This is a genomic window from Streptomyces sp. NPDC033178, from assembly GCF_055577685.1.
The window spans coordinates 285247-342557 of sequence record NZ_JBVIPT010000002.1 but is presented as its reverse complement, the minus strand read 5'-3'; the positions used below and the strand labels follow the sequence as shown (position 1 = coordinate 342557).

The 57311-nt window shown below is 70.2% G+C and carries 49 protein-coding genes and 1 pseudogene (2 of these 50 only partly in view); 19 read left to right on the top strand and 31 right to left on the bottom strand.

The annotated features are described in order from the left end of the window. Together ppgK and ACZ5VQ_RS05455 are read right to left on the bottom strand one after the other, a co-directional pair. Nucleotides 1–412, bottom strand: partial view of a polyphosphate--glucose phosphotransferase gene (gene ppgK, locus ACZ5VQ_RS05460; RefSeq protein WP_469103790.1) — the 5' portion only. Its footprint begins 335 nt before the window's first position; only the first 412 of its 747 coding nucleotides appear in the window; it begins with the start codon at nt 410–412; the stop codon falls past the left edge of the window. 29 nt (nt 413–441) lie between these two features. Beyond that, nucleotides 442–1458 carry a 4-hydroxy-3-methylbut-2-enyl diphosphate reductase gene (locus tag ACZ5VQ_RS05455; RefSeq protein ID WP_359937658.1) on the bottom strand — a complete coding sequence of 339 codons (1017 nt, stop codon included), beginning with the start codon at nt 1456–1458 and terminating at the stop codon, nt 442–444. Nucleotides 1459–1564: 106 nt separating this feature from the next. Here ACZ5VQ_RS05455 and ACZ5VQ_RS05450 point away from each other — a divergent pair, with 106 nt between their 5' ends. The 4 genes from ACZ5VQ_RS05450 to ACZ5VQ_RS05435 all read left to right on the top strand — a co-directional run bounded on the left by ACZ5VQ_RS05450 (nt 1565) and on the right by ACZ5VQ_RS05435 (nt 5448). Then, a complete protein-coding gene (locus tag ACZ5VQ_RS05450) occupies nt 1565–2944 on the top strand; it encodes an APC family permease (protein WP_469103789.1) in 1380 nt (459 codons plus the stop codon). 169 nt (nt 2945–3113) lie between these two features. Beyond that, nucleotides 3114–4334: an exodeoxyribonuclease VII large subunit gene (gene xseA / locus ACZ5VQ_RS05445; protein WP_469103788.1), complete on the top strand. Its 1221-nt coding sequence runs from the start codon at nt 3114–3116 to the stop codon at nt 4332–4334. A 9-nt stretch (nt 4335–4343) separates the two neighbouring features. Next, nucleotides 4344–4640 carry an exodeoxyribonuclease VII small subunit gene (locus tag ACZ5VQ_RS05440; protein WP_469103787.1) on the top strand — a complete coding sequence of 99 codons (297 nt, stop codon included), beginning with the start codon at nt 4344–4346 and terminating at the stop codon, nt 4638–4640. 217 nt (nt 4641–4857) lie between these two features. After that, on the top strand, nt 4858–5448 hold the full coding sequence (locus ACZ5VQ_RS05435) for a malonic semialdehyde reductase (protein ID WP_469103786.1): 591 nt from the start codon (nt 4858–4860) through the stop codon (nt 5446–5448). Nucleotides 5449–5516: 68 nt separating this feature from the next. Here ACZ5VQ_RS05435 and ACZ5VQ_RS05430 read toward each other — a convergent pair whose 3' ends face one another. Next, a complete protein-coding gene (locus tag ACZ5VQ_RS05430) occupies nt 5517–6035 on the bottom strand; it encodes a DUF4245 domain-containing protein (protein ID WP_200396079.1) in 519 nt (172 codons plus the stop codon). A 125-nt stretch (nt 6036–6160) separates the two neighbouring features. Between ACZ5VQ_RS05430 and glpX the strand changes: the two genes are divergently transcribed. Continuing rightward, nucleotides 6161–7192 carry a class II fructose-bisphosphatase gene (glpX, locus tag ACZ5VQ_RS05425; RefSeq protein ID WP_055615017.1) on the top strand — a complete coding sequence of 344 codons (1032 nt, stop codon included), beginning with the start codon at nt 6161–6163 and terminating at the stop codon, nt 7190–7192. Nucleotides 7193–7382: 190 nt separating this feature from the next. Here glpX and ACZ5VQ_RS05420 read toward each other — a convergent pair whose 3' ends face one another. Then, nucleotides 7383–7760: a WhiB family transcriptional regulator gene (locus ACZ5VQ_RS05420; RefSeq protein WP_362088257.1), complete on the bottom strand. Its 378-nt coding sequence runs from the start codon at nt 7758–7760 to the stop codon at nt 7383–7385. Nucleotides 7761–7923: 163 nt separating this feature from the next. Then, the gene (locus tag ACZ5VQ_RS05415) at nt 7924–8619 is read right to left on the bottom strand and encodes a DUF1707 SHOCT-like domain-containing protein (RefSeq protein ID WP_469103785.1); all 696 of its coding nucleotides are present in this window, start codon (nt 8617–8619) and stop codon (nt 7924–7926) included. A 156-nt stretch (nt 8620–8775) separates the two neighbouring features. Between ACZ5VQ_RS05415 and ACZ5VQ_RS05410 the strand changes: the two genes are divergently transcribed. From ACZ5VQ_RS05410 to ACZ5VQ_RS05390, 5 genes are all read left to right on the top strand, one after another. Next, complete coding sequence (locus tag ACZ5VQ_RS05410) at nt 8776–10443, top strand: fumarate hydratase (protein ID WP_469103784.1); 1668 nt, start codon at nt 8776–8778, stop codon at nt 10441–10443. Between the two features lie 224 nt (nt 10444–10667). Then, nucleotides 10668–12053, top strand: coding sequence for a class II fumarate hydratase (locus ACZ5VQ_RS05405; protein WP_469103783.1), 1386 nt, complete (start codon nt 10668–10670; stop codon nt 12051–12053). Nucleotides 12054–12126: 73 nt separating this feature from the next. Further along, on the top strand, nt 12127–12819 hold the full coding sequence (fomD, locus tag ACZ5VQ_RS05400; RefSeq protein WP_398887742.1) for a cytidylyl-2-hydroxypropylphosphonate hydrolase: 693 nt from the start codon (nt 12127–12129) through the stop codon (nt 12817–12819). Between the two features lie 366 nt (nt 12820–13185). Further along, entirely contained in the window at nt 13186–15396 is a 2211-nt protein-coding gene (locus tag ACZ5VQ_RS05395; RefSeq protein WP_469103782.1) for an ATP-binding SpoIIE family protein phosphatase, read from the top strand. Between the two features lie 215 nt (nt 15397–15611). Beyond that, on the top strand, nt 15612–17075 hold the full coding sequence (locus ACZ5VQ_RS05390) for a catalase (RefSeq protein WP_469103781.1): 1464 nt from the start codon (nt 15612–15614) through the stop codon (nt 17073–17075). A gap of 135 nt (nt 17076–17210) precedes the next feature. Here the strand turns inward: ACZ5VQ_RS05390 and ACZ5VQ_RS05385 are convergent, their stop codons facing one another. Further along, on the bottom strand, nt 17211–19571 hold the full coding sequence (locus tag ACZ5VQ_RS05385; protein WP_469103780.1) for a transglycosylase domain-containing protein: 2361 nt from the start codon (nt 19569–19571) through the stop codon (nt 17211–17213). Nucleotides 19572–19855: 284 nt separating this feature from the next. Between ACZ5VQ_RS05385 and ACZ5VQ_RS05380 the strand changes: the two are divergent. From ACZ5VQ_RS05380 to ACZ5VQ_RS05355, 6 genes and pseudogenes are all read left to right on the top strand, one after another. Next, a pseudogene (locus tag ACZ5VQ_RS05380) lies at nt 19856–20110 on the top strand (SPFH domain-containing protein); the annotation flags it as partial. Nucleotides 20111–20235: 125 nt separating this feature from the next. Next, a complete protein-coding gene (locus ACZ5VQ_RS05375) occupies nt 20236–20487 on the top strand; it encodes a type II toxin-antitoxin system antitoxin (RefSeq protein ID WP_055614401.1) in 252 nt (83 codons plus the stop codon). Nucleotides 20488–20801: 314 nt separating this feature from the next. Beyond that, on the top strand, nt 20802–21326 hold the full coding sequence (locus tag ACZ5VQ_RS05370; RefSeq protein WP_143636691.1) for a PadR family transcriptional regulator: 525 nt from the start codon (nt 20802–20804) through the stop codon (nt 21324–21326). Continuing rightward, entirely contained in the window at nt 21323–22009 is a 687-nt protein-coding gene (locus tag ACZ5VQ_RS05365) for an ABC transporter ATP-binding protein (RefSeq protein ID WP_362088310.1), read from the top strand. Before ACZ5VQ_RS05370 ends, ACZ5VQ_RS05365 begins: the two co-directional genes overlap by 4 nt. Continuing rightward, nucleotides 22006–24339 (top strand): ABC transporter permease, encoded by a 2334-nt coding sequence (locus tag ACZ5VQ_RS05360; RefSeq protein ID WP_469103779.1) that lies wholly within the window; start codon nt 22006–22008, stop codon nt 24337–24339. The genes ACZ5VQ_RS05365 and ACZ5VQ_RS05360 overlap by 4 nt, the downstream gene beginning before the upstream one ends. Nucleotides 24340–24582: 243 nt before the next feature. Continuing rightward, nucleotides 24583–25116 (top strand): alkyl hydroperoxide reductase, encoded by a 534-nt coding sequence (locus tag ACZ5VQ_RS05355; protein ID WP_469103778.1) that lies wholly within the window; start codon nt 24583–24585, stop codon nt 25114–25116. 266 nt (nt 25117–25382) lie between these two features. On the opposite strand, the gene ACZ5VQ_RS05350 is transcribed toward ACZ5VQ_RS05355, so the two are convergent. The 5 genes from ACZ5VQ_RS05350 to ACZ5VQ_RS05330 form a co-directional block, all read right to left on the bottom strand. Further along, entirely contained in the window at nt 25383–26786 is a 1404-nt protein-coding gene (locus ACZ5VQ_RS05350) for an AI-2E family transporter (protein WP_469103777.1), read from the bottom strand. 135 nt (nt 26787–26921) lie between these two features. Then, nucleotides 26922–27620 (bottom strand): aggregation-promoting factor C-terminal-like domain-containing protein, encoded by a 699-nt coding sequence (locus ACZ5VQ_RS05345; RefSeq protein WP_469103776.1) that lies wholly within the window; start codon nt 27618–27620, stop codon nt 26922–26924. Nucleotides 27621–28056: 436 nt separating this feature from the next. Beyond that, complete coding sequence (locus ACZ5VQ_RS05340) at nt 28057–29382, bottom strand: PhoH family protein (protein ID WP_200396098.1); 1326 nt, start codon at nt 29380–29382, stop codon at nt 28057–28059. 322 nt (nt 29383–29704) lie between these two features. Further along, the gene (locus ACZ5VQ_RS05335; RefSeq protein ID WP_200396099.1) at nt 29705–30478 is read right to left on the bottom strand and encodes an isoprenyl transferase; all 774 of its coding nucleotides are present in this window, start codon (nt 30476–30478) and stop codon (nt 29705–29707) included. A gap of 743 nt (nt 30479–31221) precedes the next feature. Then, nucleotides 31222–31620: a winged helix-turn-helix transcriptional regulator gene (locus ACZ5VQ_RS05330; RefSeq protein ID WP_469103775.1), complete on the bottom strand. Its 399-nt coding sequence runs from the start codon at nt 31618–31620 to the stop codon at nt 31222–31224. A 67-nt stretch (nt 31621–31687) separates the two neighbouring features. Between ACZ5VQ_RS05330 and ACZ5VQ_RS05325 the strand changes: the two genes are divergently transcribed. Beyond that, on the top strand, nt 31688–32836 hold the full coding sequence (locus ACZ5VQ_RS05325) for a winged helix DNA-binding domain-containing protein (protein ID WP_469103774.1): 1149 nt from the start codon (nt 31688–31690) through the stop codon (nt 32834–32836). 53 nt (nt 32837–32889) lie between these two features. Here the strand turns inward: ACZ5VQ_RS05325 and ACZ5VQ_RS05320 are convergent, their stop codons facing one another. The 15 genes from ACZ5VQ_RS05320 to ACZ5VQ_RS05250 form a co-directional block, all read right to left on the bottom strand. Then, complete coding sequence (locus ACZ5VQ_RS05320) at nt 32890–33705, bottom strand: class I SAM-dependent methyltransferase (RefSeq protein ID WP_469103773.1); 816 nt, start codon at nt 33703–33705, stop codon at nt 32890–32892. 232 nt (nt 33706–33937) lie between these two features. Beyond that, on the bottom strand, nt 33938–34810 hold the full coding sequence (locus ACZ5VQ_RS05315) for an LLM class flavin-dependent oxidoreductase (protein ID WP_469103772.1): 873 nt from the start codon (nt 34808–34810) through the stop codon (nt 33938–33940). Nucleotides 34811–34835: 25 nt separating this feature from the next. Then, on the bottom strand, nt 34836–35462 hold the full coding sequence (locus ACZ5VQ_RS05310; protein WP_469103771.1) for an OmpA family protein: 627 nt from the start codon (nt 35460–35462) through the stop codon (nt 34836–34838). Nucleotides 35463–35464: 2 nt separating this feature from the next. Beyond that, nucleotides 35465–36055 carry a hypothetical protein gene (locus ACZ5VQ_RS05305; protein WP_469103770.1) on the bottom strand — a complete coding sequence of 197 codons (591 nt, stop codon included), beginning with the start codon at nt 36053–36055 and terminating at the stop codon, nt 35465–35467. A gap of 15 nt (nt 36056–36070) precedes the next feature. Next, nucleotides 36071–36619, bottom strand: a complete 549-nt coding sequence (locus ACZ5VQ_RS05300) for a pilus assembly protein TadG-related protein (protein ID WP_469104069.1) — start codon at nt 36617–36619, stop codon at nt 36071–36073. A gap of 53 nt (nt 36620–36672) precedes the next feature. After that, nucleotides 36673–36909 carry a hypothetical protein gene (locus ACZ5VQ_RS05295; RefSeq protein ID WP_469104068.1) on the bottom strand — a complete coding sequence of 79 codons (237 nt, stop codon included), beginning with the start codon at nt 36907–36909 and terminating at the stop codon, nt 36673–36675. 111 nt (nt 36910–37020) lie between these two features. Continuing rightward, entirely contained in the window at nt 37021–37782 is a 762-nt protein-coding gene (locus ACZ5VQ_RS05290; RefSeq protein WP_469103769.1) for a response regulator, read from the bottom strand. Then, nucleotides 37775–39208, bottom strand: a complete 1434-nt coding sequence (locus ACZ5VQ_RS05285; RefSeq protein WP_469103768.1) for a sensor histidine kinase — start codon at nt 39206–39208, stop codon at nt 37775–37777. Before ACZ5VQ_RS05285 ends, ACZ5VQ_RS05290 begins: the two co-directional genes overlap by 8 nt. 3 nt (nt 39209–39211) lie before the next feature. Next, on the bottom strand, nt 39212–40102 hold the full coding sequence (locus ACZ5VQ_RS05280) for a DUF5936 domain-containing protein (protein WP_362086467.1): 891 nt from the start codon (nt 40100–40102) through the stop codon (nt 39212–39214). Nucleotides 40103–40118: 16 nt separating this feature from the next. Continuing rightward, entirely contained in the window at nt 40119–41060 is a 942-nt protein-coding gene (locus ACZ5VQ_RS05275; protein ID WP_307521790.1) for a type II secretion system F family protein, read from the bottom strand. Nucleotides 41061–41127: 67 nt separating this feature from the next. Next, the gene (locus ACZ5VQ_RS05270; protein WP_307521792.1) at nt 41128–42468 is read right to left on the bottom strand and encodes a CpaF family protein; all 1341 of its coding nucleotides are present in this window, start codon (nt 42466–42468) and stop codon (nt 41128–41130) included. Between the two features lie 50 nt (nt 42469–42518). Further along, nucleotides 42519–42830, bottom strand: a complete 312-nt coding sequence (locus tag ACZ5VQ_RS05265) for a TadE/TadG family type IV pilus assembly protein (RefSeq protein WP_469103767.1) — start codon at nt 42828–42830, stop codon at nt 42519–42521. 104 nt (nt 42831–42934) lie between these two features. Next, nucleotides 42935–44551, bottom strand: coding sequence for an AAA family ATPase (locus tag ACZ5VQ_RS05260; RefSeq protein WP_469103766.1), 1617 nt, complete (start codon nt 44549–44551; stop codon nt 42935–42937). A 152-nt stretch (nt 44552–44703) separates the two neighbouring features. Next, nucleotides 44704–45417: a Flp pilus assembly protein CpaB gene (gene cpaB / locus ACZ5VQ_RS05255; RefSeq protein ID WP_469103765.1), complete on the bottom strand. Its 714-nt coding sequence runs from the start codon at nt 45415–45417 to the stop codon at nt 44704–44706. 156 nt (nt 45418–45573) lie between these two features. Next, on the bottom strand, nt 45574–46449 hold the full coding sequence (locus ACZ5VQ_RS05250; RefSeq protein ID WP_469103764.1) for a hypothetical protein: 876 nt from the start codon (nt 46447–46449) through the stop codon (nt 45574–45576). A 377-nt stretch (nt 46450–46826) separates the two neighbouring features. On the opposite strand from ACZ5VQ_RS05250, the gene ACZ5VQ_RS05245 reads away from it, so the two are divergent. Continuing rightward, a complete protein-coding gene (locus ACZ5VQ_RS05245; protein WP_469103763.1) occupies nt 46827–48515 on the top strand; it encodes a chitinase in 1689 nt (562 codons plus the stop codon). Nucleotides 48516–48549: 34 nt separating this feature from the next. Here ACZ5VQ_RS05245 and ACZ5VQ_RS05240 read toward each other — a convergent pair whose 3' ends face one another. From ACZ5VQ_RS05240 to ACZ5VQ_RS05225, 4 genes are all read right to left on the bottom strand, one after another. Beyond that, nucleotides 48550–49980: an Nramp family divalent metal transporter gene (locus ACZ5VQ_RS05240; protein WP_469103762.1), complete on the bottom strand. Its 1431-nt coding sequence runs from the start codon at nt 49978–49980 to the stop codon at nt 48550–48552. A gap of 222 nt (nt 49981–50202) precedes the next feature. Next, nucleotides 50203–50676 carry an ATP-binding protein gene (locus ACZ5VQ_RS05235; protein ID WP_469103761.1) on the bottom strand — a complete coding sequence of 158 codons (474 nt, stop codon included), beginning with the start codon at nt 50674–50676 and terminating at the stop codon, nt 50203–50205. A 163-nt stretch (nt 50677–50839) separates the two neighbouring features. After that, entirely contained in the window at nt 50840–51799 is a 960-nt protein-coding gene (locus ACZ5VQ_RS05230; RefSeq protein WP_469103760.1) for an anti-sigma factor RsbA family regulatory protein, read from the bottom strand. A 142-nt stretch (nt 51800–51941) separates the two neighbouring features. After that, entirely contained in the window at nt 51942–54728 is a 2787-nt protein-coding gene (locus ACZ5VQ_RS05225) for an ATP-binding protein (protein WP_469103759.1), read from the bottom strand. Between the two features lie 629 nt (nt 54729–55357). Here ACZ5VQ_RS05225 and ACZ5VQ_RS05220 point away from each other — a divergent pair. Beyond that, entirely contained in the window at nt 55358–56734 is a 1377-nt protein-coding gene (locus ACZ5VQ_RS05220; protein ID WP_469103758.1) for a M14 family metallopeptidase, read from the top strand. Nucleotides 56735–56803: 69 nt separating this feature from the next. On the opposite strand, the gene ACZ5VQ_RS05215 is transcribed toward ACZ5VQ_RS05220, so the two are convergent. Further along, nucleotides 56804–57311, bottom strand: partial view of a hypothetical protein gene (locus tag ACZ5VQ_RS05215; RefSeq protein ID WP_469103757.1) — the 3' portion only. Its footprint extends 164 nt past the window's final position; only the last 508 of its 672 coding nucleotides appear in the window; its start codon lies beyond the right edge, outside the window; the stop codon is at nt 56804–56806.

The window sequence follows — 57311 nt, the reverse complement described above, 5'->3', positions numbered from 1 at the left end:
CGATCCCCGTACCGAACGTGAGCAGGAAGACCGTGCCCTGGCGTTCACGGCCTGCGCCGAACTGCATCTCGGCGACGCCCGCCGCGTCCGCGTCGTTCAGCACGGTCACCGGCAGGCCGTCCAGCCGGTCGCTGAGCAGGGCGCGGGCGTCCGTGTCGATCCAGTCCTTGTCGACGTTGGCGGCCGTGCGGATGGTGGCGCCACCGGTGACGACACCCGGGAAGGTGATCCCGACCGGGCCCGTCCAACCGAAGTGGTCGACGACCTCCTTCACGCCGTCCGCCACCGCGTCGGGGGTCGCGGGGTGCGGCGTGAGCACCTTGTGGCGCTCCGCCGCCAGGTCGCCCACGTCCAGGTCCACGGGAGCGCCCTTGATCCCTGAGCCGCCGATGTCCACACCGAAGATCTGCATGGCTCTACGTTACGTCGTACGACGGACAGTCACTCCGCCGAGGGGGTGCCACCGGTGCGGTCCGCCACCAGGGCGGCCGCCTCCGCGCGCAGGTCACGGCGCAGTTCCTTGGGGAGGGAGAACGTGATGGACTCATCGGCCGTCTTCACCGTCTCCACGTCGCCGTAGCCACGCTCGGCCAGCCACTCCAGCACGCCGTCCACCAGTACGTCCGGGACCGAGGCGCCGGAGGTCAGGCCGACGGTGGTGACGCCCTCCAGCCAGGCCTCGTCGATCTCGGCGGCGAAGTCCACCAGGTGCGCGGCGGAGGCGCCCGCGTCCAGGGCGACCTCGACCATGCGGATCGAGTTCGAGGAGTTCTTCGAGCCCACCACGATCACCAGCTGAGCGTCCTCGGCGAGCTTCTTCACCGCGATCTGGCGGTTCTGCGTGGCGTAGCAGATGTCGTCGCTGGGCGGGGAGATGAGCTGCGGGAACTTGTCCTTGAGCGCGTCGACCGTCTCCATGGTCTCGTCGACCGACAGCGTGGTCTGGGAGAGCCAGACCACCTTGGAGGGGTCGCGGACCTCGACCTTGGCGACGTCCTCGGGGCCGTCGACGAGCGTGATGTGCTCGGGCGCCTCGCCGGACGTGCCGATGACCTCCTCGTGGCCCTCGTGCCCGATCAGGAGGATGTCGTAGTCCTCCTTGGCGAAGCGGACCGCTTCCTTGTGGACCTTGGTGACCAGCGGGCAGGTCGCGTCGATCGTGGCGAGCTTGCCCGCCGCGGCCTCGTCGTGGACGACGGGGGCGACGCCGTGCGCCGAGAACATGACGATGGACCCCTCGGGGACCTCCGCCGTCCGTTCGACGAAGATCGCGCCCTTCTTCTCCAGGGTCTGCACGACGTACTTGTTGTGGACGATTTCGTGGCGGACGTAGATCGGGGCCCCGTACTGCTCAAGGGCCTTCTCGACGGCGATCACGGCACGGTCGACTCCCGCGCAGTAGCCACGGGGGGCGGCGAGGAGGACACGGCGGCCAGTCGAAGCAGTCATGCATCCCATCGTAAGGCCGCGCCCGGCGCGTCAAAGATCGCCGCCTTGGGGAGACTGGTCGGGCAGCTGGGGAGCTGGGAGGGGTGGGGCAAGGCGCGACTCTCGGGAGGTACGGATGTCCGGCACGGGGACCTCGGCCGCGCGGGCCGACGACGAACACGACGGACACGGCCTGCGGCGCAATCTCGGCTTCCGCGATCTGGTCGTCTACGGGCTGCTGTTCATCGCTCCCATGGCGCCGGTCGGCATCTTCGGGACCCTCGACGCCAAGTCGCACGGGGCGGTCGCGCTCGTCTACGTCGTCGCCACGGTCGCGATGGCGTTCACCGCTTTCAGCTACGCCCAGATGGTGCGCGTGGTCCCCCAGGCGGGGTCGGTGTTCGCCTACGCGCGCGCGGCGCTCGGAAAGGAGGCGGGGTTCGTCGCCGGCTGGATGGCGCTGCTGGACTACCTCCTCATCCCGGCTGTGGCGTACCTCTTCTCCGGGATCGCGATGAACTCCCTGGTCCCGGAGGTCTCGCGGTGGGTGTGGACGGCGCTCGCCGTCCTCGTCACGACGCTGCTCAACCTGTGGGGCGTACGGGCCGCCGCGCGCGTCGGTTTCCTGGTGCTCGCGATGGAGATCGTGGTCCTCCTTGTCTTCGTCGTGTCGGCGGTCGTCGTCCTCGCGCGCGACGGGGCCGAGCGGGGGTGGCTGTCCCCGCTGTCGGGGGACGGCTCCCAGGGGGCGTTCGCGCTGTCCGCCGTCGTCGGGGCCGTGTCGATCGCCGTGCTCTCCTATCTCGGCTTCGACGCGATCGCCTCCTTCGCCGAGGAGGTGACCGGGAGTTCGGAGAAGGTGGCCAGGGCGGTGCTGTTCTGCCTCGCCCTCGCCGGTGTGCTGTTCATCGCGCAGACGTATCTCATCGCCCTGCTCGAACCGCTGTCGTCGGCGCAGCTCGCCGCCGATCCGGGCAAGCAGGGGTCTGCGTTCTACGACGCCGTGGACGCCTCCGTCGGGACGTGGCTGCACGATCTGGTGGCGGTGAGCAAGGCGATCGGGGCGGCGTTCGCGGCGCTGGCCGGGCAGGCGGCGGCCGGGCGGCTGCTGTTCGCGATGTCCCGGGACCGGCGGCTGCCGCGGGTGCTGTCCCGGACGGACTCCGGGGTGCCGCGGGTGGCTCTGCTCTGCGCGGCCGTCATCACGATGGTGGCCGCGGTGTGGGCCGCCCGGCGTGATGACGGGATGGACCATCTGGTGTCGGTGGTCGACATCGGTGCGTTGACCGCGTTCACGCTGCTGCACGCGAGTGTCGTGGGGTGGTTCGCCGTGCGGCGGCGGGGTGGGGCGGTGGTGTGGTGGCGGCATGTGCTGATGCCGGTTGTGGGGGCGGCGATCACTGTTGCCGTGATCGTCGAGGCGTCGGGGACTGCGCAGGTGGTGGGGGCGGTGTGGCTGGTTGTCGGGGTGGGGGTGTTGGTGGCACAGCGGGGGCGGGTGCCTTCGGGAGGCTGACCCGAGGATTTCGCCCCCGCCGCCCCTACCCATTCCCGTCCCTTTTCAGAGGCTTCGCCCCCGAACCCCCAAAAGACTGCGCAGTTCCCCGCGCCCCTGATGGGGCGCACCCGCCCAACTCGGCCCTACGCACGACCGCTCTTTCACAGCCTGCGGCTACGCTCGCCGCATGGCTCTCAACACGTCCTCGGACGCACCCATCCCCGTCGGTGAGGTGTCGCGGCTCATCGGGGGATGGATCGACCGGCTCGGGGCGGTGTGGGTGGAGGGGCAGATCACCCAGTTGTCCCGGCGGCCGGGCGCGGGTGTCGTGTTTCTGACGCTGCGCGATCCGTCGTACGACATCTCGGTGAGCGTGACCTGCTACCGCCAGGTGTTCGACTCGGTCGCCGACGTGGTGAGCGAGGGCGCCCGTGTCGTCGTACTCGCGAAGCCCGAGTGGTACGCACCGCGTGGGCAGCTGTCGTTGCGGGCCGCCGAGATAAAGCCCGTGGGCGTGGGTGAACTGCTCGCCCGGCTGGAGCAGTTGAAGAAGTCCCTCGCCGCCGAAGGGCTGTTCGCGACCGAGCGCAAGAAGCCGCTGCCCTTCCTGCCCCAGCTCATCGGGCTCGTCTGCGGCCGTGCCTCCGCCGCCGAGCGGGACGTGCTGGAGAACGCGCGCCACCGCTGGCCCGCCGTCCGCTTCGAGGTGCGCAACGTCGCGGTGCAGGGCGTCCACGCGGTCCCCCAGGTCGTCCAGGCCGTGAAGGAACTGGACGCGCTCGACGACGTGGATGTGATCATCGTGGCGCGCGGCGGCGGCAGCGTGGAGGACCTGCTCCCGTTCTCGGACGAGCAGCTCGTCCGGGCGGTCGCGTCCTGTCGTACACCGGTCGTGTCGGCCATCGGGCACGAACCCGACAACCCGCTGCTCGACCACGTGGCCGACCTGCGGGCCTCCACCCCGACCGACGCGGCGAAGAAGGTCGTCCCGGACGTCGGCGAGGAGTACGAGCGCGTCCAGTTCCTGCGGGACCGCGCCCGCCGCAGCGTCCAGTCCTTCATCGACCGGGAGGAGAGAGGCCTCGCCCACGCGCTGGCCCGCCCCTCGATAGAGGATCCGCACCGGATGGTCGACGAGCGTGCGGACCATGTCGCCTCACTGCTCGACCGCGGCCGCCGCACGCTCGGGCACCTCCTCGACCGTGCCGACTCGGAGCTGACGCACACGCACGCACGCGTGGTGGCCCTCTCCCCCGCAGCGACCCTCAAACGGGGTTACGCGGTGCTGCAGAAGTCCGACGGCCACGCGGTCCGGTCCCCGGACGAGGTGACGGCGGAGGAGTCCCTGCGGGCGCGCGTCACCGAGGGCGAGTTCACGGTACGAGTCGATGTCCGAGACAGACCCTAGGGTGGGCGCATGACCAGCAGTACGGACGAGGCGCTCGGGTACGAGCAGGCACGGGACGAGCTCATCGAGGTCGTACGACGCCTGGAGGCGGGCGGTACGACACTTGAGGAGTCGCTCGCCCTGTGGGAGCGGGGCGAGGAGTTGGCGAAGGTGTGTCGGCGGTGGCTGGACGGCGCCCGCGCCCGCCTCGACGCGGCTCTGGCGGGGGCGGGGGACGAAGCCGAGGAGGAGTCCGGCGACTCCGGCACTGGCTCTGGTTCCGGTTCCGGTTCCGGTTCCGGTTCCGGTTCCGGTTCCAACACCTAGTAACCCTCTGGTAGATCGCCTGTGGATCGCATCCGGCAGGCTTCCCGAACGCACCCCTCGCACTCACGTTCACAACGGCTTCGCCGACCCTCGCGGCCTGTGAACCGGATCACCATGCCCCAGTTTTGGTTGAATCCTAAACTTCATCGACGTACCTTCGGAAGTGCAAGGCGATCCCCCCACGGGGTTCGACGCACTCCCCCGAAAAGGTTGATTCATGTCCCTCGTCCTTGACCCCACCGCTCAGGACCTGCTGTTCCGCGACGCCCGCACCGCGAACGCCTTCACCGACGAGCCGGTCTCCGAGGAGCAGGTGCAGGCGATCTACGACCTGGTCAAGTTCGGCCCGACCGCCTTCAACCAGTCCCCGCTGCGCATCACCCTGGTTCGCTCCGCCGAGGCCCGCGAGCGCCTGGTGCGGCACATGTCCGAGGGCAACCAGCCGAAGACGGCCACCGCACCGCTCGTCGCGATCCTCTCCGCGGACAACGAGTTCCACGAGGAACTCCCGTACCTCCTGCCGCACTTCCCGCAGGCCAAGGACCTCTTCTTCGCCGAGCGTCCGGCCCGTGAGGGTGCCGCCTCCCTCAACGCCGCGCTGCAGGCCGCGTACTTCATCATCGGTGTCCGCGCCGCCGGTCTGGCCGCGGGTCCGATGACGGGCTTCGACTTCGCGGGTGTCCAGAAGGAGTTCCTCGACGACGACCACACCCCGCTGATGGTGGTCAACATCGGCAAGCCGGGCGAGGACGCCTGGTTCCCGCGCTCCCCGCGCCTTGAGGCCGACCAGGTCATCACGACGGTCTGACCCTCCCCGTACGCATGACGACGGCCCCCGGCATTCGCGCCGGGGGCCGTCGTCATGCGTACGGGGCCCTACTCCGTCTTCAGGGCCTGGGCCATCTTCGTCAGCTGCGCGAAGGACGCCGTGCCGGTCACCACCGTCGTGGAGCCCTTCTCCCGGAGGACGAGGGCGTCGTACTTCGCGCCCTCGTACCGCTCCCAGGAGCGCTCGCCGATGCGCTGCGTCGTGTTCGTCTCCTCGGCGCCCTGGCTCGCGTCGTCGATGAACGTGACGGGCTTCTGAGTCGACTGCTCGATCGCCACGTACTCACCGTCGGGGTCGTGGAAGCCGAGGTGCCACGCGTCGAAGTCGGCGCCCTGGAACCGCACCGACGTCGCCTTCCACTCCTTGGACAGGCCCTCGGGCGCCGCCACCGGATAGGCGGCCGCGCGGCGTGCCGTCAGGAGTTCCACGCGGTAGTCGACCCGCTTGAGAGGGGGCTCCGAGTCGTCATTGGGAATGAAGACGTAGATGAAGCCCGCGACTATGCCGATCAGGCCCAGGGACAACACCATGTCCCGGACCGTCTGCTTGCCTTTCATACCTGCCACGCCCCCATCGTCGCAGGTGTACTGGTCTGCTCATCCGTGGGCCCCCCTGCTCATTTTGTCGGACTGAGGATAGAGTCGGCCCGAACCCTCATCCGGCCGTCGTCGTATCAGAAAGGTGCGCTCCGATGACCGAGCATCACTTGCCGTCCGAACTCGAGGTCCCGTCCGAGGCCCCCGACCGAAACCTCGCCCTTGAGCTCGTCCGGGTCACCGAGGCCGCCGCCATGGCCGCGGGCCGCTGGGTCGGCCGCGGCGACAAGAACGGCGCCGACGGCGCGGCCGTACGGGCCATGCGGACCCTCGTCTCCACCGTCTCGATGAACGGCGTGGTCGTCATCGGGGAGGGCGAGAAGGACGAGGCCCCGATGCTCTTCAACGGGGAGCGTGTCGGAGACGGGACGGGCCCCGAGTGCGACATCGCCGTCGATCCGATCGACGGCACCACGCTCACCGCGAAGGGCATGACGAACGCGATCGCGGTGCTGGCCGCCGCCGACCGCGGCACCATGTTCGACCCGTCCGCGGTCTTCTACATGGACAAACTGGTCACCGGCCCGGAGGCCGCCGACTTCGTCGACATCAACGCGCCCGTGTCCGTGAACATCCGCCGGGTCGCCAAGGCCAAGCGCGTCACGCCCGAGGACGTCACGGTCGTCATCCTCGACCGGCCGCGCCACGACGGCATCATCAAGGAGATCCGGGAGACCGGCGCCCGCATCAAGCTCATCTCCGACGGCGATGTCGCGGGCTCGATCCTGGCGCTGCGCGAGGGCACCGGCATCGACCTGCTGCTCGGCATCGGCGGTACGCCCGAGGGCATCATCTCCGCCTGTGCGGTGAAGTGCCTGGGCGGCACGATCCAGGGCAAGTTGTGGCCCAAGGACGACGAGGAGCGCGCCCGGGCCGTCGACGCGGGCCACGACCTCGACCGGGTCCTGTTCACCGACGACCTGGTCTCCGGCGAGAACGTCTTCTTCGTCGCGACCGGGATCACCGACGGCGAACTGCTGCGGGGAGTCCGCTATCGGCCCGAGACCGCCACAACCGACTCGATCGTGATGCGGTCGAAGTCGGGGACGGTCCGGCAGATCAACTCGGAGCACCGGCTGGCGAAGCTGCGGGCGTACAGCGCGATCGACTTCGACCGGGCGAAGTAGCCCCGCTGCTTGTGCCGTTCATGCGGGCCGTGAGTATCTGCAGGCCCGTTCGGGCTGGTCGCGCCCCGCGGCGGAGCCGCAAGGTGTTACAGCCCCGCGCCCCTTGAAGGGGCGCCCTGGCGGAGCAGTTGATTTTTTGTACGGCGATGGGGCGCCCCTTGTGCGGAGGGGCGCCCCATCGGTGTGAGTGTCAGCCGGCTGCGGCTATCGGGCCGGTGGCGCGGGCCGCCTTCTGCAGTTCGAGGTCGCGGCGGCGGCGTCGGGCCAGGACGACGCGGCGCTCGGCGGCGGTGAGGCCGCCCCACACCCCGTACGGCTCGGGTTGCAGCAGTGCGTGCTCGCGGCATTCGACCATCACCGGACAGCGTGCGCAGACCCGCTTGGCCGCCTCCTCCCGGGACAGCCGGGCCGCGGTGGGTTCTTTCGAGGGCGCGAAGAACAGCCCGGCCTCGTCGCGGCGGCACACGGCCTCCGTGTGCCAAGGGGCGTCCTGGTCCCTCTCCCGCACCGGCACCGGCTGGGGCGGAACGGCAGCGACCTGCAGGGACTGATGCGGCGGATGCAGCACGGTCTACTCCTGACGACGGCTTCGCGAGCGAGAGACGATGCAGCAAGGCCTACCCGCTGTACGCGCGCCTATGCACTCAGTTCCGAAGCGCGGGAGATCCCGACCGGCACTGGACCGTCACTACTGGACCAATACCCTCCGCTCGCCGCGAAATTCGCGACCGTCAATGCCCGAGGTGTTTGCGCAACTTGGCGTTCACCCGGTCCCCGACCCGGTCGAGGATGTCCTCGATCAGCTTGCCCCGCTTGGGTTTTGCCTCGATATTTCCCAGTACGGCCAGTCCGTCCACGTACACCACGGGTGCGTCGTGGTCGGCCGAATCGAGCGTGTCCACCTCGTAGTTGCCGAGGACCCCGCCGCCGTTGCCGCGCAACGACACGTTCTCCGGGACGCGGATCTCGACGTTGCCGAAGACCGCTATCGCCTTGATCACGACCTGCTGGTGCTCGAAGACCGCCTCGCTGAGGTCTATCTCGACGCTGCCGAAGATCGCGTACGCGTGCGTGCGGCGGCCGATGCGCCAGCGGCCCTTGCGGACGGCCGCGCTGAACACCGCCACCACGTTCTCCTCGGCGACCGGGGGGACCGTGCCCGGGGTGGGGCGGTTCGGCGCCGGGGCGAACGTCGCCGCCGGGCGGGACCGGTGGGCCACCGGCAGGTCCGCCACGAGGGGCTCCAGCTCGCCGACGGTCTTCGCGCGGAAGACGTCCTCGACCCGCTCGGAGTGCTCCTCCGCGGTGAGGCGGCCCTCGGCGAGGGCCTCGCGCAGGATGTCCGCCGTCCGGTCGCGGTCGGCGTCGGACGCCCGGAGGTCGGTCTGCTTCCGAAGGTCGGGTGCGGTGCGCTTCTCTAGGTCCACGACAGCAGCGTACCCAAACGCGATAGATCGCGACTAGGGGGTGTGGACGGCGAACTGAGCCTTACCTCACAAGCTCGGTGTCGGCAGCAGGTTCTACGCTGGTGGGCGCCCGCCAATGGAGGCCGGCCGCTGTCTGTCGATGAAGGAATGGGCGAGATGCCTGAGTTCGCGTACACCGATCTGCTCCCCCAGGGAGAGGACACCACCCCCTACCGGCTGGTGACCTCCGAGGGTGTCTCCACCTTCGAGGCCGACGGGCGCACGTTCCTCAAGGTGGAGCCGGAGGCTCTGCGCAAGCTCGCCGCCGAGGCCATCCACGACATCCAGCACTATCTGCGGCCGGCGCACCTCGCCCAGCTGCGGCGCATCATCGACGACCCCGAGGCGTCGAGCAACGACAAGTTCGTCGCGCTGGACCTCCTGAAGAACGCGAACATCGCCGCCGCGGGCGTGCTGCCCATGTGCCAGGACACGGGCACGGCGATCGTCATGGGCAAACGCGGGCAGAACGTGCTCACCGAGGGCGGCGACGAGGCCGCGCTGAGCCGCGGCATCTACGACGCCTATCTGAACCTCAACCTGCGGTACTCGCAGATGGCCCCGCTCACCATGTGGGACGAGAAGAACACCGGGTCGAACCTGCCGGCCCAGATCGAGCTGTACGCGACCGACGGCGGCGCCTACAAGTTCCTCTTCATGGCCAAGGGCGGCGGCTCGGCCAACAAGTCGTTCCTGTACCAGGAGACGAAGGCCGTTCTGAACGAGTCCTCCATGATGAAGTTCCTGGAGGAGAAGATCCGCTCCCTGGGGACCGCGGCCTGCCCGCCGTACCACCTGGCGATCGTCGTCGGCGGTACGAGCGCGGAGTACGCCCTGAAGACCGCGAAGTACGCCTCCGCGCACTACCTGGACGAGATCCCGGCCGAGGGCTCCGAGCTCGGGCACGGCTTCCGGGACAAGGAGCTGGAGGAGAAGGTATTCGAGCTGACGCAGCGGATCGGGATCGGCGCGCAGTTCGGCGGCAAGTACTTCTGCCACGACGTGCGTGTGGTGCGGCTGCCGCGGCACGGGGCGTCTTGCCCGGTCGCCATCGCCGTCTCCTGCTCCGCCGACCGGCAGGCCGTCGCGAAGATCACCGCCGAGGGCGTCTTCCTGGAGCAGCTGGAGACGGACCCGGCGCGATTCCTCCCCGAGACGACGGAGGAGCACCTCGACGAGGCGTCGGACGTCGTCGAGATCGACCTGAACCAGCCCATGGACGACATCCTCGCCGAGCTCACCAAGTTCCCGGTGAAGACCCGGCTGTCCCTCTCCGGGCCGCTCGTCGTGGCGCGGGACATCGCGCACGCCAAGATCAAGGAGCGGCTGGACGCGGGCGAGGAGATGCCGCAGTACCTCAAGGACCACCCCGTGTACTACGCGGGGCCCGCCAAGACCCCCGAGGGGTACGCGTCCGGGTCGTTCGGGCCCACCACGGCCGGGCGGATGGACTCGTACGTGGAGCAGTTCCAGGCGGCGGGGGGTTCCAAGGTGATGTTGGCCAAGGGGAATCGGTCTCAGCAGGTCACTGACGCGTGTGGGTCCCACGGGGGCTTTTATCTCGGGTCCATTGGTGGGCCCGCGGCCCGGCTTGCGCAGGACTGCATCAAGAAGGTCGAGGTCGTCGAGTACGAGGAGCTCGGGATGGAGGCCGTGTGGAAGATCGAGGTGGAGGACTTCCCGGCGTTCATCGTCGTCGACGACAAGGGCAACGACTTCTTCAAGGACCCGGCGCCGGCGCCGACGTTCACGTCGATCCCGGTGCGGGGGCCTGGGCTGGGTTAGCCGGTCGGTAGCGACAGGGCCCTTTTCGCCCCCGCCGCCCCTACCCATTCCCGTCCCTTTCCGGGGGCTCCGCCCCCAGACCCCCGTATCGCGCTGAACGCGCTCGTCCTCAAACGCCGGACGGGCTGAAAATCAGCCCCTCCGGCGTTTGAGGAGCGGGGGTTCGGGGGCGGAGCCCCCGAGGGACGGGAATGGGTAGGGGCGGCGGGGGCGATGTACCTGTTATGAGCGACTACCGCATCGAACACGACTCCATGGGCGAGGTCCGCGTCCCCGCGGACGCGAAATGGCGGGCGCAGACCCAGCGTGCCGTCGAGAACTTCCCCATCTCCGGGCAGCGGATCGAGCGCGCGCACATCGAGGCCCTCGCCAGGATCAAGGCGGCCGCGGCCAAGGTGAACGCCGGGCTCGGGGTCCTGGACAAGGACGTCTCGGAGGCCATCCAGGAGGCGGCCGCGGAGGTCGTGGGCGGTAAGTGGGACGACCACTTCCCCGTGGACGTTTTTCAGACAGGCTCGGGGACCTCGTCCAACATGAACACGAACGAGGTCATCGCCACGCTGGCGACGGAACGGCTCGGCAGGGACGTACACCCGAACGACCATGTGAACGCCTCGCAGTCCAGCAACGACGTCTTCCCCTCGTCCATCCACATCGCCGCGACCGCCGCCGTCACCCGCGATCTCGTCCCCGCCCTGGAGCACCTCGCGGACGCGCTCACCCGCAAGTCCGAGGAGTTCGCCGACGTCGTGAAGTCCGGGCGTACGCATCTGATGGACGCGACGCCGGTGACGCTCGGGCAGGAGTTCGGCGGGTACGCCGCCCAGGTGCGGTACGGGGTCGAGCGGCTTCAGGCCTCCCTGCCGCGGCTCGCCGAGCTGCCCCTCGGGGGGACCGCTGTCGGGACCGGGATCAATACCCCGGCAGGGTTCTCCGCCGCCGTGATCGCCGAAGTCGCGCGGAGCACCGGGTTGCCGCTCACCGAGGCGCGCGACCACTTCGAGGCGCAGGGGGCGCGGGACGGGATCGTCGAGACCAGTGGGCAGCTGCGGACCATCGCGGTCGGGCTGACGAAGATCGCGAACGACCTTCGGTGGATGGCCTCCGGGCCCCGCACCGGTCTGGCCGAGATCAGCCTTCCCGACCTCCAGCCCGGTTCGTCGATCATGCCCGGCAAGGTGAATCCGGTCATTCCCGAGGCCGTACTGATGGTCGCCGCGCAGGTGACCGGGAACGACGCGACGATCGCCACCGCCGGAGCCTCCGGGAACTTCGAGCTCAACGTGATGCTGCCGGTCATCGCCAGGAACGTACTGGAGTCGATCCGGCTCCTGGCGAACGTCTCACGGCTGCTCGCCGACCGGACCGTCGACGGGATCACCGCCGACCGCGAGCGGGCCCGCGAGTACGCCGAGTCGTCGCCGTCGGTCGTGACGCCGCTGAACAAGTACATCGGGTACGAGGAGGCCGCGAAGGTCGCCAAGAAGGCGCTCGCCGAGCGGAAGACCATCCGTGAGGTCGTCCTGGAGTCGGGCTACGTCGAGCGTGGCGACCTCACCCGGGAGCAGCTGGACGAGGCCCTGGATGTCCTGCGGATGACGCGCCCGTAACGTCATCCGGCCCGGCGCGCGAACCGTGACGCGCGCCGCAGCGTCGTATGCCATGGGCACCTAATATCTGTTCATGGCAGAGGGTGGAGCGGTGACACACGTGGAAGCGGGCGGGTCGGCGGCGTACTGGAACCCCGGGAGTCGGATCCTGTGGCGTTACCGGGAGAACGCCGGCGAGCGCTTCCACATCGTGCGCCCCGTGACCGTCGTGCGGGACGACGAGGAGCTGCTCGCCGTGTGGCTGGCCCCGGGGACGGAGTGTGTGAAGCCCGTCCTCGCCGACGGCACGCCCGTGCACGTGGAGCCGCTGGAGTCCCGTTACACCAAGCCCAGGACCGTGCAGCGCGGTCACTGGTTCGGCACGGGTGTGCTGAAGCTGGCGCGGCCCGGTGAGCCGTGGTCGGTGTGGCTGTTCTGGGAGCCGGGCTGGCAGTTCAAGAACTGGTACGTCAACTTGGAGGAACCGCTGGCCAGATGGGCCGGCGGGGTGGACTCCGAGGACCACTTCCTCGACATCTCGGTGAACCCGGACCGGACTTGGGACTGGCGCGACGAGGACGAGTTCGCGCAGGCCCAGCGGGACGGCCTGATGGACGCCCGACTGGCCGCGCGGGTGCGGGAGGCCGGCCGGGCCGCGGTGGAGGTGATCCGCGCCTGGGGCCCGCCGTTGTCGGACGGCTGGCAGCACTGGCGCCCGGATCCGTCCTGGTCCGTACCGTCGCTGCCGGACGACTGGGATCGTACGCCCGCGCACGTGTCCACGTGAGACCCTTGATGTGCCCCCGTGGTAGAACCGTAGGATCGTCCTCCGCAACGAACAGTCACGGTCGGTGCGCAGCACCGTCGTTGAGGAGTGGTGGTCGGGTGGCGGGCGGGCGCGAGGCGACAACTCCCGGAGCACACGCTGGGCTTGACCGAACGTCACCGAGGGGCGGCAGGACGTGAGCGAGGGGTACGAGGGCCACAGCGGTACGGTCCGGAGACGGCCGGACGGGCTGTTCCCGCCGGTGCCCGACGGTCCCTCTTCTGAGAGGCTGTCTGACCACGCGGTGATTCCGTTCCTGGGGCACGCATTCCGGGTATCGGGATTTCTGCGGGACGAACTGCACGCACGGCGCGCAGCACCGGACGGATGGATTCGACACGCGTGACGGAGCACCCCACCTCCCACGAGCGCCGCCAGCCAAGCGCTGCCCGGCCCACCGCCCCCGCGGACCCCCGCGGGGCGCTTCTGCGTACCCCGGAGCCGCCGGCGCAGGGTTCCACCGGTTTACCCGCACAGGGACGGCCGGCCGAGGCCCCCGTCCCGCCCGGGACCCCGGGTGCGCCCGCTTCCGACGGCCAGGGCCCGAGCGGCTCCCCCACGCCCTCGGGCGCCCTCGCCGCCGCCACGGGCACGCCCGCCGCGTCCGGGACCCCGGCCGGCAGCCAGGGCCCGCCCGCGCCCTCCGGCGGTCACGGCCCGACCGACGCTCCCACCGGCTCGGGATCCGAGCATTCCCAGCCGTCCGTGACCGAGCCCGACCCGCACCGCCCGCGGCCCGCTCCCGAGGCCATCCCGGCCCAGTCGGGTGCCGAGGCGGCCGCGGTCCAGAGCGGCAAGGAGCGGCGTACGGGACAGGGGCCCGCGCCTGGCACCCCCATGCCCATGCGCCGGGACGGCGACCGGCTGCGCTTCGTGGGGGCCGCCACCCGGCGGATCGCCCGCGGCATCGACCTCGACGAGATCGTGATGGGCCTGTGCCGGGCCACCGTGCCGACCTTCTCGGACGCGATCCTCGTCTATCTGCGCGACCCGCTGCCCGTCGGCGACGAACGGCCCACCGGGCCCGTCGTGCTGCGGCTGCGGCGCACGGACCGGATCCCCGAGGACCGGGACACCGAGGGCTTCCTGCTGCCCGCGCTCCAGCCCGAGCCCGACCTCGGGATCACCGCCGAGCTGTGCACCGTACGACCGGGTGGCGCGCTGAACGAGGTGCTGCGCGGGGTGCGGCCCGTCTTCGCGGACGCGCCCGCCGCTCGGGCCGCGCTGCCCGAGCTGATCGGCGAGGACCTGACCGTGCCCGGCGGCCAGCGGGCGATCCTCGCCCCGCTGCGGGGCCGACGCCGCGTGATCGGCGCCGCGCTGTTCCTGCGCCGCCCGGACCGGCCCGCGTTCGAGACCGACGATCTGCTCGTCGCGGCCCAGCTCGCCACGCACAGCGCGCTGGGCATCGACAAGGCCGTGCTGTACGGACGCGAGGCGTACATCGCGGACGAGCTGCAGCGCACGATGCTGCCCGAGACGCTGCCCCGGCCGACCGGCGTGCGGCTGGCGTCCCGCTATCTGCCTGCCGCCGAGACCGCCCGGGTCGGCGGCGACTGGTACGACGCGATCCCGCTGCCCGGCAGCCGGGTCGCCCTCGTCGTCGGTGACGTCATGGGCCACTCCATGACCTCGGCCGCGATCATGGGCCAGCTGCGGACGACCGCGCAGACGCTCGCCGGGCTCGACCTGCCCCCGCAGGAGGTCCTGCACCACCTGGACGAGCAGGCCCAGCGCCTGGGCACCGACCGCATGGCGACCTGCCTGTACGCGGTGTACGACCCGGTCGCGCACCGGATCACCATCGCCAACGCCGGCCATCCGCCGCCCGTCCTTCTCCACCTGGGCGGCCGGGCCGAGGTCCTGCGCGTACCGCCGGGCGCCCCGATCGGCGTGGGCGGGGTGGACTTCGAGGCGGTCGAGCTGGACGCGCCCGCCGGCGCCACCCTGCTGCTCTACACCGACGGTCTGGTCGAGTCGCGACTGCGTGACGTGTGGACCGGTATAGAACAGTTGCGCGAGAAGCTCGCCGCCACCGCGCAGCTGACCGGCGCCGACCATCCGCCGCCCCTTGAGGCGCTGTGCGACGAGGTGCTCGACATGCTCGGCCCGGGCGACCGGGACGACGACATCGCGCTGCTCGCCGCCCGCTTCGACGGAATCGCGCCGAGCGACGTCGCGTTCTGGCATCTGGACCCCGAGGACGCCGCGCCCGGCCGGGCCCGCCGACTGGCCCGAAAGGCGCTCTCCCGCTGGGGCCTGGAGGAGCTCACGGACTCCCTGGAGCTGCTCGTCAGCGAGGTCGTGACGAACGCCGTGCGCTACACGTCACGGCCGGTCACGCTGCGTCTGCTCCGTACGGACGTGCTGCGCTGCGAGGTCGGCGACGACGTGCCGCAGTTGCCGCGGCTGCGGCAGGCGCGGGCCACGGACGAGGGCGGCCGCGGGCTCTACCTGGTGAACAAGCTGGCCAGGCGGTGGGGCGCGACCCGGCTCAGCACGGGAAAGGTGGTCTGGTTCGAGCTGAACCACGGCTGAGTCGAACCTTGGATGAGTCGGACCATGGATGAGTCCAATCATGGCTGAGTCGATCCCTGATCGAGGGGTACCCACGGGAGACGCCCCCCGGCAGCCAGGTGAGACCCGAACCGGTATTGGACCGCGTCCAAATGTTGCCGACATCCCGTCGGCGGAGTTGACTGCTGGGGTGGCCGAAGCGACCTAACGACTCTCTTCTTGACGGGAGGACGCTCGTGACGCACACACCCCAGAAGGCTCCGTACACCACGAACAACGTCGGGATTCCGGTGGAGAGCGACGAACACTCGCTCACCGTCGGTCCTGACGGCCCGATCCTGCTCCAGGACCACTACCTCATCGAGAAGATGGCCCAGTTCAACCGGGAGCGGGTCCCCGAGCGGGTGGTGCACGCCAAGGGCAGTGGCGCGTACGGATTCTTCGAAGTCACCAATGACGTCAGCCAGTTCACCAAGGCCGATCTGTTCCAGCCCGGGAAGCGCACGGAGATGCTGGCGCGCTTCTCGACCGTCGCCGGCGAGCAGGGCTCGCCCGACACCTGGCGCGACCCCCGCGGTTTCGCGCTCAAGTTCTACACCGAGCATGGCAACTACGACCTGGTGGGCAACAACACCCCGGTCTTCTTCGTCCGTGACACGATCAAGTTCCAGGACTTCATCCGCTCGCAGAAGCGCCACCCGGTGACCGGGCTGCGCAGCAACGACATGCAGTGGGACTTCTGGACGCTCTCGCCCGAGTCGGCACACCAGGTGACCTGGCTGATGGGCGACCGCGGCATCCCGAAGACGTACCGCCACATGAACGGCTACTCGTCCCACACCTACATGTGGATCAACGGCGCCGGTGAGCGGTTCTGGGTGAAGTACCACTTCAAGACCGACCAGGGCATCGACTACCTCACGCAGGACGAGGCCGACGAGCTGGCCGGTTCGGACGCGGACAAGCACCGCCGTGACCTGTACGAGTCGATCGAGTCCGGGAACGCGCCGAGCTGGACGCTCAAGGTCCAGATCATGCCGTTCGAGGACGCGGCGGACTACCGCTTCAACCCGTTCGACCTGACGAAGGTCTGGCCGCACGGCGACTACCCGCTGATCGACGTCGGCCGGATGACCCTCGACAGGAACCCCGAGGACTACTTCGTCCACATCGAGCAGGCCGCCTTCGAGCCGTCCAACCTGGTGCCGGGCATCGGCCCCTCACCGGACAAGATGCTGCTGGGCCGGCTGTTCTCGTACCCGGACACCCACCGGTACCGGATCGGCCCCAACTACGCGCAGCTGCCGCCCAACCGGCCGCACGCTCCGGTCAACTCGTACGCCAAGGACGGCCCGATGCGGTACGTGCCGTCGAACGCGGCCCGTCCGTACGCGCCCAACTCCTACGGCGGTCCCGCGGCCGACTACGGGCAGTTCGGCGACCCGGCGAGCTGGCAGACCGCCGGCGAGCTGGTGCGCGAGGCGACCGTGCGGCACCGTGAGGACGACGACTGGGGGCAGGCGGGGACGATGGTCCGGCAGGTCCTCGACGACGCCGCCCGGGACCGGCTCGTGTCGAACGTCAGCGGGCATCTGCAGGCCGATGTGTCCCGGCCCGTGCTGGAGCGTGCGCTGCAGTACTGGCGGAACATCGACAAGGAGATCGGTGACCGGATCGCCCATTCGGTCAACGGGGACTGAGCGGTTCCGGTCGACAGGGACCGAACGGCGTTCCTGAGCTGTCGGCGGCGAACCGCGGGCCGATCGTGGCTGGTCGCGCGGTTCGCGAGGAAGGCGCGCCCCCTAGTGGGGGCGCGCCTTCCTGGTAGTCGCCGGTTACGGATCCGACTGTGGGTCGTCCGGGTCCGTCGGTAGTTCTATGCCGTCCGGTGGCGACGGTGCGCTGGTGGTCGGCGTCGGAGGATCGTCGCTCTCGGTCGGGGTCTCCTCGGGACTGCTCTCCGCCGGCGGACTGGTCGTCGGCGGCTTCGTCGTCGGGTCCTCGGTGGTCGGCTCGTCCGACGGGGTCGTCGGCGGCTGGGTGGCCGTCGGCGTGATCGTCGGCTGGACGGCCGCACCCTGGTCGGTGTCCAGGTCGAACTTGGAGACGCCGCCCATCGCGCCGAAGGTGTACGTCGCCCATATCTGGGCCGGGAAGCCACCGCCGTTGACCCGGCCGCCGCCGGCCGCGCCCTGCAGCGTGACCTGGCTGAACGCCTTGACCTTCACCGGCTTGTCCTTGCCGCACCGGGTGGTGCCCGCCTTGGCCGCCTCGCCGAAGACGCCCACCGAGGTGACGAGCTTGGGCGTGTAGCCGGTGAACCAGGCCGACTTGTTGCAGTCGGACGTACCGGTCTTGCCCGCGACCTGCTGGCCGTCACGGGCCGGGTTGTCGCGTACGGACGTCTTGGCCGTACCGTCGTCGACCACGCCGGTCAGCACCGAGGTGACCGTGTCGGCGGCCTCGCGGCTGATGACCTGGTCGCCGATCGGGTCCGGGAACTTGACCACGCGGTCCTTGTGCTCGACCGACTTCACGAGGGCCGGGGTGACCTTCCTGCCGTGGTTGTCGAGCGTCGCGTAGACGCCCGCCATCTCCAGCGGGCTCGCGCCCATCGTGCCGAGGGTCTGGGCGGGCACCGACTTGGCGCCCTCGACGTCCATGCCGAGGTCGCCCGCGGTCTTCATGACCTGGTCCATGCCGACGTCCACGCCCAGCTGGGCGAACACGGAGTTGATGGACTTGTTCATGGCGGTCTGGACGGTGACGTCTCCGTAGTCGACGTCGTCCTCGTTCGGCGGGGCGAAGCCGACCTTCTTGCCATCGTCGACGACGGGACGCTTGCTGGTGCCGTCGTAGATCGTCTTCGCCGTGACCGGCGTGCCGTCCTGCGTCTCGGCGTCCTTGTCGACGGCCGCGGCCAGGATCAGCGGCTTGAAGGTGGAGGCGGGCTGGTAGTCGCGGCGCGTCGCGTTGTTCGTGTAGTGCTTCACGTAGTCCACGCCGCCGTACATCGCGACGACCCTGCCGGTCTTCGGGTCGACGGACACGGCACCGGCCTGGACGTCGGCGTCGATGGCCCGCTTCTCGGCGTCCAGCTTGCTGGTCAGCTGGCTCCTGACGGCCTTCTCCAGCTGGTCCTGCTTCTTCTTGTCGACGTTCAGGGTGATGGTCCAGCCGCCGGCCTTGACCATGGTCTCGGCCTCGTCCATGTCGGCCGCCGTGCCCTGTGCGACGAGCTGCTTCTTCAACGAGGTGTCGGCGGCCTCCACCAGGTAGCCGGCCTGGCCCTGCAGACCGGGCGCGCCCTTGGGGTCCTTCGGCACGGGGAACTTCAGGCCGTCGCGCTTGGCGGAGCTGAGCCAGCCCTCCTCGACCATGTTGTCCAGGACGTAGTTCCAGCGGGCGGTGACCAGCTTCTTGCTGGTGGGGCTCGCGACCGCCCAGTCGTACTGGCTCGGCGCCTGGAGCAACGCGGCGAGATACGCGCCCTGCGCGACCGAGAGGTCGTTCGCGTCGACGCGGTAGTAGGCCTGCGCCGCGGCCTGGATGCCCCACGCGTTGCGGCCGTAGTAGCTGGTGTTGATGTAGCCCGCGAGGATGTCGTCCTTGGACTCCTGGCGGTCCACCTTCAGGGAGATGACCAGTTCCTTCAGCTTGCGCGTGACGGTCTGGTCCTGCGTCAGGTAGTAGTTCTTGACGTACTGCTGGGTGATCGTCGAACCACCCTGCTTGCCCTTGCCGGAGAGGGTGTTGAGCAGACCGCGGGCGGTGCCCTTGAAGTCGACGCCGGCGTCCTCGTAGAAGGACTTGTTCTCGGCGGCGACGAAGGTCATCCGGACGCCCTTGGAGACCTGGTCCAGGTCGACGAGCTCGCGGTTGACGTCGCCGTCACGGGCGAGCGTATCGCCGTTGCTGTACTTGTAGATGTTGCTCTGCTGGACCGCGGCGGCGTTGCCCTTGGGAACGTCGATCATCAGGTACAGAGCGACGAAGGCCGCCATCCCGAGCAGACAGAGGCCGAAGAACGTACCGAGGAGCTTCTTCCAGGTGAAGAAGCGACGTATGCCACTTTTCGTACCGGCCTTGGTGCCGGTCCCGGCACCACCCCTGGCGCCGGCTCTGGACGAGCGCTTCGGCGCGGCGCGGTGACCACCGCCGCGCTGCCGCGCTCGTCTCTCTTCCGCTCGTCCCATGGGTCCGATCCGCTCCGCTTCCGTCTCTCGTGTCTCACAGGTTCACCGGTCAGGTCAGCTCAGCAAACTAACACCGCGCGTGGGGACATAGGACGGTCGATCCCGTCTTTTGCGGACGTGACAATCAGCACCTGTCACCACCTGTCCCTATGGAACCGACGATTCGGATGAGTAGAAGGTTGCCGTGGCGGGTAAAGTGTTATCACTTAGCTAGCGTGAAGCTAAGGGCTCCCAAAACGAGCCGTAGTACTACGAAACGCCGCACACGGAACGGGGGATCACCCGTGTCCACGCACGACACTCCACACGCCTCCGACGTACCCGAGATGCCCGCACCGCGCGTCCGGGAGTCCGTCGCGCACAGCATCGGCGGCGGGCTCGCGCTGCTGCTCGGGCTCGTCGGACTGCCGGTGGACGCCGGAACGATCGTCGGCGCCACCGCGGTGGACTCCACCGGCGGCAAGGCCGCGCTGATCGTGTCCGGCATCCTGATCGGCCTCGCGGCCTTCATCGCCATGTGCGGTCTGAACATGCTCGCCGCGGTCGTGGTGTGGAAGGTCGAGGACACCTCCGAGCGGAAGGCGGCGATGGTGTCGAACCTGTTGGTGGTCCTGTGCGGCGACCGCGCCCCGCAGTCCGTCCTCAACACGGGGTCCCTCTACCAGTGACCTCACCTTCCGAGGGGGCTTCCCCCCAGCGGCGGCCGCAGCAGCAGCGCAAGCAGGTGCTGTTGCGGCTGGATCCGCTCGTGTACGAGGCGCTTGCGCGGTGGGCCGGCGACGAACTGCGCTCCGCCAACGCGCAGATCGAGTTCCTGCTCCGGAGGGCCCTGGCGGAGACGGGTCGCCTTCCCGGCGGGGCGGGGCCGATCCCCCGCCGTGGCCGGCCTCCCCTTTCCGGGGAGCCCGAGGACTAGACACCCACACCGGGGGCCGCCGGGGCCGAGATGTGCGTGCGGGTGCGCTGTGGCTGATTGCGGAGTTCCCCGCGCCCCTTTTAGGGGCGCGGGGAACTGCGCAATCTTTTAGCGGGGGTTCGGGGGCGAAGCCCCTGAAAAGGGACGGGATGGGTAGGGGCGGCGGGGGCGAAAAAGGGCCGCCGGCGCCCCACCCGTCACCCCAGTAACAGAACCGTGACAATCGAGCCTGACCTGCGGACCCATACGCCTCGAAGGCGGCTATCCACGGTGCGTATACACGCGGTGTATACGCCCTGTGTACAGTGCTCCGCATGTCCATCGGTCACACGCTCCTAGGACTCCTGGAGTCCGGGCCCCGCCACGGTTACGACCTGAAGCGGGCCTTCGACGAGAAGTTCGGTCACGACCGGCCGCTCCACTACGGCCAGGTCTATTCGACGATGTCCCGGCTGCTGAAGAACGGCCTCGTGGAGGTCGACGGGATAGAGGCGGGCGACGGCCCCGAGCGCAAGCGGTACGCGATCACCGAGGCAGGCGTCACCGACGTCCAGCGGTGGCTCGCCACACCGGAGAAGCCGGAGCCGTACCTCCAGTCGACCCTCTACACGAAGGTCGTCCTCGCGCTCCTGACGCACCGCGACGCGTCCGGCATCCTCGACACGCAGCGCGCGGAGCACCTGCGCATGATGCGGATGCTCACCGACCGCAAGCGCAAGGGCGATCTCGCCGACCAGCTGATCTGTGACCACGCACTTTTCCATCTCGAAGCCGACCTGCGCTGGCTGGAACTCACCGCCGCGCGCCTCGGCAAGCTCGCAGAGGCGGTGACTCGATGACCCCCGCAGGCTCCCTGCTCGTGGCCCACGACCTGCGCAAGGCGTACGGCCCCACCAACGCCCTCGACGGCGCCGGGTTCTCCATCCACCCGGGCGAGGTCGTCGCCGTGATGGGCCCCTCGGGCTCCGGCAAGTCGACCCTCCTGCACTGCCTCGCCGGCATCGTGACGCCCGACTCGGGCTCGATCATGTACGGCGGCCAGGAAATGGCGACGATGAACGACGCCCAGCGCAGCGCGCTGCGCCGCTCCCAGTTCGGCTTCGTCTTCCAGTTCGGCCAGCTCGTACCGGAGCTGACCTGCGTCGAGAACGTGGCGCTGCCGCTGCGGCTGAACGGCTCCTCCCGCAAGGAGGCCGAGCGCGCCGCCCTGGCCCGGATGGAGCAGCTGGAGGTCGACGACCTGAAGGCCAAGCGGCCCGGCGAGGTCTCCGGCGGCCAGGGCCAGCGCGTCGCCGTCGCCCGCGCGCTGGTCACCGACCCGCGGGTGCTCTTCGCCGACGAGCCCACCGGCGCCCTCGACTCCCTCAACGGCGAGCGCGTGATGGAGCTGCTCACCGAGGCCGCCCGTTCCGCCAACGCCGCCGTCGTCCTCGTCACGCACGAGGCCCGCGTGGCCGCCTACTCGGACCGCGAGATCGTCGTACGCGACGGCAAGTCCCGGGACATGGAGCGCGTCGTATGAGTGCACGCCAGTGGTCGAAGGACCTGGCCATGGGCGCCAAGTTCGCGTTCACCGGCGGCCGCGAGGGCTGGGTGCGCGTCCTGCTCACGGGCGTGGGCGTCGGTCTCGGCGTGGCGCTGCTGCTGCTCACCACCGCGATACCGAGCGCGATGCAGGCACGGTCCGACCGCGAGTACGCGCGCATGGACAACATGTTCGGCGAGTCCGAGCCGCCCAAGGCCGACAACACCGTGCTCGTGGCGAACGTCGACACCGAGTTCCACAGCCAGGACGTCCGCGGCCGCCAGCTGGAGCCGGAGGGCTTGCGGGCACCGCTGCCGCCGGGGCTGAAGAAGTTCCCCGCGCCGGGCGAGATGGTCGTGTCCCCCGCGCTCAAGGAGCTGCTGGAGTCCAAGGACGCCAAGCTGCTGCGCGAGCGGCTGCCGGACAAGGTCACCGGCACGATCAGTGAGCCGGGCCTCATCGGTTCGGCCGAACTCGCCTTCTACTCGGGCGGCGAGAGCCTGGCCCGGTACGGCGACAGCGCCGGCGTCACGCGCATCAACACCTTCCAGGGGAAGGAGGCGCCCTCCGAGGAGATGGACCCGGTCCTGCTGCTGCTCGTCCTCACGGTCTTCGTGGTGCTGCTGATGCCGGTCGGCGTCTTCATCGCCGCGGCCGTACGCTTCGGCGGCGAGCGGCGCGACCGCCGGCTCGCGGCGCTGCGGCTGGTCGGCGCCGACAGCCGGATGACCCGCCGGATCGCCGCGGGCGAGGCGCTCTCCGGGGCGGTGCTCGGGCTGCTCTTCGGCACCGGCTTCTTCCTGATCACCCGTCAGATCGCAGGCTCTGTCGAGGTCTTCGGCTTCAGTGTCTTCCCGAGCTACCTCAACCCGACGCCCGTACTCGCCGTCCTGATCGCCGTCGCGGTCCCGGCCGCCGCGGTCGCGGTGACGCTGCTCGCCCTGCGCGGTGTGGTCATCGAGCCGCTCGGCGTGGTGCGCACGGCCAGGCCCGCGCGACGCCGCCTGTGGTGGCGGCTGCTGCTGCCGCTGGGCGGTATCGGACTGCTCGTCCCGATGATCGGGAAGGGCACCGAGAACGGGAACTTCAACGAGTACATGGTGACCGGTGGCGTCATCCTGCTCCTCGTCGGCATCACCGCGCTGCTGCCGTGGATCGTGGAGGCCGTCGTGGCCCGGCTGAACTCGGGCTCGGTCTCCTGGCAACTGGCGGTCCGCAGGCTCCAGTTGAGCAGCGGTACGGCGGCCCGCATGGTGAACGGCATCGCGGTGGCGGTGGCCGGCGCGATCGCCCTGCAGATGCTGTTCTCCGGAGTCCAGAGCGACTACACGGAGTCCACCGGCAACGACCTCTCGCGCGCCCAGATGCAGATGTCCGTACCGAGGACCGCCTCACTCGCCGAGGCCCGGCAGAGCCTCTCCGAGACCCGCGGTGTGCGCGACGCCATGGCGCTCTCGGACGGCTGGCTGGGCGAGGGCAGGAAGGACCCCGAGAAGGCCGCGGGGCTGACCGTCGGCGACTGCGCCTCCCTGCGCGAGGTGGCGAAGCTGCCCTCGTGCCGCGAGGGCGATGTCTTCGCCGTGCACGGCGCCGAGTACGACACGGACACCCCGAAGCTCGCCGCAGCCGGCCAGAAGCTCTACATCGACCCCTCCTACAGCGACTCCGAGAAGGGCAAGGAGGTTGCCTGGACGGTGCCGCGGGACATCAAGAAGGCCGGTACGCGCAACGACCCGAAGGGCTGGGAGCGGGGCGGTTTCCTGTTCACCCCGAGCGCGCTGCCCACCGCGGCGGCCTCGACCCTCGACGGGCAGATCTACCTCCAGCTCGACATGGCGGTCCCGGACGTGCGTGAACTCGTACGCAACGCCGCGACGAAGGTGGACCCGCTCGCGAGCCCCTGGTCGTACTCGGCGAGCGAGCGGGACGACACCTTCGGCTCCATCCGCACCGGGCTGTTCGTCGGCGCGGCCTGTGTTCTCGCGCTGATCGGGGCGAGCCTGCTCGTCTCACAGCTGGAGCAGCTGCGCGAGCGCAAGAAGCTCCTGTCGGTCCTCGTCGCCTTCGGCACACGGCGCCGCACACTGAGCCTCTCGGTGCTGTGGCAGACCGCGATCCCGGTCGCCCTCGGCCTGGTCCTCGCCTCGGTGGTGGGCCTCACCCTGGGCGCGGTCCTGCTGAAGATGACGGCCACCAAGGTGACCGTGGACTGGCTGAGCGTCCTGGCCATGACGGGCATCGGCTCGGCGGTCGTCCTCGTGGTGACGGCCCTCAGCGTGCCGCCACTGCTGCGGCTGATGCGCCCGGACGGGCTGCGCACGGAGTAGCGCGCCTGTCGGCACACCCACGGCTGCGCCCCCGAGAGGGAGGGGCGCAGCCGTTGCCGACGTCATCACCCGGCTTGCCCCGACTTGGCGTATTTCACCGGCCTGTTGCTCCATGGCAGTCTTGGCGGCGTCCAACCCGCACGGAAGGCCGCGAAGCGGTCTTTTCCGTCACCCAAGAGGAGCCCCATGCTCGCCGTAGGTGACCGTCCGTCCGCCTTCGAACCGCCGGCCGGTGAGTGAACCATGTCGCTCGACGCGCTGAAGTCCGCGATCCCGGACTACGCCAAGGACCTCCGGCTGAACCTCGGTTCGGTGCTCGGCAAGTCCGAGCTGACGCAGCAGCAGCTGTGGGGGACGGTACTCGTCTGCGCCATCGCCTCCCGGTCCCCCCGTGTCCTCCGCGAACTGGAGGAGGAGGCCAACGCGAGGCTCTCTCCCGAGGCGTACACGGCGGCCAAGTCCGCCGCGGCCGTCATGGCGATGAGCAACGTCTTCTACCGCACGCGGCATCTGCTCTCCGACCCGGCGTACGGGGCCCTGCGGGCCGGTCTCCGTCTGAACGTGATCGGCGACCGGGGTGTGGAGAAGGTCGACTTCGAGTTGTGGTCGCTGGCCGTGTCCGCGATCAATGGGTGCGGGGAGTGTCTCGACTCCCACGAACAGGTGCTCCGCAAGGCCGGGGTCGACCGGGAGACGATCCAGGAGGCGTTCAAGATCGCGGCGGTCGTCCAGGCGGTGGGAGTCACCCTGGACTCGGAGGCGGTGCTGGCGGAGTAGCTCCGCCGGCTTCCCTCATCCGGCCCCGTTCACCTTCACGGTGGGCGGGGCTTCGGACTTTTTTCGCCCCCGCCGCCCCTACCCATTCCCGTCACTTCCTCAGGGGCTCCGCCCCCGAACCCCCGTATCGCGCTGAACGCGCTCGTCCTCAAACGCCGGACGGGCTGAAATTCAGCCCCTCCGGCGTTTGAGGAGCGGGGGTTCGGGGGCTGGCCCCCGAAAAGGGACGGGAATGGGTAGGGGCGGCGGGGGCGAGAAAAAGCGCCCTACGACGACGCCCCGTCCGGCGGCCGGTGTTCCACCGGGGCCGCCCCCGTCGCCGTCGCCCCCCGCGGCACGGGCGACGTGCGCAACACCGGCTCCTGGGAGTACGAGCGGAGGTAGCCGACCACCGTGTTGGTGACGGCGACGAGCGGGACGGCGACGACCGCGCCGCCGATGCCCGCGACCATCCCACCCGCCGCCACCGAAAGGACGACGGCGAGAGGATGGACCCGAACCGCCCGGCCGAGGATGAACGGCTGGAGGATGTGACCCTCGATCTGCTGGACGGCGAGCACGACGATGAGGGCCATCACCGCGGTGAAGACCCCCTGCGTCACGAGCGCCACCACGACCGCGAGCGCGCCCGAGACGACGGCACCGACCAGCGGGATGAACGCGAACAGGAAGATGAAGACGGCCAGCGGGACAGCCATCGGGACGTCCAGGAAGAAGATGCCCAGGCCGATGAAGATGGCGTCGATCAACGCCACTATCACCGTCCCGCGGACATAGGCCGTGAGCGTGCGCCAGGCGCGCGGCCCCGCCCCGGCCACCCCGGGCCGCGCCGCCGCCGGCACCAGCTTGAGCGTCCACTGCCAGATGCGCTTGCCGTCGTAGAGGAGGAAGAGCGTGGAGAACATCGTGAGGAGGATGCCGGTGAGTGCCTCGACGATGACGGTGACGCCTTCCAGGCCCGCCGACGTGATCTCGTCCGTGTTGGCGCCGACGGCCTCGCGCAGGCTCTTCGCGATGTCCTTGATCTGGTCCTCGGTGACGTGGAACGGGCTGTTGAGCAGCCAGCGCTGCAACTCGTCGATGCCGTCCTGGATCTGGTCGGAGAGGTTGTCGATGTTCTCCATGACCTGCCAGACGACGAACCATCCGACGAGGCCCATGACCACGAAGCCGAGGGTCGCGGTCAGCGCGGTGGCGAGCCCGCGCGGCACCCCGTACCGCCGCAGCCGCGCCACGGTGGGCTGGAGCAGCGCGGTGATGAGCAGCGCGGCGACGAAGGCGAGGACGACGAGCTGCACGGCGCTGATGACGCGCATCAACACCCAGACGGTGCCCGCGAGTACGAGCAGTCGCCACCCGGCCTCGGCGGCGACCCGCATGCCCCAGGGAACGGCCGCGGCGGGATCGGGGCGAGCGGCAGCGGCGGCCACGGGAGCGTACGAGGGAGGGGAGGGAGGCCGGGGCGGTGTGCCGTTCCCGGTGGCGTTGGACGCGGCCGGGGTGTCGGCGCTGCCCTTGCCGCCCCGATCGGTGCCGTTGCTCCGGCCGAAGTCGTCGCCCCCGCCGAAGTCGTCGTCCTTCTCGGCCTGCGCGCGGCGCGCGTTCAACCGGTCTCCCATTGCGGTGAGTCCGGCGCCGAGCCGGCCGAGCCACCCTGGCACTCTCGACATGATCCGTCCCTTTTCCCCGTTGTGCCCCACCACTCCCCCCTGGAGTCGTCGGCATCGACCGTACATGGCAGAAGCCCCCCACCGTAGGACGGTGAGGGGCTCTGGAAAGGTTGAGAGGACCGAGTGGCTGTCGGCCTAGTAGTAGTTGTTGGCCTGCCAGAAGTTCCAGGCTTCGCACGGGCTGCCGTAGCGGTCGTTCATGTAGCCGAGGCCCCACTTGATCTGGGTGGCCGGGTTGGTCGCCCAGTCCGCGCCGGCGGAGGACATCTTCGAGCCGGGCAGCGCCTGCATCAGACCGTAGGCGTCCGAGGTGGGGTTGTCCGCCCGGTAGTTCCAGCTGGACTCGTGGTCCACGATGGTGCTGAAGCACTGGAACTGGTCCGCCGGGACGATCTGGCGCGCCATCGCCTGGATCTCCGCGACGCTGTACGAGGACTGCGTCGGGAAGCTGGAGGCGTCACGCGTGGCGGAACGGCTGGCGACCTTCTCGGCCTCCTTGCGCTCCTTCGCCTCCTGCTCGGCCTTCTCCGCGGCCTTCTGCTTGGCGACGGCGTCCTTGGCGGCCTGCTTGCGCGCGGACTCCTCGGCGTCCTTCTTGGCGGTCGCGTCGGCCGCGATGGCCTGCGAGTCGGCCTGCTGAGTCAGGGATGCGGTCTGCACCTGCGCCTGCGCACCCGCGGGTATGTCCGCGAGAAGCGTCGCGCCTGCTGCCGTTGCCTCCGCGTCGTCGCTCGAGGACGCGGTGTTGCCCGAGGCAACACCGGTGACAGCGCCGACAGCGGTGACCGCGGTGGCCGAGGCCACTGCGAATCCCCGGACCGAAATCCGGCTCACACGGTTTCCTTCCAGCATCGCCCGCTACAGGTGACCCTCGCGGACGCAATCGTGCCCCTGGCGCTGGCCTCCCAACTGCGGGGTCACGGGAGGCACGGGCCCGATGGGCAACTCCCACGAGGGGAGCGCCGCGTGGTGCTCGGGCGGCATACGACGGCTTTATGGAGTTCTGTTACTTCTGTGGTGCCGTACCGCTGGGGGCACAGGTGTGTCGTATGCGGGGCCTGACAGGAGTGAGACTCTGCCGCACCCCGACGCCGGAGGGCAATTCTGTGTCGGGTGTGAAAGCTCACACCTCGTTTGCCCCAGGAGTTTTTCGGAAACGAGCACACGCCAGGACGCCGCCCGGCTAGGCTCTTCAGCCTTTGCCGGACGGCGTCAATTACCGTGTAGCCACCACCCGTTGGACAGATGCCACAAGTGGTGGCAGGTGGAATCAGATGTGCCCGTCCTCCAGCATTTCGGTCACAAGCGCCGCAATCTGGGAGCGCTCGGACCTGGTGAGTGTGACGTGCGCGAAGAGCGGATGGCCCTTCAGCTTCTCCACGACGGCCACGACTCCGTCGTACCGGCCGACCCTGAGATTGTCCCGCTGGGCCACGTCATGAGTCAGGATCACCCGTGAATTCGCGCCGATTCGGGACAGAACGGTCAACAGGACGTTCCGCTCCAGGGATTGGGCCTCGTCCACGATCACGAACGCGTCATGGAGGGAGCGGCCGCGGATGTGCGTGAGCGGCAGGACCTCCAGCATTCCGCGTGCGGTGACCTCTTCGATGACCTCGCGGCTGGTGACCGCGGAGAGCGTGTCGAAGACCGCCTGCGCCCAGGGGCCCATCTTCTCGGACTCGGAGCCGGGCAGATAGCCGAGCTCCTGCCCGCCGACCGCGTACAGCGGACGGAAGACCATCACCTTCTGGTGCTGGCGCCGTTCGAGCACGGCCTCCAGGCCCGCGCACAGGGCGAGCGCCGACTTTCCGGTGCCGGCCCGGCCGCCCATCGAGACGATCCCGACGTCCGGGTCCAGCAGCAGATCCAGCGCGATGCGCTGCTCGGCGCTGCGGCCCTTGATGCCGAAGGCCTCCCGATCACCCCGCACGAGCCGGACGTTGCCCTCGGACGTCACGCGTCCCAGGGCCTTGCCGCGCTCGGACTGGATCATCAGGCCCGTGTGGACCGGATAGTCGGACGCCTCGGGGACGTACAGGGTCTCCTGGTCGAAGAGGAGGTCCACCTGCTCGCCGGAGAGTGTCAGTTCGGACATTCCGGTCCAGCCGGAGGAGCCCGTGATGGCGAGTTCGGCGCGGTACTCCTCGGCGAGGAGCCCGACCGAGGAGGCCTTGATCCTGAGCGGCAGGTCCTTCGACACGACTGTGACGTCGAACCCCTCGGCCTGCAGATTGCGGGCGACCGCGAGGATGCGGGAGTCGTTGTCCCCCAGGCGATAGCCGCTGGGCAGCACGCTGGGGTCCGAGTGATTGAGCTCGACACGTACGGTCCCGCCCAGTTCCCCGGTGGGGATGGGGGCATCGAGACGGCCGTACTTCACCCGGTAGTCGTCCAGCAGACGCAGGGCCTGCCGGGCGAAGTAGCCGAGTTCGGGATGGTGCCGCTTGGCCTCCAATTCCGTGACCACCACGATCGGAAGCACTACTTCGTGCTCGTCGAAGCGGTTCATGGCGTGCGGGTCGGCCAGCAGGACGCTGGTGTCGAGAACATAGGTGCGCCGGTCTGGCATACGGCGCTTTGTGCTGGTCACCACGGAAGGACGTACCCCCTCGGATGAGGTCGGGGAGCGACGGAGGAGAGCTGGACCGGTGTCCGGCCGCGATGCACGGGCCGACTACCGGCCCTCTCCGCTTCGTCCGTACTGACCGCACGGTCGGGCTGGTGCAAAGGGCCTCCCGGGCGGACGGCCCCGTGCCGTCCGCTGAGATACGACACCCGTGGTTCGGGTGTCGACCTGCAAGGCTTATGCCCTCGAACGCGCGATGCCATGCCAAGGGTGATGACGGCGCGTTCGTTAACACCAGATGACGTACGTCCCTGATGGCGCCCCCTGCGAGCGGGGGCCACCCGGAAGCTCAGCCTCCGTAGCGCCTGTGTCGCGCCGCGTAGTCGCGCATGGCGCGCAGGAAGTCGACCTTGCGGAAGGCCGGCCAGAAGACCTCACAGAAGTAGTACTCGGAGTGGGCCGTCTGCCAGAGCATGAACCCGGACAGCCGCTGCTCACCGCTCGTACGGATCACGAGGTCGGGGTCGGGCTGGGCGCTGGTGTAGAGGTGCTTGCCGATCATGTCGGTGTCGACGCTGTCGGCGAGCTCCTCCATCGAGGTGCCCTTCTCGGCGTGGTCGAGGATCATCGAGCGCACGGCGTCGGCGATCTCCTGGCGGCCGCCGTAGCCGATGGCGCAGTTCACGAGTATTCCGTCGACGTGCGCGGTGGACTCCTCGGCCTCCTTCAGGACGGTCTGCATCCGGGAGGGCAGGATGTCGGGCGTACCGACGTGGTGCACACGCCAGCGGCCGTCGGCGGCGAGCGAACTCACGACGTTCTCGATGATGCCGAGCAGCGGTACGAGCTCTTCCTCAGGGCGGTCGAAGTTGTCCGTGGACAACAGCCAGAGGGTGACGACCTCGACGTCGGTCTCGGAGCACCAGCCGAGGAATTCCTCGATCTTGTCGGCGCCGGCCCGGTGTCCCTGGGCGGCGGTGCTGCCCGCCGCCTTCGCCCAGCGCCGGTTGCCGTCCATGATGACCCCGATGTGCTTGGGCACCTGGTCGTGGTCAAGGTGGCCTTCCACCCTGCGTGCATAGAACCTGACCAGCAAGCGGCGCAGGTTGTCGCGCAGGTTCACGTTTTCGTCAGCCCCTCCGTGCAGATAACGGTCCCCCGAGGGCGACACCCTACCGCTGCCGAAGCGCCGCTCCCCCTTGGGGTGCAAGGCCTTCTGCTCTCCGGGCGGCAGTGGTCGGGGGCGGGCCGTACAGGACGACGGCACCTCAGGGGCGTACGCCGGGCGCGTGTGAGCGCACAAAAAACGGGCCGGTCCGTGGGGGGGAGACGGACCGGCCCGAGGGGGGGTTTCCACCATAACCCTTCGTAAGTGATGCTGCGTGCATCGGCGTGCCACAACTACTCTCCGGAGTCGCCCGGCAACGCCTGGGTGGGTGCGGAAGCGTTCATTCAAGGGCAGAACGTGGCCGAATCACAGCGGATTCCAAGGCTGCGGAGGCGAATCCGGAGGGAACCAGGGGGTTTGCGAGCGGTTCTGGGGCACTGGGCCATCCGCCTCGGACGTACGCCCCAAGAGTGACGCCCTCAGGAACGTCCACTTGACGCCAAGGATGGTTTCGCGGCCGCCGGCGCTTCACGGCTCCGATCGGACCGGAGCCCCGGTACGGGCCTCCCGAACGCGCCCCCCGGCGCTGCAGGCAGGGCACCGCGCGGCCCCCTCCTCCGCGCGGTACCGTCCCGCGCAGCTTTGCTCACGCGAATTACCTTGTTTCGAATTTACGTGAGCCGGAGAGGTGCAACGGACCATCCGGGGTAACGATGTGGAAACTCTGTGAGAGTTTCCGGGATTTTCGTGAGGGCCCCTCACCCGGACTGTGCGGCGGCCGAAGGCTCTTTGCTCAAACCTGGGTGTTTACGGGCGACAATTTCCTTCATGTGCAGATCACCCCATTCGCCCAACGGCAGGAGTGCGGTGTTCAGCGCCTTGCCCAGTTCGGTGAGCGAGTACTCCACGCGGGGCGGCACCTCGCCGTACACCTCCCGGTGCACCACGCCGTCGGCCTCCAGCTCGCGCAGCTGCTGGCTCAGCACCTTCTCGCTGATTCCCGGGGAGTGCTCTCCCCCGATATTCCGGCGCAGTTCCCCGAAGCGCAGGGTCCCGCCCACGTGCAGCGCCCAAAGGATCATCGGCTTCCACTTGCCGCCCACGACGTCCACGGCCGCGTCCAGGCCACAGCTGTAGGGCCCCTTGCCCTTCGACATGGTCGACTCCTCCCAAGACCGGGGCAGCGGACAGGATCTGACCTAATTCCGGTCTACCGTCGCCGCCATGACATCGAGGATCACATGGGACGGGGCGAGCGCGCGGCGCTACGAGCGGCAACTGCTGGGTGCGCCCGCCCCGGCCGGCACCCCCGTCGCCGAGGTCGTCTCCACGATGCTCGCCACGCACGCGCAGGTCCTGTCGGCGGCCGAGCTCTCCGTGGGCCTGCGGCTCGACGGCTCGACCCGCCAGGACGTGCGCGCGGCGCTGTGGGACGACCGGAGCCTGGTGAAGACGTACGGGCCGCGCGGCACGATCCATCTCCTGGCCGCCGCCGAGCTCCCCTTCTGGAGCGCCGCGCTGACCGCCGTACCGAGCGGTGCGAGCGCCCCTCCGGGCGTGCGGATGACGCACGGGCAGGAGGAGCGGGTCGTCGCCGCGATCGGTGACGCCCTCGACGGGCGGCAGCTGACCATCGACGAGCTGTCCGAGGAGGTCGTGGCCCGCACCGGTCCCTGGGCAGGGGACCTCGTGATGGAGGCGTTCCAGGGCAAGTGGCCGCGCTGGCGCCAGGTCATGCATCGCGCGGGCCAGTCGGGCGCGCTGTGCTTCGCACCCAACCGCGGCCGCAAGGCCGCCTACACGCGCCCGCCGCACTTCACCCCGCTCCCCGCGGACGAGGCGCTCGCCACACTCGTACGCCATTATTTGCACGCGTACGGTCCCGCGACGCCGCAGCACTTCGCCAAGTGGGCTGCCGCGCCCCGGGGTTGGGCCGCCGACCTCTTCGGCTCGCTGGCTGCCTCGGGCGGAATCGAGGGGGTCGACTTCGAGGGAGCGCCGGCGTGGGTGGTGGCGGGCGACACGGAGTTCCCGACGGAGGCCGTACGCGGGGTGCGGCTGCTCCCCTATTTCGACGCGTACGCCATCGCCGCACAGCCCCGCGAGCGGATGTTCCCCGGCGCGGCGTACAAGCGGGCCCTGGCGGGCGGGCAGGCGGGGAACTTTCCCGTGCTGCTCGTCGACGGCGTGGTGGCGGGGGTCTGGCACCAGCGGCGGCAGGGGAAGCGGACGACGGTGACGGTGGAGCCGCTGGGCCGGCTGAGCCGGGCGCAGGAGCGGGAGCTGGGGAAACAGGTGGAGCGAGTCGGTGAAGTCCTGGAGGCCGAACCGGAGTTGGTGGTGGGGAAGGTGACGGCGGGCCCGCACGCGTAGCCCGCGAACGTCAACTCCGCTCGCTCCTCAGGGACTTGTTCAGGCCACGCGCTCTAGGGCCGTTCTACCGGAGGGCGGGGCTTGCGGGCCTCGATGAGGTGGCGGGAACTGTGGGCCACGAACGGGCCCTCCGTCACGATCCGCTCGTGCAGTTTCAGGAGGCGGGTCCGGTACTGGTCCACGGTGAAGCCGGGCACCATCCACACCACCTTCCGCAGGAAGTGCACGACCGCCCCGATGTCGTGGAACTCCATCCGCAGCCGCTCCGCGCGCAGATCGACGATCTCAAGACCGGCCGCCTCGGCTCCGGCGCGCTCGCGGTCCGGATGGCGGGCACTGCGGTTGGCCTCCGGCTGCGGGCCGAGGAAGTACTCGACGAGTTCGTAGACGCTGCTCGGGCCCACGTGCTGGGCGAAGTAGGTGCCGCCGGGGGCGAGGACGCGGGCGATCTCCGTCCAGTGTGCCGTCACCGGATGCCTGCTCACGACGAGGTCGAACGCCGCGTCGGCGAACGGCAGCGGGGCGTCCTCGGGCGAGGCGACGACCACCGCGCCGCGCGGGTGGAGCAGGGCGGTGGCCTTGGCGACGTTCGGCGGCCAGCCCTCGGTGGCGACGGTCGGACGTGGCAACTGCCTTGCTGACGCGAGGACTTCGCCGCCGCCGGTCTGGATGTCGAGGGCCGCCTCCGCCGCGGCCAGCCGCTCGCCCATGGCCCGCGCGTATCCCCAGGAGGGGCGCTCCTCGGTGGCCCGCCCCTCGAACCACGAGAAGTCCCAGCCCTCGGTGGGGGCGGCCACGGCCTCGGCGACGAGCTCTTCGAAGGCGGGGGTGGAGGGCGTGGAGGGGTTGGAGGGAGTGGTCGGGCTCATCGGGCGATGGTGACAGGCGGGGTTCGTGCGCCGCGACCGAATTCCGGGCTGTACGTGCCGGGGTGCCCGCGGATGTGCATGGGCGGCTGTGCGTGGGCGGATGTGCGTGGGCGGCTGTGCGTGGGCGGATGTGCATGGGCGGCTGTGCGTGGGCGGTTTCGCTCATACCGAGGGAGTCTGGCAGCGGGCACCGACAGTCGGCCCCGGCATGAGCGACGGCGGCTCGGGGCCGTTACGGGACGAGGGGGCGTACGTCCTCGGCGGTGAAGCGCACGAAGCCCTCGGGGTCCGGTTCGTCGGCGGTCGGCTGGAGGATCACGGTGTCGGCGCCGGCGTCCGTGAGACGGCCGACTGCCTCGGCGACCGCTTTCGCGTCCCCGGCGACCCCGAGGTCCGGGACCGACGCCACGCCGTCCGCCTCCAGCTCGGCGCGGAGGCGCGCGGCGGCGTCCGGGCCGGTGGCGGTGAGGAGGTAGACGACGACCTCGTGCGTGCCGTCGCGGGAGCCCGACTTCCGCCCCTCGTCGATGAGTCGGCGCGCCTTGCGTACGCCTTCCGGAGACGTACCGGAGGTGAGGATGGTGCCGTCCGCGAACTCGCCGGAGAGCCGGAGCGTTCGCGGGCCGGTGGCTCCGGCGAGGATCTCCAACGGTGTCTGCGGGGGCCAGTCGAGGGCGACGCCGTCGAGCTTCACGTACCGGCCGTCCGTGGTCACCCGCTCGCCCCGCAGCAGCGCGCGCAACGCCACGAGGTACTCACGCAGCAGCGTCACGGGCGACTCGGCCCGCGCCCCGACCTGCCCCATCCAGTCCTGTACGCCGTGCCCGACGCCCACGATCGCCCGGCCCGGGAAGAGCCGGTGCAGGGTGGCGGTCTCCATCGCCGTCACGGCCACGTTCCGCAACGGCACGGGCAACAGCCCCACTCCCACCCGCAGCCGCTCCGTCCAGGCCAGCGCTGCCGCCGCCGCGGAGATCCCCCCTTCCAGAAAGCAGTCCTCCCACAGCCACAGCTCCTCCAGCCCCGCGTCCTCCGCCGTACGGACCATCGCGCGCAGACGTTCTGGGGGCAGCTGAGGCCGGAACACGGCGCCTAGTGCAGTCATGCGGCCTTCCTACCCGGGCTCGGGGCTAACTCTCCCCCTTCGGGAACGTGACCTCCACGCGGCGGTTCTTGCGGCGGCCCTGTTCCGAGGTGTTGTCGGCGATCGGGTAGTCCTCGCTGTAGCCGCGTACCGCGAAGGTGACGTTCGTGTCGCCGAGGGCCGCGGCGAGTTCCTCGTGGACGACTTCGGCGCGGTTCTTGGAGAGGGTCAGGCCGTGGGCGTACGAGCCGAGGTTGTCGGTGAAGCCGAAGACGCGGACGTTCGTGGCGTTCTGGGCCTTGATCTCGTCCGCGATCGCCTTGATGCGGGAGCGTGCCTCGGGGTTGAGCTTCGAGCTGTCCTTCGGGAAGAGGACCTCCGCCTGGAGCGCGAACGTCACGTCCTCGTTGGTGTCCACGCGGCGTTCCTCGCCGCCGAGGTCCTCGACGACCGACTTGATGTCCAGCGCCCGCGCGGGCGCGAGCGTGGCGCCGTCGGCGAGCTTCAGCCCTGGGCTGTTCGCGTCCACTTCAGGGGGTGGGGAGCTGCTGACACTGCCCGGCGGAGCACTCGGGTCCTCGTCGTCCGCCTGGGCCGGGGTGAGGGGCGTCAGGAAGACGAGGGTGGTGAGGGCGGTGAAGGTGATCGCGGTGGTGCGGAGGGTGAGGGACATGGTCACTCGCCCTCGGAGAGCTCGACGGCGGCGGGGGGCATGGAGCCGACCTGGAAGGAGACCTTGGTGGTGTCCTCGGGTGGGGCGGGGAACTGGGCGAACCACTCCGCCGTTTCTCCCGCCTTCACGCCGCCGACGAATCGCGTGCAGAGGCAGCGGCCCTCGGTGTCACGAAGGATGAGGTACTTCTTCTTGCCGGTCTGATCCACCAAGCTCGCGCCGGCGACGGATGAGGCGTTCTGTCGCAACTCGTTCTCGTCACCGCGCCAGTCCGCCGCGACCCAGAGCCGCGAACCGCCGTTGGTGACCGTGCCGGAGACGGTCACGAAGCCCCCGTCATCCCGCACTGCCGACGTGATGGCGAGTGAGATGTCGCCTTGCTTGGACTCCGCGAGCACCTTGGTCTCGCCCGGTGCCTGCGACTGCTTGTCCTTGCCATCGTCGTCGTTCTTGGTGGAGGAAGACGATGACGCGGTGTTGTCGGGCTTGTCGTCGTCGCCCCCGCCGCAGCCGGCCACCGTGAGGACCAGCCCAGTCGTGATCGCCACCGCGGTCAGTACCGTGCGGCCCTTCATGGTGCGCCGAATGTTCATTGGTACGGCTTCCTTTCACTCGGCCAGTTGCACAGAGAACAGCACGGACGCGTCGGGAAGGTCGTCCAAATCGAAATCTTCGGGGTCGATGTTCACGAGATCGCCGTCGCAGTCGAGCGTGACGAGCTTCGTGGGATCGGCGTCCACGGGGAGATCACACCGCGGTTCGATGACGGCCGTGGCACGCGCGTTGGCGTGCTGGGTCTCCGTGCCCGGGATGATCGAGTCCCCAACCGTGTAGTTCGTCTGGATCTCCACCTCGTAACCGAGGTACCCGGCCACGGTCGCGCCTGCGAATCCCGTGACGGTCGCGTCGTTCTCGGCGGCCAACGCGTCGGCCGCGGCGGCGGCCTCGCCGCCTTCGAGCGCTTCGGGGTCGAGCCAGTCCAACCAGTCGGGGTCGCCGCCGACGGCGTCCCCGAGGCCCTCGATCAGGTCGTCCCGGGCGCTCTGTGCGGCAGCCAACGCAGCGGCGTCCGCCGCGGATTGAGCTCCGTTCCGGGCGGACGCCGCTTGAGCGAATGCGAAGAAGGCGAACGCGGCGAAGAGCAGAATCCCCGTCAGCCAGATGTAGATGGGGAGAGTCGATCCTCGGTCACCGCGAATGCAAGGTGGGGTCAGCCGCCCCCTACGACGTCCGCGACCGCATCGCCGATCGCTCCTGAGATCTGACCGTCCAGCCCCAGCCCGTCGATCAGCGTGAAGATCCCCGCGATGAGAATCATCAAGCCCGCGTACTCGACGAATCCGGCGCCTCGATCGCGATCCCGCCCGCGCATCCGGTCGGAGACGGTCCGCGCCCAGGTCTCCAACGCCCGCTCCACGCCTACCGTTGCCCTCAGCGTCCAGCCCATCGCCATCACGTCCCCTTCCTTCCCACCCAGAACCACTGCCTTCACGCGCACCGTACGTGAGAACACGCCTACTCCGGGTGGGTCCAGGGACCCAACTTCCCGAGTTCGGAGTCACCGGTTCCACCCCCCGTGGGCCGTGCCCAGCCAGTGGGCGATCGCTTCGCTGCGCGTGGAACTGTGCAGCTTTGCGAAGATGCGATTGATGTGGTTCTTGACGGTCTTCTCGCTGATGAAGCACGTGGCGGCGATCTGCCGGTTGTTCATGCCGGCCGCGATGAGATCCATGACCTCCACCTCCCGTGAACTCAGCCCGAATTCCAGTGAGTTGCGGCCGCGACGGTGGAGCGCCGCCGCGGAGGCGGGTCGAGCCTTCGACGACTGTCCCACAACCGATTGCAGATGCGAAGAGATTTCGTTCGGTTCGTACGAAACACCGAGTGAATCCGACACAGCGGCGGCCTCGGCGGCGGAGGCCGTGAAGGTGGCCCTTCCGTCACTCAAGTCGCGTACGGCGGTGATCAGTTCGTCCGCCGTGAACTCGCCGTGCACGAGGTAACCGACGGCTCCCAGGTTCAACGCCTGTGCCACCACCTCGGGTTCACGGCTGTACGTCAGCATCATCACGGGAGCCAGCGCGGCCAGCGAAGGCAGTGCCGTGAGGCCGTCCGTGCCAGGCATGCGGACGTCCAACAGGATCACGTCGGGGCGGTGGCGGGTCGCGGCCGTGAGCGCCTCCGCACCGTTCGACGCCCGGGCCGTGACCCGGATGTCGGGGTGCGCGTCGAGCAGGGCCGCCAGGCCCGCCCGGACGACGGGGTTGTCGTCGGCCACGAGCACTCGTAGGGGCGGGCCGGGAAGTGCCTGGTCAGGCATGTGCGGCCTCCTCTTGAGGAGTGTGTGAGGGGGATACCGGCAGGGCGGTGACCAGCGGAAGGTCGACCTTGACCTCCGTGCCGCCCTGCTCGGCTCGGTGCAGCTGGAGGCCCGCGCCCATCGAGGCCGCGCGCTCCAGCATGCCCAGCAGGCCGAAGTGGCCGGATTTCGCCAGGTGTTGTACGTCGTCGAGGGATACGGCCGTGCCGGTTCCGTCGTCCCGCACGGTCAGGTGGAGGGAGGAGGGCGAGGCGTCGAGGGTCACATCCACCCGGGTCGCCCCCGCCGCGTGGCGGTGCGTGTTCTCCAGTGCCTCCGAGAGGATCGCCAGGAGGTGGCGGGACGCCTCGGGCGGGAGGACGAGCGTGGGGGGCGCCGTGTGGTCGACGCTCGCCGTGATGCCTGTGCGAGAGGTGAAGTCCGCCGCCCTCGACGTCAGTTCCGTCCTGAGGTCCATGGGCGGGGTCGACAGCGCGGTGTGGTGGCGGAGGTCCGTCAGGAGGTCGCGGGACTCCGCCGCCGCGCGACGGGCCGCGCCCGCCACCGCCGTGGCCTGGGACTTGAGGGCGCGGGGGTCCCTGTCGTGGTCGGCGGCGACCGCGAGGGCCTCGGCGGCCAGGGCCAGGCCGTGCAGGGTCTTCGCCACGGAGTCGTGCATCTCGCGGGCGAGGCGGGCCCGTTCGGACTCGACGGCCTCCGCCACGGCCAGCCGGGAGTTGGCCTCGGCGAGGGCCTGGCTGGCCGTGCCGAAGTGGAACATCAGGTTGCGCAGGGTGACCCCGACGATGCCCGCCGCGATGCAGAAGCCGGCGACCAGGAGGGTGCTGGCGCCGGCGCCCGGACGGTGCTCCCAGGCTCTGAACACCGTGAGCAGCACGACGAGTTGGAGCCCCGTGAAGACTCCGGAGCCGCGCCAGCCGTACAGCAGGCCCGCCAGGAGGGGGGTGCAGACGGCCGCGTACGCGAGGGGGGAGGCGGGGGACGCGGTCAGCAGGAGTATCGCGCCGAAGACCAGGTCCACCGCCATGAGGGTGGGGTGGGCGAGGAGGCGGGGGGCGAAGCGGTCCCAGTCCCTGAGCATGGCGTACGAGCCCATGACGCCGAGGACCGCCGCGGCGAGGACGCCGTAGCGGGGCGGGCCGTCCGTCGCGTTGGCCGTCGCGAAGGGGGCGCCGATCGCGATCAGGGTGAGCCGGACCGCGAACGCCTGACGGCACAGGGCCTGGAGGGCGTTGAGCTGGAGACGGACGCTGCCGGGCGCTGCCGCGTCGTCTGCGAAGTAGCCTGTGGCCCACGTCCACTTGGCGGGGGCGCCGCCTGGGGGAAAGGTTGGTCGTTGGCCGCGGGTCCGTCGTGGCTGGGCGCGCAGTTCCCCGCGCCCCTTGACGGGGCGCCTTACCCACCGGTGCTTCCACGTCCCCGTCATCTCTCAGCGCCCCAGGATCGAGCCGAAGTTCGAGCCGGAGCCCAGGAACATGCCTGTGGCGATGAGGATCATCGTGGCCGGGAGCATGAAGACCAGGGTGACCATGGTGGCCTTGGGGATCGTCTTGGCGGCCCGGCGGCGGGAGTTCTGGGCGTCGGTGCGGCGCATGTCCGTGGCGAGCTGGATGAGGGTGTCCGCGATCGGGGAGCCCAGTTCCTCGCCCTGTTGGAGCGCCGAGACGAACTGGGCGACCTGTTCGGAGGAGTTGCGCTTGCGCAGTTCGTCGAAGGCCTGGCGGCGGCTTACGCCCATGTCCATCTGGCGCAGTGTGATGCGCAGTTCGTCGGCCCACGGGCCCTCGTAGTGGTCCGCGACCCGGTCCAGGGCCTGGCGGAAGCCGAGACCCGCGGACACCACGACCGCCAGGACGTCGAGGAAGTCCGGGAGGGTGCGGTCGATGACCTCCTTGCGTTCGCGGATGGCCTGCCAGATGAGGGCGTCGGCGGCGAGCAGCCCGAAGGCCAGGGCCATCAGCGAGAAGAGCGGCTGGCCGTTGGTGAGGAAGATCAGGAAGAGCAGGACACCGAAGACCCCGTACACCGCCCGGCGGGCCGCGTAGCGGTTCAGGGTCAGGCCGCCGGGGTTGCCCGCCATGTCGATGCGGCGGCGTTTGGCGTCGACGCGGCGGGGGCCCATCAGCCGCAGGACGAGCGGGGCGAACCGCATGCCGAGGCGGTCGACGGCCGAGTCGGACTTCGAGACACGGGTGGCGCCGACCTCCAGGGCGAGCGCCATGTCGCCGGGGAGCTTGGCCTCCGCGCGGTACATGCGGATGCCCAGGAGCATGCCCCCGACGGCGAGGCCGGTCAGCGCGGCAAGGAGCAAGGCCAGCAACGTGATCCCCTCCTCCTCATACTTCGATCTTGCCGAGGCGGCGGATGACGAAGAAGCCGATGGTGTAGAGGCCCATGGCGATGAGCACCAGGGTCTGGCCGAGCGGGGAGCCGGTCACCTTGGCCAGGGCACCCTCGTTCGAGGAGTTGATGAGGAGCAGCGAGCCGACGCCGAGGAGGGGGACCGTGAAGGCGGTCGCGTTGACCTCGGAGAGCATGGTGCGGACCTCGCGGCGGGTCTCCTTGCGGTCCTCCAGGGTCTGGGTGAGGTTCCGCAGGGAGTTGACGACCGAGCCGCCCGCCTTGTTGGACAGGACGAGGGTGGTGACGAGGACGACCAGTTCGCGGGACGGGAGGCGTTCGGCCAGTTCGCCGAGGGCGTCGTCGACCGAGCGGCCCAGGGTCAACTGGTCGGCCACCCGCGCCAGTTCCTCGCCCGCCGGGGCCTCCAGCTCCTCCGCCGCCATCGCCAGGGCCGTGCGCAGGGCGAGGCCTGCCGCCGCCGCGTTGGCCAGCAGGCGGGCCACGTCGGGGAGTTGGTTGATGAAGGCCTCGATGCGCTTCTGGCGCTGCCAGTTGAGGAAGATCGCCGCGCTCCAGATACCCGCCAGGCCCGCGATGGGGCCGAAGAACGGGGCCAGGGCGGCGGCCGCGGTCAGCCAGAGGCCGACGACCACGGCGGCGACGTACGTGAAGAACTCGCCCGCGGTCAGGTCGAGTCCCGTCGCCGAGAGACGAAGCTGGATCGTGCGGCCGAGGCGGGTGCGGCGCAGCCGGCGGTCGACGGCGGCGAAGCGGCGGGCGCGGCCGGCCGCGGTGCGCAGGGGGCCGCCGCCGGAGAGGCGGTCGACGAGGGCCTGGCGCTGGGCGCGTCCCGACGCGTACGTGTGCACGCCCGCGACGGCGAGCGTGCCGCACAGGACGGTGCCGCCGAGGGCGAGCAGGGCCTGGTTGTTCACGGCTCGCTCCTCTCATCGGTCTTGTAGGTCTCGGTGGTGGGGGTCCTCCGGCGGAGCGTCCGGGCGGTCATCCGATGGCCTGCCTCGTGTTGAGGACGTCGATGGCCTCCGCGACCCCGAAGGCGGGCGGCAGGGGCTCGTTGGCGACGTACAGCTTCTCGGCGACCGAGCGGGGCAGCGGCAGGTGTTCGAAGTGGCCGTGGACGACGCGGTCGGGGCCCGTCGGGCGGGGCACGAAGCGGGTGACCGGGACGACGCGGAACTGTTCGCGGCCGTGCGAGACCAGCAGGGCGATCTCGGTGACCTTGCGGGAGCCGTCGGCGTGGCGGGTGAGCTGGACGATGACGTCGACCGCGGAGTTGATCTGGTCCTTGAGCGCCTCGAAGGGGATCTGGACCTCGGACATCGAGCCGAGGGTCTGGAGCCTCATCAGGGCGTCCTCGGCGGAGTTCGAGTGGACGGTCGCGAGGGAGCCGTCGTGGCCCGTCGACATGGCCTGGAGCATGTCGAGGGTCTCGCCGCCGCGGACCTCACCGACGATGATGCGGTCGGGGCGCATACGCAGCGAGTTGCGGACCAGGTCGCGGATGGTGATCTGGCCCTTGCCCTCCACGTTCGGGGGGCGGGATTCGAGGCGGATCACATGCTCCTGCTGGAGCTGCAGTTCGGCGGAGTCCTCGATGGTGATGATGCGCTCGTGGGACGGGACGAGGCCGGAGAGAGCGTTGAGGAGCGTGGTCTTGCCGGAGCCCGTACCGCCGCTGACGATGACGTTGAAGCGGGCGCGGACGAACGCCGCCAGCAGCATCAGCATCTGCTCGTCGAGCGAGCCGAGGCCGATGAGTTCGGGGAGCGTGTACGCGCGGGGGAAGCGGCGGATCGTGAGGGTGGGCCCGGTGAGGGCGAGCGGCGGGATGATGACGTTGACGCGCTCGCCGGTGGGGAGGCGGGCGTCGACCATCGGGTTCGACTCGTCCACGCGGCGGTTGACCGTGGAGACTATGCGCTCGATGGTCTGCATCAGCTGCTCGTTCGAGGCGAACCGGAGCGGGAGTTGCTCCACGCGGCCCGCCCGCTCCACGAAGATCGAGTCCGGTCCGTTGACCATGATCTCGGTGATCGACGCGTCGGCGAGGAGCGGTTCGAGGACGCCGAGGCCGAGCGCCTCGTCGACGACCCTTCTGATCAGCTGGGAGCGCTCTGCGGACGACAGGACCGGGCCCTCGCGGCTGATGATGTGCCCGAGCACGCGCTCCAGACGCATCCGCCGCTCGGCCGCCGCGAGGCTCGACATCTCGGCGAGGTCGATCTCTTCGAGCAGCTTGGCACGGTAGACGGCGACGAGGTGGCCGTCCTCGCGGCCTGATCCGCCCTCTTCGGGGGCGGCGATACGGGCTCGCAGGCTCATGCGGGTCGCCTCCTCTCGGTTCTCGGTTTCTCGGTCAGTCAGTCAGTCGGTCAGTCGTCGGTGGGCATGGTGGCGTCGCGTTGCACGGTCACGGCGGGCAGGAGGGGGATGACGGCGGGGACCTGGACGGTGACCGACGCGGTGGTGAGGTCCGGGCCCTCGGCGGGCGACACCGCCGGGTTGAGCCAGCCGCTTACCGCGGCCTGTCCCGCCGCGGCGCCGTCCTCGCCCTGCGAAGCGGCCCGCGCCGCGGCTCGCGCCGCCGTACCGGCCTGGTTGATGCCGTAGCCGATGAGGCCGAGTTGGATGGCCGCCATGCCGACGAGGAGGAGGATGGGGAGGAAACCGGCGAACTCCAGCATGGATACGCCTCGGTCGTCGCCCCGGAGGCGTTTCGCGAACCTCCTCAGGAGGCGGGTCGGAAGGCGGTTCGGGAGGCGGTTCGGGAGGTGGTTCGGAAGGCGCTTCATTCGTCGTTCCCTTCCAGCGCGGCCCCTGCCTCTGCGTTGACCGTCCAGTTCACGTCGAAGCCGGGGAAGAACAGGGGTACTTGGGCGGTGACCGTGGCTTTCATGACCGGTCCGTCGGGGGCGCAGCCGATCGCGGTGCCGTCCCAGGCGCCCGGGAGGTTCTCGCCGCCCGCTGCGGCGCAGGCACCCGCGACATCGCCGTCGACCGCGTACGCCGCCGTCGCGGCCCGCGCCGCCTCGTCCGCCGCGTTCCCCGCGAGGGAGTACGTGTAGCCGTACAGCACGCACTGCCACAGGATGGTCATCACGACCAGCAGGATGGGGAACATCCCGGCGAATTCGAGGGTGACCGCTCCTCGGTCGCCGCCCTTGCGGCGCAGGGACAGCGCGCCCCGGTCCGACGACGTCTTACGGCGCCGGCCGCCGCCCCCGCCCTCCTGCTGGACCACCAGATCCAGCTCGCCCGCCAGGGCCCAGAGCGCCTGCTTGACCGTGGAGCGGGCGTCCAGGTCCTGCATGCGGCCGGCGTCCACCACCGACTGGAGCTCCTTGAAGGCGGCGGGCACCGTGGAACGGGCGACCTTGGTGCCGGTGACGCGTTCGACGAGGGAGGGCTGTATCTCCGTACCGCGGGAGAAGCGGTTGACGACGGTCAGGGTCTCCTCGGCCTTGCGGATCTGGAGGCGGTCCCACATGCGGACCATGCGTTTGGCGGCGCGGACGGCGACCACGTCGGGGGTCACCAACAGCAGTGCCTGGTCGGCCAGTTCGACGGCCGCGGCGTTCGCGGCGTTCAGCTGGGCGCCGCAGTCGACGACCACGACCTCGTAGCGGGAGCGCAGGGCGGCGAGGACCTGGCGGGCGACCCGGTCGGTGATCTCCTCGCCGCGCTCGCCCTCGGCGGGGGCGAGGAGGAGGCCGAGTCCGGTGTCGTGGGTGTAGACGGCGTCCTGGAGCACGCGCGGGTTGATGTCGCTGATCCCGGCGAGGTCGGCGATGGAGCGGCGGAACTGCACGTCCAGGTACGAGGCCACGTCCCCCGACTGGAGGTCGAGGTCGAGCAGGGCCACGGAGCGGCCCGACGCCTGGGCGGCCAGGGCGAGCTGGACCGCGGCGACGGTGGCGCCGACGCCGCCCTTCGCGCCGGTGACGGTGACGACCCGGCCGCCGGGGCCGGTGTACAACTCGGGTGTGCCGCTGCCGAGATGGCGCCGCATGCCCATGGACCAGGCGGCGGCCGCGTGGACGCGTTCGGCGAGGGCGTCGTAGCCGAGGGGCAGGCCGATGATGCCGCGGGCGCCGGAGTCCATGGCGGCGGTGAGCACGTTGGTGCTGGTGTCGGCGGTGATGAGGACGACACCGACGGCCGGGAAGCTCAGCACCAGGTCGCGGATGACGTCGAGCGCCGGTACCGGGCCGATCCGCTCGTGGACCAGGACGACCTCGGGCAGCTCGTCCAGGCAGTCGGCGGCGAGGCGGGCCAGGGTGTCCAGCAGGGCCGTGGTGTCCGCGACGGGCGGCGCGGGTTCGGCGTCGGCGAGCTGGCTCAGCAGGGTGCTGAGCGCGCGGGCCGAGTCGATGTCGCCGACGGCGGGCAGGATGCGGATGGTCATCGGCCGGTCCCTCGCCCCGGCCCGGCGGGCTCTCGGCGCGGCCTGCCGGAGTCCCGGCCCGGAGTGCCCGGACGGCCCGGCCTGCCCGGCTCTCGGTCCGGCCTGTCCGTCCCTCGGCCTGGCCACGTGGGGGCTGAGCGCATCACGGCCTCCTACTTGTCCTCGTCGAGGGTGTACGTGCGGTCGCCGGGGGCGACGGTGGCGTCGGTGCCGCCCGCGACCAGCGCCAGGCGGACGTGTTCGGCGAACGACTCGGCGTACGCCACGCGTTGGGCGTCGGCGGTGTCGAGGGCGAAGGTGATCGGGACCGCCTCATTCGCGGTGCGGCGGCGGTCGTTGCTGGACTGGCCGGGATCGAGGGCGGTCAGCTTGCCGACGTCGATGACGCGGGCGTTCTCGACGATGACCTTCGACTGGTCCTTGCCGTTGTCGGTCTCGTCCTTGAACGTGGCGTAGATGTTGACCCGTGCGCCCGGGTTGATCTTGCCCGCCACACCGGTCGCGGCGTCGATCATGATCGCGATCTCCTGCTGGCCGGCCTCCAGCTCGGGCCGGTCCACGATCATGTCCTTCTGGAGCAGCGAGCCCTTCTCCAGCCGGGTGACCGCGATCTTGCCGCGGATCTCGGAGAGATTGGTGACGGCGGTGGACGAAAGCCACCGCTCGGGCATCGAGACCTTCTCGAACTGGTCGGACGTCAGCTCCCGGTAGGGCGCGACGTCGTCCTTCAGGCGGTACGCCGCGACCTCGGGGCCGACCTTCGAGTTCACGTCGCGGATCACCGAGAGCACTCCGGCGAAGGCGCCCAGGGCGCACAGGGCCGAGAGGACCAGCAGGATGACGCCGCGGCGCTGGCGTGAATTCATGACGCGGACAACCTCGATCGGGGGGGCGGGGACAGCGGGGTCGAGCGGTTGTGCCTGGCTGTTTCGTTCTGCGTGCCTGGTGCTGCGTGCCTCGTATCTCGTTCTACGTGCCTGTTGTGCACCGTTATTCAGGTGTACGTACATGACTTACGTGGTTTACGAAGCCCCTCGGGGCAGGGCACGTACCGGAGAAGCTGCCCGCACCGTGGCCCTCGGAAGCTCCTGGGGCGGTGGCAAAGGTGCCGCACAGAATCCGCAGCGGTCGCCGATGAGTTCAAGACCGCACCAGTGACACTCCTCGCGCCGCACGGACGAGACGAGTTGGTACAGCACGGACACGTCGTAGAGCCCGGCGGCGAACTCGGCGACCTTGCCCGTGCCCCACCAGCGTGCGGACTCGGCGGGCAGGGGCACGGTCGTGACGCCCTGGACGCGCCAGGCGGGCGCGAGCGTCCCGGTGAGCCACTCGGCAGGCAGTTGTCCGGCCGCGACGAGCATCCGCGTCCCGAACTCGGGCCCGGTGAGCTCCTCCTGGCCGACGCGGACCAGCTGGGGCCGCGGATTGGCCAGTACGGCGAACTGGGCGCCCGGCACCCATGACTTGGCGTGCGACTTCAGGGACACGGGGATGCGGTCCAGCTTGGCGACCGAGCCGAGCAGGGCACCCGCGTAGATGTAGTGGGCGAGCAGCCGCGCGGAGGAGGCGAGCACGCCGGGGCTGAAGTCGCAGACGGAGAGCTGGCGCAACTGCTGGGCGAGCAGGGCGAGTCCGAGCGGTGGCAGGTCCAGGCCGAGCAGCGCGATGCGGTCGCTCTCCAGGACGGAGCGCACGGCGTGCAGGCGCCGGGTGACGTCACCCGGTGTGGAGGCCGGGTACAGCGCGATCACATACCCGTGCTGCTCGATGAGGGCATGCATCCCGGTGAGGGAGCTTTCGAGGCTTTCGAGGGGCTGGACGGCGGCGGGCGGGGTCTGCCGGTCGTGCGGTGGGAGCACCAGATCGGAACTGGTGACGGCTATCGCGGTCGGCACGCTGCACACCACCCCGTTCACTGCGGCGGGGTGGTCAACCACCGCCTCAGATCGCCCCTGATTTCGCCATCAAACTTTCACGGAGGAACGCGAATTCGTCACTGTGCGCCCTTCCGCAACTGCACCTTATCCACGGCATGGGCCGCTCAACACCGGATCCGCGAGATCACCTCACACAAGGTGCGTAGATGATCCACACAGAGTGAGGCGCATATGCCTCAACTCGACGGTACGGCAAGGGCGTTGACCTCCGTCAGAGGTCTTGACAACCGGATTGGTCTGGACCACCTTGGACCTCCAGCGGTGGCCACCGTAGTCGTCCCCCACTTTTGACTCCCACTCCCCCACCGGAGGCCCCAGTGGACCGCGTACCAGGCATGCCCAGACGCAGACGGCCCTGGGCGGCAGCCCTCGCCACCGCACTCGCCGCGTCCGTCCTCTCCCTCGCCGGAGCCGGCCAGGCGTCGGCCGCCGACGTCAACAACACCAAGAACGCCGGCTACGAGTCGGGGCTCTCCAGCTGGACCTGCTCGGCGGGCAGCGGCGCCACCGTCTCCTCCCCCGTGCGCGGCGGCGCGTCCGCCCTGAAGGCCACGCCCGCCGGGCAGGACAACGCCCGGTGCAGCCAGACCGTGGCGGTGAAGCCCAACTCGACGTACACGCTGAGCGCGTGGGTGCAGGGCGGGTACGCGTACCTCGGGGCGAGCGGCACTGGTACGACGGACGTGTCGACCTGGACCCCGGACTCCTCCTCCTGGAAGCAGCTGACGACGTCCTTCACGACGGGCTCGTCCACGACCTCCGTGACCGTCTACACGCACGGCTGGTACGGACAGGCGGCCTACTTCGCCGACGACGTGTCCGTGTTCGGTCCCGACGGGGGCGGGGGCGGCGACCCCGATCCGGTCGTCCCCTCGACACCGGCCGGTCTGAACGTGGCGTCCACCAGCTCCTCCTCCGTCTCCCTCGCCTGGAACACGGTCTCGGGCGCGACCGGCTACAACGTCTACCGCGCCGGTACGAAGGTCCTCGCGGTGACCGGCACATCGGCGACGGTCACCGGCCTCGCCGCCTCCACCTCGTACTCCTTCCAGGTCACCGCGACGAACGCGGCCGGTGAGTCGGCGAAGTCGACGGCGGTCACCGGGACGACCAAGGCGAACTCGGGCGGCGGGACCGCGCTACCCAAGCACGCGGTGACGGGTTACTGGCAGAACTTCAACAACGGCGCTGCCGTCCAGAAGATCTCGGACGTCCAGTCCCAGTACGACATCATCGCGGTGTCCTTCGCCGACGCCACGACGACACCGGGCGCCGTGACCTTCAACCTCGACTCGGCGGGCCTCGGCGGCTACACCGTCGACCAGTTCAAGGCGGACGTCCGGGCCAAGCAGGCCGCGGGCAAGAAGGTGATCATCTCGATCGGCGGCGAGCGCGGCACGGTCGCCGTGAACGACTCGGCCTCGGCGACGAACTTCGCCAACTCCGTCTACACCCTGATGCAGACGTACGGCTTCGACGGCGTCGACATCGACCTGGAGAACGGCCTCAACGCCACGTACATGACGCAGGCGCTGCGGTCCCTGTCCTCGAAGGCGGGCTCCTCGCTGATCATCACGATGGCCCCGCAGACGATCGACATGCAGTCGACGTCGAACGCCTACTTCCAGACGGCCCTGAACATCAAGGACATCCTCACGGTCGTCAACATGCAGTACTACAACAGCGGTTCGATGCTCGGCTGCGACGGCAAGGTGTACTCCCAGGGCTCGGTGGACTTCCTCACGGCCCTCGCCTGCATCCAGCTGGAGGGTGGCCTCGCCCCGTCCCAGGTTGGCCTCGGCCTGCCGGCCTCGACGAGGGGCGCTGGCAGCGGCTACGTCTCCCCCAGCATCGTGAACAACGCCCTCGACTGCCTCACCAAGGGCACCAACTGCGGCTCCTTCAAGCCCTCCAGGACCTACCCGGACCTGCGCGGCGCCATGACCTGGTCGACGAACTGGGACGCGACGGCCGGCAACACCTGGTCGAACGCGGTGGGACCGCACGTGCACGGGCTTCCGTAGCCCTGGGCGGGCCGGCCCTGGTCGGATCCTCGGATCAGAAGAACTCCGACCAGGGCTGGTCCCAGACCTGCTTCACGCACAGGACGATGAAGATCAGGCCCGCGATCGTCAGCAGGGAGTTGCTCAGGATTCCGTTGCGCCATTCCGCGGGCGTGCGGGAGGAGTTGAGGAGCCAGACCAGCGTGAGGGCGAGGAAGGGGAGGAAGGCCGCGCCCAGGACTCCGTACAGGATGATCAGGCGGAAGGGCTCGCCCTGGAAGAGCAGGACGATGGGCGGGAAGGTCAGCCACAGGAGGTAGGCACGGAAGGGCCAGGAGCGCTCGCGGGCGCCGGAGGCCACCTCCTCGCCGGACGTCGTCCCCTCACCGGACGTCGCCCCCTGGCCGGACGTCACCTCGCCGGCCGTCGTCTTCCCGGCCGGGGTCTCCCCTTCGCCGGTCGCGCGGTCGGCCCGGTCCTTGCGGTAGCGCTCCACGAAGTCCGCGAACATCAGGCTCACGCCGTGCCAGACGCCGATCAGGGACGTGAAGGACGTGGCGAAGAAGCCGATGAGGAAGAACTTCGCGGTCGCCGTGCCGTACTCGTCCTCCAGGATGTCGCCGAGCTGGATGAGGCCCTTGTCGCCGCTCGCGATGGCCACGTTGGAGGAGTGCAGGAGTTCCGCGCCGACGAAGAGCATCGAGATGACGAAGATGCCGGTGGTGATGTACGCGACGCGGTTGTCCAGGCGCATCACCTTCATCCAGCCGGTGTTCGTCCAGCCCTTCGCGTTGACCCAGTAGCCGTACGCGGCGAGCGTGATCGTGCCGCCCACACCGCCGATCAGGCCGAGCGTGTTGAGGATCGAGTCCTTCTCGTCGGGGAGGACCGGGAGCAGGCCCGCGAAGGCGTCTCCGAGGTTCGGGGTGACGCGGATCGCCAGGTAGACCGTGACGACGAACATCACGCCGACCAGGACGGTCATGACCTTCTCGAAGACCTCGTACTTGTTGAACCAGACGAAGACCAGGCCGACCAGACCGGTCAGGACGGCCCACCATTCGAGGTCCATGACGTCCGGGAAGAGCGCCTGGAGTGGCAGGCCCGACGAGGACATGGCCGCGGCTCCGTAGACGAAGCCCCAGATCACGACGTACACGACGAAGAACCACGACGTCCAGCGGCCCAGGCTCGCCCAGCCGTCGAAGAGCGTGCGGCCGGTGGACAGATGCCAGCGGCCCGCCGCCTCGGCCAGCGAGATCTTGACGAGACAGCCGATGACGGCGGCCCACAGGAGTGTGTAGCCGAAGTTCGAGCCCGCGATGAGAGTGGCGACGAGGTCGCCGGCGCCGACGCCCGTCGCGGCCACCACGATGCCGGGGCCGATGTATTTCCAACTGGACTTGCGGGGACCGGGGAGGGCCTTCCCGGTGTCTCCCGTGGCCGTGCTTCCAGTGGTGTCCGCGTTCCCAGAGGTGTCAGCCATGCGGATCAAGAAAGCGTAAAGAGAACGGGGGCACAAGAGGGCGTGCGGCGATCGCCACCCGATGTGCACAGGTGAGGAGTGTGCGCAGGGAGGAGAAGACGTTCGGGCGGGCGGTCCTCGAGCAGGCAGACGTTCGGGCGGGCCCCGGCGGCTGGGCGCGCCACCGGGGCCCGGGCTGTGGTTCCGGAGGTGGACAACGGTTCGTCCGGAACTCGCGGGGCACTACGGCTGTCGCCGACCACAGTCGTCGGACCCGCACGTGCCGAGCTCGAACCAGAGGGTCCGGCCCGGCCCGTCCTGGTGGCAGCCCCAGCGCCTCGCGAGCGCATCCACCAGGAACATCCCGCAGCCGCCCACCGCGGTGCCCGCCCGGGACACCTCCGGGGGGCGGCGGCCGGCCTCGGAGACCTCGCAACGCAGGACTCCGTGCGCGGCCGAGAGGGTGAGGCGGAGGCGACTCGCCGCGTGTATCAGGGCGTTGGTGACCAGTTCACTGACGAGGAGCTCCGCCGTGTCGCTCTGTTCCGCGAGCCCCCAGCCCTCCAGCTGCCGCCTGACCTCCGCGCGGGCCTCGGCCGCCGCGACGGGACGGGGGTCGTACACAACGCTCGAGTGGCCTGCTCCCAGGGGTGGTTGGGGGTACCAGCCGTACGCGGCGTCGGGATCCGGAAGATGTCCTCCGGAGAGTTCCAGCATGTCCAAAGCTTCGGCTCCCCGCGGCTCGTGGACACGGGGAGGACTACCTGAATACCTACCTGAAAACGTGCGTTCGCACCGGTTACGGGGCACGCGGGTGCCTTCGCCGTACGGGGGGGCGTACGGGACCGTGCCGCGCCGGGTGTCCTGGGCACCCGCGCATTTACGCGTACTGGACACGGATCAGCGAGCCGTCGCCCGACTCCGCGTCCCGGATGTCGACGTACGCGCAGACCTGGCGGGTGAACCACAGTCCCTGGCCGGGGGCCGGGCCCTCGGCGGGTGGCGGGACGAAGCCGGCGAGCGGGTCGGTGATCCGCTCGGGGACGCGCAGCTCGCAGACACAGGCGGACGCCTCGCCCCACAGCAGGACCTCGGGGAGGGAGGGTGCGTGGATCGAGGGGCTGTACGGGGCCGCCGCCTCGGTGACCGCCCTCGCGAACAGGTTCGCGTCCGCGGGGGCGAGTCCGCGCGCCCGGGCCCGCTCGCGGAGGGTGTCGCGGTCCGGTGCGGTGAGGCGCTCGGCGTCCGGCGGCGGCGGGGGCAGGGCGACCGAGTCCAACTCGTGGACGAGGCGGGCCGGTTGCTCGTACACCGGCGTGTCGGGGTGCGCCCGGCGGGCGGCGTCGACGATGGCGGGGCCCGCGGTGCGGGTGTCGTACGCGCACAGGGCGGTCGTCGCGAACGGCGCGAAGAGGAGGTTGGCGAGCGACTCGTAGCGGATCCACTCGGTGGTCTCGCGCGCCGAACGCCCGGCGCGGCCGGCCCAGTGCGGCTCCATGAGGAGGTGGATGCGGCCGCCGGGCCCCGCGTTCGCGGCGAGGTAACCGGCGCTCTGGGCAACGGCGTTGGCCGCCGAGCCCGTGTACCACTCGGTGTGGGGCACGAAGCTGACGCTCTTGGCGTCGGTGCCCAGCGCGTCCCGCAGGAGGGCGAGTCTGCCGGGGTCGGCGATGGCCACGGGCGGCGGTTCCTCCGGTGCGGCGAGGCCCTCCGCGAGGAAGGGGAGCGCGGCCGCGACGAACGCGTCGTCGGAGCCGAAGATCACCATGCGGTGGTCGAACGCCCCTTGGGGCGGGGCTGGTTGAGCCGGTCGGGACGGCTTGGCCGATTCGGCGGTCACGAGGGTTTCCCTTCTGTCGTATCCACCTGGTTGTGGGTCCGTGTCCCACCTGGTCGTGGGCGGGCTGCCGGGCTGTCCGGCTGTCGGCGAACCAGCCGGCTGCGGGCGGGCGTCGGGGCGCCGCGGGCCCCGGGACCGGGGTTCAGCGGTGGGCGGAGACCCACGCCGCGATCTGGCTGCGGTTGCTGAAGCCGAGCTTGCCGAGGATGCGTTCCACATGGCCTTCCGCGGTGCGACGGGCGATCACCAGGCGGTCGGCGATCTGCTGGTTGCCGAGCCCCTCGGCGACGAGCTCGGCGACCTCTCTCTCCCGCCGGGTGAGCGAGGCGAGACGGGGGTCCCCGCGGCCGGAGTCCGGGGCAGGGCCGCCGTCGGCCCGGCGGGGGCCGGGGACGACCGGTCTCCCGGCTTCCTGAAGGGCGTACGAGACGATCGCGGTGAGCCCGAGCCCGCCGCCGCGCCGGTACGCCCGGTCGAAGACCCCCGGTCCGACGGCCGTCCGCACCCGCGCCTCGCTCTCCTTGCGCGCGGAGTTGTACGTCGTGGAGCCGAAGCGGTTGCCGTCGATGCCGGCCCAGACGCGGTCGGCGCCGCCGAGCAGGACGGCGGCGCGTTCATGGGCGCCGCGGGCGGCGGTGATGACCACCAGCAGGTCGAGGGTGAGGCCGATGCCGATGACGTCGTGCACGGCGAGCTTGCGGCGCAGGGCGTCACGGGCGTGCGGCTCCGCGCGGTCCCACTCCTTGCGCTCCGCGTACGCGAGGGCGAGGACGCGCAGGACGTACGAGCGGACCCATTCCTCGCCGTGCTCCTCGCAGAGGCGGTGGGCGTCCTCGCAGACCTGGACGGCCCGGTCGGTGTGGCCCAGGAAGGCGAGGCTGGCGGCGAGTTCGACCTGGTCGAGGACGGCGAGGCTGGGGAGCTGGCCGTCGACGGGGTTGCGGGCGACGGCGGCCTCGTAGTGCGCCAGGGCGGCGGGGAGGTCGTCGCCGAACAGGGCCATCAGGCCGAGCAGGTACTCCGCGTGCGCGACCTCGGCCGGGTCGCCGAGGCGGCGGGCCAGCGCGCGGGCGTCCTCGGCGCGGTCGCGGCCCCGGGTGAGGTCCTCGGGGCAGCCGGCCAGCAGGCCCGCGACCCAGAGTGCCCTGGCACGCTCCCGGGTGGGCTCGGGGTGCGCGTCGAGCGCGCGGTCCAGCCAGTACCGGCCCTCGCGGGGTGCTCCGCAGGCGTGCCAGTAGAACCACAGGGTCCCGGCGAGCCCGAGTCCGGCCCGGGCCTCGCCCGGCACGGTGAGGCTGAACTCCAGGGCGGCCCGCAGGTTGTCCTGGTCGGCCCGCAGCCGGGCCACGATCTCCCGCTGCCCCGGCCCGAACCACCTCCGCTCGCACTCCGCGGCCACCTCCTGGGCCCAGTCCCGCTGCCGCCGCCGGGCGGCCGACTCCTCCCCGGGCCGCTGCCGCAGCTTGTCGAGCCCGTAGTGCCGCAGCGTGTCGAGCAGGCGGTACCTGGCCGTGCCGGGGCCACCCTCCCTGCACAGCACGGACTTGTCCACGAGACCGGCTACGGCTTCGAGGACGTCCTGGGGATGTACGCCGATGCTCTTGTCGTCGCCCTTGCCGTGGCATTCGACTGCGCGCCCTTCTGTTTCCAGGACCGGGGCCGGGTGCAGGGCGGGGTCCGGGTGCAGGGCCGGAGCCGGGGCCGGATGCAGGGCCGAAGCCGGAGCCGGGTGCAGGGCCGGAGCCGGGGCCGGATGCAGGGCGGGGGCCGGAGCCGGAGCCGGGTGCAGGGCCGGAGCCGGGGCCGGATGCAGGGCGGGGGCCGGAGCCGGAGCCGGGTCCAGGGCGGGGACCGGAGCCGGAGCCGGGTCCAGAGCCGGGGCCGGGTCCGGGTCCGGGTCCAGAGCCGGGTCCGGGTCCGGGTCCGGGTCCGGGTCCAGAGCCGGGGCCGGAGCCGGGTGCAGGGCGGGGGCCGGAGCCGGGTGCAGGGCGGGGGCCGGAGCCGGGGCCGGGGCCATGCCCGTGTCGGTGTCCGCGCACACCGCCTCCGCTGCCTCCAGGTCGAAGCTCCCCGCGAAGACCGAGGCCCGTGCCCACACCAACTGCTCGGCCTCCGTGCAGAGTTCGTGGCTCCAGTCGACCGCCGCGCGCAGCGTCTGGTGGCGCGGCAGGACGGCCGGGCTGCCGGTGGTGAGGAGGCGGTAGCGGTCGTCTAGCCGGGCGACGAGCTGGTCGACGCCGAGGACGCGCATACGGACGGCCGCGAGCTCGATGGCGAGGGGCAGGCCGTCGAGGCGGCGGCAGAGGCGGGCCACGGCGGCCCGGTTGTCGGGGGTGAGCTCGAAGCCGGGGACGACGGCCGCGGCCCGGTCGGCGAAGAGCGCCAGGGCCGGGTAGGTCGCGGCGGCCGAGAGATCCGAGTCCGGGTCGGGCACCGGCAGGGGCCGTACGTCCAGGAGGTGTTCCTCCGTGAGGGCCATGCGGTGGCGGCTCGTCGCGAGGACCCGGACGCCGGTCGTGCCGTGCAGCAGCGCGGCCGCCAACTCCGCGCAGGCGGACAGCAGATGCTCGCAGTTGTCGAGGACCAGGAGCAGCCGACGGTCCCGCAGCTGCTCGACCAGCGTGTCCAGGGGCGGCTGTTCGGAGTGGTCGTGCAGACCGAGCGCGTCGGCCGCGGCCAGTGGGACGAGCGCCGGGTCGTGCAGTCCGGCGAGATGCGCGAAGCGCACGCCGTCCGGGAACGCCCGCTCGACCCGGGCGGCGATCCGCCCGGCCAGCCGCGTCTTGCCGACGCCGCCGGGTCCGGTCAGCGTGACCAGTCGTGCGGTGGCCAGCAGCCGCCGCCCCTCGGCCAGTTCGTCCCGCCGGTCGACGAAGCTGGTCGTCTCGACCGGTGGCTGATGAACCCTTCGCGGCGCTGATCCGCCCATGATCAGCCAGTCCTCTGGGTGTGAGACGGGAGCCGGAGTGGGTGGCTCCTCTTGCGCCGGTCCCCAGCTTTCCGGCTGCGCCTCGGCTTCGCACGCGCGCGTCACACCCGTGGGTGCACTTTGGGCGGGTCCGCGACGCGTCGGGTGCGGGCGCGTACACTGCCGGGCCGCATATATGCATTGCGCCCGGCGTGTGCGCCCTGCGCCGCCTGGCGTGTGCGCCCTGTGCCGCCCGACGTGCGCGCCCTGTGCCGCCCGACGTGCGCGGGCGCTCCGCCGGTGTCGCCAGGTACCTGCCGACCGGTAGGTGCCGGTCGCGCCCACGCGGCGGAGCCGCACATGTCACAGCCCCGCGCCCCTGAAGGCGCGCGGGTCGGCATCACGCATACCGGCCGGCGCGCGGGGAACGGGCGCCGACCGTCCGTCTCGTTTCGGCCGGTTCGAGCCGTCGGGTTTCGGCCTGGTCTTGACCCGGACATGCCATAGCCCCACGATGAGCGCCACACCCGCACACGGGGTCCTGTCGGCGCATTCGGCGGACAGCCCCGGCACGTCGCACCGATCCACCCCCCGCTCCACTCCCCACACTTCCGGTGATCCCGGAATTTCTGGAGAAACTAGGAGAATCAATGCGACTTAGCATCAAAGGCGGCGGCACACCCGCCGCACCCCCCTCACCCGGCAGACGCGGCCGACGCACCGCCGCCCTCGCCACGCTGCTCGCCCTGGCTCTCGCGGCCCCCATCGCCGCCACGACCAGCGCGACCGGTGCCTCCGGGGCGGCTCCCGCCTCCGACACGGACGAGATCCGTCAGTACGAGGTCCATGTCCACGGCAGCACCTCGGCCACCCGTACGGCGATCTCCCAGGCGGGCGTGTCGATCGACGAGGCCGACGAGGAGACCGTCGTCGTCTCGGGACGCGCGGCCCAGGCGAAGAAGCTGCGGCAGCTCGGCTACGAGGTCACGGCCCTCGGCTCGGCCCCCGACCGGTCGAGCACCGCGGACGTGGGCATCCTGGACTTCCCCTCCGCCGACTCCCGGTATCACAACTACGCCGAGATGAACACGGAGATCAACCAGCGCCTGGCCGCCTACCCGAGCATCATGAGCAAGCGCGTGATCGGGAAGTCGTACCAGGGCCGGGACATCGTCGCCATCAAGATCAGCGACAACGTCGCGACGGACGAGTCCGAGCCCGAGGTCCTGTTCACCCACCACCAGCACGCGCGTGAGCACCTCACCGTGGAGATGGCCCTCTATCTGCTGCGTGAGCTGGGCGCCGGGTACGGCTCCGACTCCCGCGTCACGAACATGGTGAACAACCGCGAGATCTGGATCGTCCCGGACCTCAACCCGGACGGCGGCGAGTACGACATCGCGTCCGGCGCCTACCGCTCGTGGCGCAAGAACCGCCAGCCCAACACCGGCAGTTCGTACGTCGGCACGGACATGAACCGCAACTGGAACTACCGCTGGGGCTGCTGCGGCGGCTCGTCGGGCTCGACGTCCTCCGAGACCTACCGGGGTACGGCGCCCGAGTCCGCGCCCGAGGTCAAGGTCGTCGCCGACTTCGTACGCAGCCGGGTCGTGGGCGGCACGCAGCAGATCAAGGCCGGCGTGGACTTCCACACGTACAGCGAGCTGGTGCTCTGGCCCTTCGGCTACACCACCGCGGACACCACGACCGGGATGACGGTCGACGACCGCAACGCCTTCGCCACGGTCGGCCAGAAGATGGCCGCCAGCAACGGCTACACGCCCGAGCAGTCCAGCGACCTCTACATCACCGACGGGTCGATCGACGACTACCTGTGGGGCAGTCAGAAGATCTTCGCCTACACGTTCGAGATGTATCCGGGGTCCAGCGGCGGGGGCGGCTTCTACCCGCCCGACGAGGTGATCGAGCGGGAGACCGCGCGGAACCGGGACGCGGTCCTGCAGCTGTTGGAGAACTCCGACTGCATGTACCGGTCCATCGGGAAGGAAGCGCAGTACTGCAGTTGAGTCACCTCGTATGAGGTGCGTGGGGAACTGCGGGGCCGTTGTGGCCCGTCACGCAGTTCCCCACGCCCTCTACGGGGCGGTCTCCTCGGCCTCTTCCGCTTCGGCTGCCGCTTCGTCTGCCTCTTCGGCGTCCTCGAAGTACGTGTCCAGGACCTCGTCCAGCTGGGTCTCCCACTCCTTGAAGCGGGACCTGGCCGTCGCCTCGATCTCGATCGGGTACCAGCGGCGGTCGGGGGTGTGCACCGTGATGGTGAACCGCTTCCCGAACCGCGGTGACTCGGTCTCGACCGCGCCGATCTCCTCCCATCGGAACTCGGCCTCCTGGTCGTCCAGGCGCAGCCGTACGCCACTGTGGTCGGCGACGATCTTCGCGCGGCGGTCGGAGGCCTCGAAGACGGGGCCGCCCTCGGGAGCCTCCTCGGGCTCCTCCGGGTCCTCGCTGGAAGGCTCCTCGCCGGAGGGCTCGTTGTTGGAAGGCTCGTCGTCGGAGGGTTCCTCCTCTGCGGCTTCCTTCTTGAGGTCCGTCTGCTTGGCAGGCGTCCGCTTCTCGGGGGCCGTCTCCTCCTTCGAGGCCGTC

Coding starts and splice junctions, on each gene's coding strand:
- ACZ5VQ_RS05235 (WP_469103761.1), bottom strand. CDS start 50,676: ATGCTGGAACTCTCCGGAGGACATCTTCCGGATCCCGACGCCGCGTAC.
- ACZ5VQ_RS05370 (WP_143636691.1), top strand. CDS start 20,802: ATGTCCATCGGTCACACGCTCCTAGGACTCCTGGAGTCCGGGCCCCGC.
- ACZ5VQ_RS05450 (WP_469103789.1), top strand. CDS start 1,565: ATGTCCGGCACGGGGACCTCGGCCGCGCGGGCCGACGACGAACACGAC.
- ACZ5VQ_RS05385 (WP_469103780.1), bottom strand. CDS start 19,571: ATGGGACGAGCGGAAGAGAGACGAGCGCGGCAGCGCGGCGGTGGTCAC.
- ACZ5VQ_RS05245 (WP_469103763.1), top strand. CDS start 46,827: ATGCCCAGACGCAGACGGCCCTGGGCGGCAGCCCTCGCCACCGCACTC.
- ACZ5VQ_RS05320 (WP_469103773.1), bottom strand. CDS start 33,705: ATGAGCCCGACCACTCCCTCCAACCCCTCCACGCCCTCCACCCCCGCC.
- glpX (WP_055615017.1), top strand. CDS start 6,161: ATGACCGAGCATCACTTGCCGTCCGAACTCGAGGTCCCGTCCGAGGCC.
- ACZ5VQ_RS05290 (WP_469103769.1), bottom strand. CDS start 37,782: ATGCCTGACCAGGCACTTCCCGGCCCGCCCCTACGAGTGCTCGTGGCC.
- ACZ5VQ_RS05295 (WP_469104068.1), bottom strand. CDS start 36,909: ATGGGCTGGACGCTGAGGGCAACGGTAGGCGTGGAGCGGGCGTTGGAG.
- ACZ5VQ_RS05350 (WP_469103777.1), bottom strand. CDS start 26,786: ATGTCGAGAGTGCCAGGGTGGCTCGGCCGGCTCGGCGCCGGACTCACC.
- ACZ5VQ_RS05455 (WP_359937658.1), bottom strand. CDS start 1,458: ATGGGATGCATGACTGCTTCGACTGGCCGCCGTGTCCTCCTCGCCGCC.
- ACZ5VQ_RS05435 (WP_469103786.1), top strand. CDS start 4,858: ATGTCCCTCGTCCTTGACCCCACCGCTCAGGACCTGCTGTTCCGCGAC.
- ACZ5VQ_RS05405 (WP_469103783.1), top strand. CDS start 10,668: ATGAGCGACTACCGCATCGAACACGACTCCATGGGCGAGGTCCGCGTC.
- ACZ5VQ_RS05285 (WP_469103768.1), bottom strand. CDS start 39,208: ATGACGGGGACGTGGAAGCACCGGTGGGTAAGGCGCCCCGTCAAGGGG.
- ACZ5VQ_RS05325 (WP_469103774.1), top strand. CDS start 31,688: ATGACATCGAGGATCACATGGGACGGGGCGAGCGCGCGGCGCTACGAG.
- ACZ5VQ_RS05270 (WP_307521792.1), bottom strand. CDS start 42,468: ATGAGCCTGCGAGCCCGTATCGCCGCCCCCGAAGAGGGCGGATCAGGC.
- ACZ5VQ_RS05265 (WP_469103767.1), bottom strand. CDS start 42,830: ATGCTGGAGTTCGCCGGTTTCCTCCCCATCCTCCTCCTCGTCGGCATG.
- ACZ5VQ_RS05410 (WP_469103784.1), top strand. CDS start 8,776: ATGCCTGAGTTCGCGTACACCGATCTGCTCCCCCAGGGAGAGGACACC.
- ACZ5VQ_RS05395 (WP_469103782.1), top strand. CDS start 13,186: ATGGATTCGACACGCGTGACGGAGCACCCCACCTCCCACGAGCGCCGC.
- ACZ5VQ_RS05315 (WP_469103772.1), bottom strand. CDS start 34,810: ATGACTGCACTAGGCGCCGTGTTCCGGCCTCAGCTGCCCCCAGAACGT.
- ACZ5VQ_RS05305 (WP_469103770.1), bottom strand. CDS start 36,055: ATGAACATTCGGCGCACCATGAAGGGCCGCACGGTACTGACCGCGGTG.
- ACZ5VQ_RS05440 (WP_469103787.1), top strand. CDS start 4,344: ATGACCAGCAGTACGGACGAGGCGCTCGGGTACGAGCAGGCACGGGAC.
- xseA (WP_469103788.1), top strand. CDS start 3,114: ATGGCTCTCAACACGTCCTCGGACGCACCCATCCCCGTCGGTGAGGTG.
- fomD (WP_398887742.1), top strand. CDS start 12,127: ATGGCAGAGGGTGGAGCGGTGACACACGTGGAAGCGGGCGGGTCGGCG.
- ACZ5VQ_RS05365 (WP_362088310.1), top strand. CDS start 21,323: ATGACCCCCGCAGGCTCCCTGCTCGTGGCCCACGACCTGCGCAAGGCG.
- ACZ5VQ_RS05240 (WP_469103762.1), bottom strand. CDS start 49,980: ATGGCTGACACCTCTGGGAACGCGGACACCACTGGAAGCACGGCCACG.
- ACZ5VQ_RS05330 (WP_469103775.1), bottom strand. CDS start 31,620: ATGTCGAAGGGCAAGGGGCCCTACAGCTGTGGCCTGGACGCGGCCGTG.
- ACZ5VQ_RS05355 (WP_469103778.1), top strand. CDS start 24,583: ATGTCGCTCGACGCGCTGAAGTCCGCGATCCCGGACTACGCCAAGGAC.
- ACZ5VQ_RS05360 (WP_469103779.1), top strand. CDS start 22,006: ATGAGTGCACGCCAGTGGTCGAAGGACCTGGCCATGGGCGCCAAGTTC.
- ACZ5VQ_RS05260 (WP_469103766.1), bottom strand. CDS start 44,551: ATGACCATCCGCATCCTGCCCGCCGTCGGCGACATCGACTCGGCCCGC.
- ACZ5VQ_RS05220 (WP_469103758.1), top strand. CDS start 55,358: ATGCGACTTAGCATCAAAGGCGGCGGCACACCCGCCGCACCCCCCTCA.
- ACZ5VQ_RS05225 (WP_469103759.1), bottom strand. CDS start 54,728: ATGGGCGGATCAGCGCCGCGAAGGGTTCATCAGCCACCGGTCGAGACG.
- cpaB (WP_469103765.1), bottom strand. CDS start 45,417: ATGAATTCACGCCAGCGCCGCGGCGTCATCCTGCTGGTCCTCTCGGCC.
- ACZ5VQ_RS05310 (WP_469103771.1), bottom strand. CDS start 35,462: ATGTCCCTCACCCTCCGCACCACCGCGATCACCTTCACCGCCCTCACC.